A 57,671-nucleotide genomic window follows, 5' to 3' on the forward strand; every position below is an offset into this window, starting at 1 on the left:
AACAGACGGGTTTGGCACGTGCGTTGAACGACGTAGTAGCTTGTGGCGAACAAGCCACAACCACCGAACGCGAAAATCACCGCGTTGGTGTGCAAGGGCCGTAGACGACCATAGCTCAGCCACGAAATGCCGAAGTTGAGTTCTGGCCAGGTCAGCTGTGCGGCGATGATCACGCCCACCAGCATCCCGACCACTCCCCACACGACGGCCATGATAGAAAACTGCCGCACAACAGTGTCGTTGTAGTGCGATACACCTGCTTTTTGCGATTCCATCGAGTACCTCTTATATAGCCGTAGCAGTTTGAAACAGCGACCACTTTTCAGCGTTGACGCATGTCAACCGTCTTTCAAAATTCGTTCCGCTTCTTGATCTACATTCTCGAACTGGCCGCGATAAACAGCCCACCAAAGTCCGCCGAGAACGATCAGAACAAGCACCACGGACAGTGGTATGAGCAGGTAGAGGATGTCCATCAGATCGTCTCCGTGGCGAGTGCGGCCACCGGCATGGTGGGCCTGTTGAAGTTGAAAGCGGGCGCATTCTGACGAAGCGCCACGAGCTCTGGCGCGCGCGCCAGCCGCGCAGCATTGAGCACCACCAGCAGCGAGCTCGCGGCCATGCCCAGCCCCGCCAGCCATGCCGGCATGTAACCGGCGATCGCAAGGGGCACGCAGACCGCGTTGTAGACCGCCGACCACAACAGGTTCTGGCGCACGACGCGCATGGTGCGGCGTGCCAGCAAAAGCGACTGCCAGACCAGCTCGAGCTGATCACCCATGACAACGAAATCAGAGCGCGACTGCGCAAGCGGCACCGAGCGCCCGAACGCGAACGACACATGCGCGCCCGCGAGCACCGGGCCATCGTTGAGGCCGTCGCCCACCATCGCCACATGCCGGCCCGCGGTCTGCAGCTCCCGCAGCCGCGCGAGCTTGTCATGCGGAGTGCAGTCGCCATGCGCATCGGCAATGCCGACCTGCCCCGCCACCCGCCGCACCACCGCCGCGTTGTCGCCGGACAGCAGCTCGACGTGAATGCCCTCGCGCTGGAGGGCTGCGATCACCGCCGTGGATTCGGAGCGCATGTCCTCGCAGAGTTCAAGACGCAGCGCCACGCGCAGTGCACCCTGCACATCCAGCGAAAGCACAACTTCCTGCCCGCCGTCTTCGCGTGGCGCGGCATTGGAGAACTTCGCAGAGCCAAGCCTCACGTTCAGCGCCTCATCAGGAAACGCAGGATGCCTTGCGATGGCGAGCACACCGGAGCCGGACACTTCCCGCACCGATTCCAGCACCCACGTGTCGACCTCGGCAGACGCCACCTGCGCCCCACCGAAAGCGGCCACGGCACGCGACACCGGATGCAGCGAGTGCCGCGCCAGGGCGACGGCCAACGCCAGTGCCTGCTGCCGCGTGATGCTTGCTTCGGCAGATTCGTGCACCGCGAGCACGGACAGTCCATCGCGCGTCAGCGTTCCCGTCTTGTCGAACACCACCGCATCCACCGAAGCCAGCGACTCGAGCCCCTGCAGATTGCGCACCAGCACGCCATTGCGCGCCAAGGTTCCAGCGGCGGTCAGCATCGAGACCGGCGTCGCCAGCGAGAGCGCGCAGGGACAGGTGACGATCAGCACCGCCACCGCCACCATCGCCGCGTGGCTCGGGCTGGTTGGCCACCACCAGACGGCTGCGGCCAGCGCGGCCAGCATCACGGCGATGAGAAACGGACGCGCCACCTTGTCGGCCAATTGCGCGAGGCGCGGCTTCTGCAGCGATGCGCTCTCCATCAACGCGACGACCTGAGCGAAGCGCGTGCCGTCGCCGGTCTGCTCCACCCGCATCTCGACCACCGCGCGCAGGTTGTAGCTGCCCGCGCAGACGCTTGCACCAAGCGGCTTGCTCAAGGGACGGGACTCTCCGGTCAGCAGCGCCTCGTCGGCCTGCGTTTCGCCTGCGGTGATGCGGCCGTCAGCGGGGAACGCCTCACCAGGCAGCACGCGCACGATGTCGCCCACCTTCAGGCGCCGCGTGGTCACGCGCACGAATTCGCCGGTGTCGATGTTCTTGCGCTCGACGCTGTCCGGCAGGCGATTGGCGACCGCCTCGAGCGCACCCGCCGTGCGGTCCCGCAGACGCAGCTCCAGCAGCCTGCCCGAGAGCAGAAAGAACACGAACATGGTGAGCGAGTCGAAATAGACCTCCGCCCCAAACGGCCCACCAGGATCGAAAGTGCCGAGCGTACTGACCACGAAGGTGATCAGCATGCCGATGGCCACCGGCAGATCCATGCTCACGCGCCGCTCGCGGATATCGCGCAGCGCGCTCGAAAAGAACGGCCCGCACGCAAAGAACATGACAGGCACGCTGATCACCCACGACGCCCAGCGCAGCAGCGTCTCCATCTCCAGGGAAAGATCACCCGGCGTCGCCTGGTACGCGGGCCACGCGTACATCATCACCTGCATCATGCAGAAGCCCGCCACCAGCCAGCGCCAAAGCGCACGGCGGCTTTCGCGCAGGCGCTGCTCGCGCATCAGCGCATCCATGGCGGGCAGACTGCGGTAACCGGCCTTGCGCACGGCGGCCATCCACTGCGACGGCAAGACCTGCGCAGGACGCCACACCACGCGCGCGCGGCGCGTGGCGGCGCTCACGTCAACCTCAAGCACACCGGGCACCTGCCTGAGCGCATCCTCGATGGACAGCGCACAGGCTGCGCAATGCATGCCGTCAAGCACAACGAACGACTCCCAATGCCCCGCCGTCGGCAGCTCCCGCCCGAAGGCGCTCCACTCCTCGGGGTCATCCAGCAGGGTGACATGCGCATCCGCAGACCCGGCAGCCGGGTCCTGCGAAGACGAAAAATCTTGCACTATCGCCTGCTTATTGGCGTTGTTGATTGACATAGGACGAAAGATAAATCCGAAGCCCCCAATGCAATTTGACTTGCATCAAGAGCATCGCCCCTGCTCCGACCTATGCTTCAGTTAACAAGCTGTTGCAAACAGCAGTGCTCACTGATTTATCAATGGTCCTGCGACTCATCTGACCGCGGATACTCACTAGGAGGTTCTCTATGTACAAGCGCATCCTGATCGCCACCGATGGCTCCCCCCTGTCCGACAAGGCTGTCGAATCCGGTCTGGGCCTTGCGGCGCTGAGCGGCGCATCCATCGTCGCCCTGAAGGTGGTGCCCCGCTATCCCCGCAGCTACTTCGAAGGCAGTGCACCGCTCAATCGCGACGAGGTCAAGCAGGTCGAACAGCGCTGGAGCGACGCGGCCCTCGCCGAACTGGGTGAAATCAAGAAGATGGGCGCCGAGCAAGGCATTTCGGTGAAGTCCGTGGTCGCCAAGTCCGAGCTGATCGCCGAAAGCATCATCTCCGCCGCCACCAAGAACAACTGCGACCTGATCGTCATGGCCTCCCACGGCCGCAAGGGCATCAAGCGCGTGCTGCTGGGCAGCGAAACCCAGCACGTGCTGACGCACTCGCACATTCCGGTGCTCGTGCTGCGCTGATCCGCGCTTTCAAGGGCATTCGACCAAAGGCAGCCACGCGCTGCCTTTTTTCATGGGAGCGCAATGAGCGTGGGGCCCGCCGGGAATCTCGATGGTGGCTCCATCAAAATGGGCAAAGCTGGATCTTTTGAACCAGCCACGTTTCTGCGACAGTCCACCTGACAACCACGCCCACTCCGGAACGCAAGCCCCATGTACATCCCCGCCCATTTCGCCGAAAACCGTCCCGAGCAACTGCAACGCGTCATCCGCGAGCATCCGCTGGGAACGCTGGTCACGCATGCGGATGGCCAGCTGGATGCCGACCATCTGCCGTTCGACTTCGATCCCGCCGTGGGCGAGCACGGTCAGCTCATCGCGCATGTCGCACGCGCGAACCCCGTCTGGCAGCGCTGCCCCACAGGCACGCCGGTGATGGTGATCTTTCGTGGAGCCGAGTCCTACATATCGCCCAACTGGTACCCCAGCAAGCACGAGACGCACCGGCTCGTGCCCACCTGGAACTACGAGGTGGTCCACGCGCACGGCGTGATGACGATCCGCGACGACGAGAAATTCGTGCGCCGCGTCGTGGCGCTGCTCACCCGCCAGCACGAGGCCACCGAGCCCAAGCCATGGAAGATGGGCGATTCCGCACCGGATTTCATCAACGGCATGCTGCAGAACATCGTCGGCATCGAGATCGCCATCACCTCGCTGGTGGGCAAAGCCAAGCTGAGCCAGAACCGCGAGACGCGCGATCTGGCCGGTGCTGCAGACGCACTGCAGGCACGCGGAGAAACCGAGCTGGCGGAGCTGATGCGCCCCGCCAAGTGATCAACAGATCAACGCTCGAACAGGCCCTTGTGCTGATCGCGCAGCAGATTCTTCTGCACCTTGCCCATGGTGTTGCGCGGCAGCTCGGTGGTGATGAAGCAGCGCTTGGGAATCTTGAAGTTCGCGAGCTGTGACTTCAGCTTGGCGATGATTTCCTCGCCGTCCAGCGTCACGCCTGGCTTGGGGATGATCACCGCGATGCCGACCTCACCGAAATCCGGATGCGGCACGCCGACCAGCGCGCTTTCCGCGACGCCGGGCATGTCGTTGATATAGCCCTCGATCTCGGCCGGGTAGACGTTGTAGCCGCCGCTGATGATCAGATCCTTGCTGCGGCCGACGATGCTCACGTAGTCGCGCTCGTCGATCTTGCCCACGTCGCCGGTCTTGAACCAGCCGTCCGCGCTGAACTCTTCCTTGGTCTTCTCGGGCATGCGCCAGTAGCCCTTGAACACGTTCGGACCCTGCACCTGGATGTTGCCGATCTCGCCCATGGGCAGCGCCTTGCCGGCGTCATCCACCACACGCAGGCCCACGCCCGGCAGCGGGAAGCCGACGGTCGCACCCCGGCGCTCGTCCTGCTGGCCGTAGCGCGCGTCGGCCGCATAGGGGTTGGAGGTCAGCATGATGGTCTCGCTCATGCCGTAACGCTCGAGGATCGTGAAGCCCGTGCGGTCCTGCCATTCCTTGAAGGTCTCGATGAGCAGCGGCGCAGACCCGGCGATGAACAGCCGCATGTGGCTGGCCTGCGCCTTCGTCAGCGTGGGCTCGGCCAGCATGCGCACGTACAGCGTCGGCACGCCCATGAAGACCGTCGCGCGCGGCATCGCGGCGATGACGGCCTTGGGGTCGAACTTGGACATCCAGATCATCTTGCTGCCGTTGATCAGCGCACCGTGGATCGCCACGAACAGGCCGTGCACGTGGAAGATCGGCAGCGCGTGGATCAGCACGTCGCCGGGTTTCCAGCCCCAATAATCCTTGAGCATCACGGCGTTGGACAGCAGATTGCCGTGCGTGAGCATCGCGCCCTTGCTGCGGCCCGTGGTGCCGCTGGTGTAGAGAATCGCGGCCAGATCGTCGGCGTGCTTCTCGACCGGCTGGTGCTCGTCGCCGAAATGCGCGGCGCGCTCAAGCAGCGTGCCGTTGCGGTCTTCACCGAGCGTGAAGACAAATTCACAACCGGCCTTGAAGGCGATCTTGGACACCCAGCCGAAATTGTTCGGCGTGCACACCACCACCGCGGGCTCGGCATTGCCGACGAAATATTCGATCTCGGCGCTCTGGTAGGCCGTGTTCAGCGGCAGGAACACATAGCCCGAGCGCAGCGTGGCCAGATACAGCAGCACCGCCTCGACCGACTTCTCGACCTGCACCGCCACGCGGCTGCCTTCGGGCAGGCGCAGCGAATCCAGCATGTTGGCGATGCGGGCGCTCGCGCGGTCGATGTCGCGCCATGTGTAGTTCAACGGCTCGCCGCGCGGCGACGCCGCCTCGATGGCGACCTCGTCCAGGTTGGCGGGAAACGCTGCACGCAGCGCGGAAAACAGGTTGTTGTTGGACATCGTCAAAAGCTCACTTCCGGAAAAACTCACTCAAACCGGCACATCAGGCCGCATCCACAAAATCTCGCAGTATGCGTTCGCGGTCTCCATCGAGCGCTGGCGGATCGCGCCGCACTGCGGAATCGGCACCAAAGCTCGCCACCAGCGGACTCGACGCCACCTGCAGCGTGGCGCCACCGGGCGCCTGCACGCTCGCGATCATGCCGCGGGCCGCAACCTGCGGATGCGCCACCGCCTCGGCCACTGAATGATATTCACCTGTGGGCACGCCGTGGTCAGAGAAAATACGGAGCCAGTGCGCGCGCGGCTCCTGCACGAGACGCTCCTCGAGCAGCGCCTTCAGTTCGGCTTGATGCTTGCAGCGCTCGGTGTTCGAGGCAAAACGCGGATCGTCAGCCAACGCGTGCCTCTCGATCAACCCGCAGAGCGTCCTGAACAGGGCGTCGTTGCCGACCGCGATCACGAACCAGCCATCCTGCGCGGCGTAGACGTCAAACGGCGACATTGACGGGTGCCGCGAGCCGATCGGGCCGGGCACGCTGCCCGTCGCCGACAGCCGCGCGACGGGATTCTCCAGCAGCGCGATCTGGCAGTCCAGCATGGACACGTCCACACGCTCGCCCTGCCCGGTGCGTGCCCGGCGCAGCAGCGCCGACTGCGTGCCGATCACCGCATACAGCCCCGCGCCCAGATCGCCGATCGACACCCCCACACGACAGGGACCCGAGTCCGCCGTGCCGGTCACGCTCATCATGCCGCTCATCGCCTGCACGACCATGTCGTAGGCGGGCTTCTCGCGATACGGCCCGGTCTGGCCAAAGCCCGAAATGGACACCAGAATCAGCCGGGGAAAGCGCGCATGCAGCTCCTCCCAGCCGTAGCCCAGCTTCTCCATCGTGCCGGGGCGGTAGTTCTCGACCAGCACGTCGGCCTTGGCGAGCAGGCGCTCGAAGATCTCGCGGTCCGCCTCAGCCTTGAGGTTCAGCGCAATCGATTCCTTGTTCCTGTTCACCGACATGAAATACGCCGACGTTCCGTCCACGAACGGCCCGATGGCGCGCGAGTCGTCGCCCACGACGGGCTGCTCGACCTTGATCACGCGCGCGCCGAGATCGCCCAGCGTCTGGGTGCACATGGGCCCGGCCAGCACCCGGGTGAGGTCGATCACCGTCACGTCCGAGAGCGGCAAATCCGCTGCTGAAGCATTCACTTTCCGGCTCCCGCGACCGCGCCCGAGTTCTCGGTGATGGTCTTGTATTTCTTCCCGTCCTCGATGGCCCAGGCCTTGAACTCCTCGGGCGAGCCGGTCGGCCAGGCGATGTTGCCCTGCTTCTCCAGCTTGGCCTTCACGTCGGGGTCGTTGAGCGCCTGGGCGGTGGCCTCGTTGAGCTTCTTGACCACGTCCGCCGGCAGATTGGCCGGACCGAAGAGGCCGAACCAGATGTTGAAATCAAAATCGTTGATGCCGGACTCCTTCATGCCCGGCAGATCGGGGAACAGCGGCGAGCGATCCGCCGTCGTCACCGCCACCAGCCGGAGCTTGCCGCCCTGCGCCATCGGCAGCACCGAGGGCGGCGTGCCGAACGTCATGTCCACGTCACCCGCACCCACGGCCTGAATAGAGGGCGCGCCGCCCTTGAAGGGCACATGCAGCATGTCGATGCCCGCCGCGTGCGAGAACGACGCGCCCGCCAGATGCGTGACCACGCCGGTTCCGGACGATGAATAGGTCAGCTTGCCCGGCTGCTTGCGTGCCAGCTCGATCAGCCCCTTGACGCTCTTTTCCGGGAAGTCCTTCTTCACCGCGAGCAGCATCGGCGACTTGGCCCAGCGCGCGATGGGCGTGAAGCTCTTCACGCCGTCGTAGCGCGCGCTCTTGTAGAGCAGCTGATCGGAACCATAGAGATTGGAGCTGCCCAGCAGCAGCGTGTAGCCATCGGGCTGCGCACGCGCCACCAGATCGGACGCGATGGTCGTGCCCGCTCCAGGTCGGTTGTCCACCACGATCGACTGATTGAGCGCGCGGCCCAGCTTTTCGCTCACGATGCGGGCCACCGCGTCCGCCCCGCCGCCCGGCGGAAAGCCCACCAGCAGCGTGATCGGACGTTGGGGATAGGCGGTGCCCTGCGCCAGCGCAGTGGTGCAGGCGAGCGCGGTCATTGCCGCCACGAGGGCAGTCTTCAGCTTCATGGTCTTGTCTCCGTTGGTGTAGCGTGTGTGTTCGGGGCCGAGAGGTCCTCAGCGCCCTTTGAAAACCGGTTTGCGCTTTTCGCGCCAGGCGGTTCCACCCTCTTTCAGATCGTCCGATTGAACGGTCTGGAAAACGTCGCGCGCAATCGCGTCGGCGTCGTGCTGACCGCGTGCGATCAGGTTCAGGTGCTTCTTCATGCCGAAGAGCGGCAGCGGCGCCATCGCGCTCAGCGTGTCGGTCAGCGCGGCCACGGTGCTCTCGAGCGCATCCGGCGCCACCAGATGCGTGAGAAAGCCGCAGGACTTCATCTCGTCGGCCGCCAGCCGCTCGCAGGTAAGGAACAGGCGCTTGGCCGTATCAAGCCCAAGACGGGTGACATAGCGCTCCAGCCCCGCCTGATAGAAATGCAGACCCAGTCGCGCGGCAGGCATGAACATTTCCGCACCGTGCGCGCCCACGCGGAAGTCGCAGGCCAGAGCCATGTCGGTCGCGCCGCCGTAGACGCCGCCATGCACCACGGCAATGGTCACCGCGCGGCACTGTTCAATGGCGTCGACCATCTCGCCGAAGCTGCTGCCTTTTTCCTGACTGTTTTGGACCTCTGATATATCATAACCACTGCAAAAGTACTTGCCTTCGCTGCGCAGCACCAGTACCCGCACGTCGTCAGACGCGTTCACCTTCTTGACATGGGAAATGAGGACCGGCAGATCTTCGGGCGCAAGGCGGTTGGCGACATCGGGCCTTCTCAGAGTGATGGTGGCAACGTGATTTTGCAGGTGCAGATCGGGCGTCATGTGTATCATTAACCTAAACAGATATATCTAATATTAGAAAATGAGCCAGCATATCGCACATACAGAGAAAACCCTAGGTCTTCCGAGCATGCAGGACCGGATCCGGCTGGCGCTAGAGCAGGACCTGCGCAGCGGCGCGCTGCTGCCCGGGGACCCCATCGACGAGCAGGAACTGTGCGAGCGCTTCCAGGCCTCGCGTACCCCGGTACGCGAAGCGCTGCTGCTGCTCTCCGCCAAGGGCATGATCAGCATCCTGCCGCGCGCCGGCATCTATGTGCGCCAACTGGAAACCCGCGAGCTCATCGCGATGATGGAAGGCGTGGGCGAACTGGAGGGCGTGGTCGCGCGGCTGGCCGCCAACCGCATCAACGGCGACCAGAAGGAACGCCTCAGGCAGGCGCTTGAAGACACGCGCGCCTGCGCCGACGCGGCGGACTCCATTGGCTACGAACAGGCCAATGTCCGGCTGCATGATCTGATATATCAATCCAGCGGAAACGCCTTCATCGTCGAGCAGACCCGAGAGGCCCGCCTGCGCGTGGCCCCCTATCGCGGAAAGATGTTTGAAAAGCCCGAACGCCTGCTGCGCTCGCAGGCCGAGCATGAGGCGGTGGTGACGGCCATCATCCAGGGCGACAGCGAAGGCGCGGCGGAAGCCATGCGCAACCACATCTCGGCGGGAGGACGCGCATTCGCCGACATGGTGCTGGCAGCGCCCGTGCCGCAGCAGGCCATTCAGCCAAGGCGGCGCAAGCGCAAGGTGTGAGAAGAAACACCCCCTGAGTCGCTTCGCGCCTTCCCCCTCTGTGATGTTGCGCTGCGCGCAACCGAGGGGGACGCAGTCCTCGGTGCGGGGTGGCCCTTCCTCGACTGTTCTCGCATGGGCCGCGCCAGTTTCATGCGCTGCGGGAGACGCGAATCACCACCACAGCGGCAAGACAGCCCCTTGGCCGCGGCGCGCAGCCGCAGACAGTGGTTGATACGGCAAGGCTGCGCAACAAAGGACAAAGGACAAGGGGCTGTATCTCCGTCTCACCGGAGACGGCGGCCACCATCGCAGCCGCAAGGCTTCGTAAAGAAGAATGAAGGAATTACTCCAGCTTGGCGCCGGAGGCCTTGACCACTTGCGCCCAGCGCTTGACTTCGGCGCTGACCATCTTGCCGAACTCCTGCGACGTCAGCCCGCCGAATTCGGCGCCGTTGCTGGCCCAGGCCGCCTTCACTTCGTCGGCCTGGCCGAGCTTGTTGAACTCCTCGACGATGCGCGAGGCCATTTCCGGCGACGTGCCCTTGGGCGCCCACAGGCCATACCAGGTGGACACCGTGTAGTCGGGCAGCCCCATTTCGGCTGCGCAGGGCACGTCGGGCAGCGCGGGGTTGCGCTTGGCGCCCGAAACCAGCATCGGCTTGATGCGGCCGCCCTTGATGTGCGCGGCGGAGGAACCGAGGCCGTCGAACATCATGTCGACATTGCCGCCGATCAGATCCTGCAGCGCCGGGCCCGCGCCCCGGTAGGGAATGTGCGTGATGAAGGTGTTGGTCTGCAGCTTGAACAGCTCACCCGCCAGATGGTGCGAAGTGCCGGAGCCCGCCGAGGCGTAGTTGTACTTGCCTGGCTTGGCCTTGAGCATGGCGATGAATTCGTTGAAATCCTTGACGGTCACATTGCGCGGGTTGACCACGACGACCTGCGGCACCTTGGCCAGCAGCGCAATCGGCACGAAGTCCTTCTCGATGTCGTAGTCGAGCTTGGGGTACATCGACGGCGCGATCGCGTGGTGCACCGCGCCCATGAACAGGCCATAGCCGTCGTGCGGCAGCTTGGCCGCGATGCTCGCGCCGACCGTGCCGCCGGCTCCGCCCCGGTTGTCGATGATCAGCGTCTTGCCGGTGGACTTGGAGAACTGCGCGGCCAGCGGGCGCGCGAACGCATCGGTCCCCCCTCCCGCAGGAAACGGAACGACCACCGTCACCGGCTTGCTTGGCCAGCTCGCCGCGGCCGGATCGGCTGCGAAGCTGCGGCCCGCTCCGGTCATCACCAGACCCGCTGCGCCAGCGGCGCGCAGCACATCACGTCGTTGCATATTTCCTGACATATTGTTGTCTCTCCTCGTTCTTCTCGGTGGGTTGGATGACGCATGCGGCACGCAGCGTTGGCGCGACGCACACGCAAAAATGGGCAGCCCTCAATGATCCACAGATGTGAACATTTGTAGCCAATCGCTTTTGCTATTGACAAACTGACGTTCACATTCGTGTTCAACATCCATGGGCTTCCCCGAATAAAACGCAGCGGGGATGCCCACTCCCCGCGTGATGTCCAAAGCCTTGCTTCTGTAGCTCGGCTGCAGTGGCTGCAGCGAATGCGCCGATGCCGCAAATCCTGGAATCAATCGCGGCACAGCGCGTCGATCTCGCTCGAGACCGGCACGCGTCCCTCGTGCAACTGACTGCGGTGCTTGTCCAGTTTTTTGAGGTCGTAGAGATAGTTCACCATCATGCCGAACGACTGCTTCATGCCCTTGGACGACGGGTCACCGGCCCAGTTCAGGCGCTCGACGCGAGCACCGTTGCCGAGGTGAAAGCGCGCGACCGGATCGAGCGGCTTGTCTTCCACCAGCCCGCGCCCCAGATAACGTGCGGCGCACTCGGTGACGAACTGGCGCACGGGTGACTTGGCGTCGAGCTTGAGCGCATGCGCGTCGGCGGCGGCCAGCACATGGGCGGCCTGCGGCGGCTCGAAACCGACCGCGCGCCCCAGATCCGCCAAGCGCTTTTCATCGAGCAGCTCGAGTTGCTGCGCGCAGTTCTTGCCCAGCCACGAGCGGAAGCCGGGGATCGGCGACAGCGTCGCGAAGCGCTTGAGCTTGGGGAATTCTTCGGTGAGTGTCTCCACCACATGCTTGATCAGCGAGTCGCCGAAGCTCACGCCACGCAGACCGGTCTGCGTGTTGCTGATCGAATAGAAGATCGCGGTCGTCGCCTTGTTGAGGTCGGCGGCCTCGGCGGACTCGTCGAGCAGCGGCGTGATGCTGGACGACATGTCGGTGACCAGCGCCACTTCGACGAAGATCAGCGGCTCGTTGGGCAGGCGCGGATGGAAGAAGCCATAGCAACGGCGGTCGCTGTCGAGGCGGTTCTTGAGATCAGCCCAGCTGCGGATGTCGTGCACCGCCTCGTACTTGATGAGCTTTTCGATCAGTGACGCGGGCGAATCCCAGGACAGGCGCTTCAAGTCCAGAAACGCCACGTCGAACCAGGTCGCGAAGAGCTGCTCGAGCTCCGCCTCGAGCGGCATCAGTCGCTTGTCGCCCTTGAGGTGCGGCAGCAGATCGGCCCGCAGATCGACCAGAAAGCGCATGCCCTCCGGAAACACCGCGAAGCGCTGCAGCAGCCGGGTGCGCGGCGAGGTCAGCACACGGCGCAGCTGCGCCTCGGCCTGCGGGGCGTCGGGCGTGCCGACGGCGGCCTCGTACTTCTGCTGCGCGTTCTTCACGCGCGTCGCGTCAGGCGTGAACTGCTCGCACATCAGCAACCACAGATCGTGACGCTCCTCCGGCGAGGCCTCCGCATACCAGGCGGCAACGGCCTGGGCGCGGCGCCCGCCTTCCACCTCGCTCACGCGCGGCGCGACCACTTCCTGCAGATCGGCCAGCACGCGCCGAAGCGCACGCGGCGACAGCGCCTCGGTACCGCGCCGCAGCGTGGCCTCGAGCCGGTCATGCGTCGAGCGCGGCGCACCGGCCTCCTTGCCGGAGGCTTTGTCGGAAGAAGCATCGGACGATTTCGAGTCTCCCCCCATCAGGCGGGCGACGTTGCGGGACAACCAGGTGGTAGCGGCATTCATAGGGCGATCCGGGAAGAATGGAGGCGCGCCAGCTCGCGCAGCGCCTCGCGTTGGGCAAAAAGGTGATGGCGCATGGCCTGCTCGGCCGCATCGGGATTGCGGCTCTTGAGCGCGGCGAACACGGCCAGATGCTCAGAAAGACTGTTGTCGAGCCGCCCCGGCGCATGCAGTTGCTGCAGCCGCGCAAGGCGCAGGATCTTGCGCAGATCGCCGATGCTCTGCGCGAGCCAGCGGTTGTCGGCCAGGGTGATGAAGGCTTCGTGGATGGCCAGATTGGCCGCGTAGTATTCGTTGATGTCGCCCGCGTCGGCGTGGCGCTGCAGGCGCTCGTGCAGCAACCCAAGAGCGTTGATGTCGGCCTCTGTCGCCTTCTGCGTGGCCTCGTAGGCGGCACGCCCCTCGAGCAGGCCGATCACCGGAAAGATCTCGTCCACGTCCCGCTCCGTGATCTGTGCCACGAAGCATCCACGGCGCGGCTCATGCCGGGCCAGCCCCTCGGCCACCAGCACCTTGAGCGCCTCGCGCAGCGGCGTGCGCGAGATCTCCAGCCGCTCACACAGCCGCACCTCGTCCAGAAAGCTGCCGGGGGCAAGCGTTCCGTCGAAGATCAGTTCCCGCAGGCGTTCCGCGACCTGATCGTGCATGGAGTTGACAAGCGTGCGCATGGCTTCCTCGAATCCATCCAGAGACATCAATCGGCACATTCACATACAACGCGTTTCACCATCATCGCGCCGACATTGGTCGCCAACTGACGGCAATACGCATCCCCATGTGTAATTTTCCATAATTATGGATGCATATGGCGATCTATGCCACTCGGGTATTCACGCAGACTCGCCGTTGCCTTGCAGCCACGGGCGCATGTCTTTTCCGATGCGCACCGCCAGACGCTTGAGGCGCGGCAGATACCTGATTTCCAGTTCACCGGATGACACGGCCGCGCGCGGAAAGATCAGATTGATGCCTCCCACCAGCCGGCCCGCGCAGAGGATCGGCACACCGATGGCACCGACCGCGGCTTCTCGATCCCAGTCACCGTCATTCACAGCATAGCCGCGTTCACGGGTGTCGGCGATCAGCCGATCGACGGCGGCACGGTCGCGGGCCATCTCGCCCACCGCGTCGTCGCGCTGCACCAACAAGGCGAGCAGCCCTTCCAGCTCGGCCTGCGAGCAGGCCGCCAGATAGGCGCGGCCCATGGCCGTGAAGAACAGCGGCAGCTTCTCGCCAATCATTCCGCGATGCTGAGACAGCAGGCTGAAGCGGTGCGTGCTCTCGCGCACCACCATGAAGCCGCCCTCCAGCGCACCCAGATCACAAGGCCACATCAGGTCCGGAAGCGCCGCCCGCATCAGCGGCAGCGCGACCTGATCGACCCAGTCGTCATGCACGAATCCTTCGCTCAGGCTGCGCACGGCGAACGTCAGGTAGTACTGCCCTTCCTTCTCGCCGCGCCGAACGAACCCATCGGCACGCAAGGTCTCGAGCAGGCGCTTGACGGTCGTGCGATGCACGCCACAGACCTGCGCGATTTCGGTGGTCGAGGCGATGCCGCCCGGTGCGCGGTTCAGTGCCTGCAGCACCTGAAGCCCGCGCGAGAGGCTGCGCACTTCCTTGTAGTCGGCATCGGCAGACGAGGCCGGAATCCCGCGTCGTGTCGTCATGAAAGACTTTTCCTGGAGCGTGTGTCGATCTCGGCACGAGGCCGCGCCTGAAAGACCGTGTGGAGATCGCAAACACGTTCTTAAGGGTTAGCTCGCGGAATTATGTGCACCTGGTGCACGCAGTTCTCAGTGTACCGGCAGGCCTTGAGAATCATCAAAGCTTATCGCCTTTCACTGATATTTCTCACGGAGACGCCCCATGACAGCCACCCCAACGAGACAGCATGCATCCGACTCGCACGACGTGATCATCGTCGGCGCGGGCCCGGTGGGTTTGACCATCGCCAACATACTCGGCATCGCAGGCGTCAGCGTGCTGGTGGTCGAGAAGCTCGATCAGGTCATTGACTACCCGCGCGCCATCGGCATCGACGACGAAGCACTGCGCACGCTGCAGGCCGCAGGACTCGCTGATCAGGTGCAGGCCCACATCACGCCCGATCACTGGATGCGCTTCTACACCGCGAGCGGTCAGTGCTTCGCCTCCATCGAGCCGCGCACCGACGAGTTCGGCTGGTCGCGCCGCAATGCGTTCATCCAGCCGCAGGTCGACGAGATCCTGTACCAGGGCCTCAAGCGCTTCCCGCACGTGCAAGTGCTGTTCGGCCATGAACTCCAGCAGTTCTCGCAGAACGACGCGGGCGTGCAAGCCACCATCAAGAGCGGTGACGGCAGCGAGCGCAGCGTGTCCGCCCGCTATCTGGTCGCCTGCGACGGCGGCAACAGCCTCGTGCGCCGCACACTCAACGTGCCCTATAAGGGCGCACCAAACCCAACCAATGGATCGTCGTCGACGTGCGCAACGACCCGCTCGGCACGCCGCACATCGACATGCACTGCGACCCCGAGCGTCCCTATGTCTCGGCCGCCCTGCCCCACGGCATCCGCCGCTTCGAGTTCATGGTGATGCCCGGCGAGACCGAGGAAGAGCTCTCCAAGCCCGAGAACCTCGCCAAGCTCATGCAGAAGGTCGTCGCCGATCCCGACAAGGTGGACTACATCCGCAAGCGCGTCTACACCCACAACGCCCGCCTTGCCGCGCGCTTTCGCGTGGGCCGCATCCTGCTGGCGGGCGACGCTGCGCACATCATGCCCGTGTGGCAGGGACAGGGCTACAACAGCGGCATGCGCGACGCGGGCAATCTCGCATGGAAGCTCGCGATGGTCGTCCAGGGCCAGGCCGACGCCGCGCTGCTCGACAGCTACGAGCAGGAGCGCCGCGCCCACGCACGCAGCATGATCCACCTCTCCGAAGTCGCGGGCGACATCTTCGCGCCCGAAAGCCACACGGTGGCCAAAGTGCGCGACACCGCCATGCTCGCGCTCAACGTGCTGCCGCCCGTCAAGCAGTACTTCGCCGAGATGCGCTTCAAGCCCATGCCGCGCTACGAACAGGGCGTGGTGCTGCACCAGACCGCCACCACCAATCGCGGCGCGAAGATGCCGTTCGGCGGGCTGCTCGACGGCTCGGGCGACACGCCGATGAGCCGCCTGCTCGGCCTGATGGCGGAGAAGAAGGAATCACTGGTCGGTCGCCTCGTGCATGGTCTGCAGGTGCCCGAGCCCAGCCCCATCGGCCGCATGTTCATCCAGCCGCGCGTCACCACCACATCCGGCGACACCATGCGCCTCGACGATGTCATAGGCCTGCACTTCGCCGTCATCGCCTGGGGCACGGACCCGGGCTATGGCATGGACGAGTCCGCGCTCGAATTCTGGCGACGTCTCGGCGCGCGCCTCATCCGCGTGATGCCGAGCGTGCAACTCCAGCATTCATCGCCGACGGGAGACGGCGTCATCACGCTCGGCGATGCCCAGGGCCGCATCAAGGAGTGGTTCAGCACGCAGTCCAAATCCATCGTCTTCGTAAGACCCGACCGCTTCGTCGCCGCGCTCGCTTCGCCGCAGGAAGTCTCGGACGTGACCGAGCAACTGGCCCACGCGATGCACGCCCGCATGGAGGTGCACGCATGACCTACACCGCCTCTCCCCAACGCGCCAGCCGCGCTTTTCTGGGCATGTCGCATTCACCGCTGCTGGGCCTCAACCACATCGATGACGAGGACCAGATGGCCATCGACGTTGCCGTGAGCGCCGCTCGCACCTTCGTGCACGAGTTCGCGCCCGAGCTCATCGTGCTGATCGGCCCCGACCACTACAACGGCTTCTTCAACGAGCTCATGCCCCCGTTCTGCATCGGCTCCGAGGCCACGGCCGTAGGCGACTACCTGTCTCCCGCCGGCCCGCTCAACGTCGCGCAGGACCAGGCGCTCGCGCTTGCCAGTCACCTGATGGACGACGATTTCGACATGGCGGTGTCGCGCCGCATGCGGGTCGATCATGGATTCTCGCAGGCGCTGCAGTTCCTGTGGGACGACGAGATGAACACGCCGCCCGTCATCCCGATGTTCGTGAACTCCGTCGCGCAGCCGAGCATCGCGCGCCTCTCGCGCTGCCGCGCGCTGGGCCAGAGCATCGGCCGATTTCTCGACACCTTGCCCCAGCGCACGCTGCTGATCGGCTCGGGCGGCCTGTCGCACGAACCGCCGGTGCCCACCATGGAACACCCCGATCCGGCGATTCGCGAGCGCATCACCGACAAGCGAACGCCCACCCAGCAGGAGCGCGACGCCAAGACCGAGCGCGTGAAAGCCGCCGGCATGGCGCTTGCCAACGGCGAAGCGTGGATGAAGCCGCTCAACCCCGAATGGGACCGCCACTGGATGCACGCCATGGCAAGCGGTGAACTCGATGCGCTCTGCGCGACGAGCGAGGAATCCATATCGAAAGAAGCAGGCAACTCCGCGCACGAATCCAAGACGTGGCTCGTCGCCCGCAGCGCCCTGCCGCTGAATACCGAACTGCCCTGCCCGCTCCAGTCCTACCGCTGCATGCCCGCGCTGATCGCGGGCTACGGCGTGATGTTCATGCATACCAAGAACTGAACGCATCCGCCGAATTCAAACCATCCCTTCAACGCTCCATGAACGCTCCAACCCAAGACATCGCACGCTGGGCAGAACGCCTTCGCGAGGCCGAGGCCAATGCAACCCCCATCGCGCCACTGCGCGATGAAATTCCCGACAACGAGACGGCCTACGCCGTGCAGCTCGCCAACGTGCGCCACGCCCAATCGCAGGGTCGCCGCATCGTCGGCCGCAAGATCGGCCTGACCTCGCTCGCCGTGCAAAAGCAGCTTGGCGTAGACCAGCCCGACTTCGGCACGCTGTTCGCCGACATGGTCCATGGCGATGATGAAGTCATCCCACTCACACGCACGCTGCAGCCCAAGGTCGAGGCCGAGGTCGCGCTGGTGCTTGAGCGCGATCTCGATCTGGTCGACGCCACTCTGGTCGACGTGATCAACGCAACCGCCTATGTACTGCCTGCCATCGAAATCGTCAGCAGCCGCATCGCCCAGTGGAACATCCGCTTCATCGACACCGTCGCCGACAACGCGTCGAGCGGCCTCGTCGTGCTCGGCGGCGTGCCCACCAAGCTCAACGCGCTCGATCTCAAGCTCTGCGAGATGACGATGACGCGCGGCACCGGCACCGACATTGGCACAGACATCGTCTCCACCGGCAACGGCGCCGCCTGTCTCGGCCATCCGCTCAACGCCAGCGTGTGGCTGGCGCGCAAGCTCGCAAGCCTCGGCACGCCGCTGCGCGCGGGCGATCTCGTGTTGACCGGCGCACTCGGTCCGATGGTGCCTGTGCTGCCGGGTGACCGCTTCGAGGCTCGCATCTCCGGCGTGGGCTGCGTGCGCGCCCAATTCGGCCATTGAGCCTCACTTTTTCCCGCTCCCGACAGGACGTTCAAACGTCCATCCCAAAAGACCACAGAGACATCATCATGCGCAATCGTCGTCGCTCCTTTTCCATCCGCTCCGCCACCTCTGCCCTGACCCTGGCCGTCGGCATCGCACTGCTCCCTGTTGGCGCGCAGGCGCAGTCCACGGCGGCCAAGGGCAGCTTCCCGACCAAGGCCATCACCATCGTCGTGCCGTTTCCCGCTGGCGGCATCACGGACAACGTGACCCGCACGCTCGCCACCAAGGTCAGTGACCAGCTCGGCAAGCCCGTCATCGTCGACAACCGCCCTGGCGGCGGCGGCCAGATCGCTGCGGGCGCCGTGCGCCAGCAGCCCGCGGACGGCCACACCCTCTTCGTCGCCGCCACCGAAATGTTCGCGATCAACCCCACGCTGTACCGCAACTTCTCGTACGACCCCAACAAGGACTTCACGCCCGTCACTCCGCTGGCCTCGTCGCCGCTGGTGCTGGTCGTACCTGCCAACAGCCCTATGAGCAGCCTGAACGACGTGATCCAGCAGGCCAAGTCGCGCACCAACGGCCTCACCTTCGCATCGCAGGGCGTGGGCTCCATCGGCCACCTGCTCGGAGAAATGTTCCGCACCAAGGTCGGCGGCAACTTCAGCCATGTCGCCTACAAGGGCTCTGCCCCTGCGCTGCAGGACGTGATGGGTGGCCAGGTCGACTTCATGTTCGATCCGGTCATCACCACCGCCCCGCTGATCGCGGGCAAGCGCCTCAAGCCCGTCGCCATCGCCGCCGACAAGCGCTCGCCGCAGATGCCCGACGTCCCCACCGTCGCCGAGCTCGGCGTGAACGGCATCAACGCCGGCGTGTGGTTCGGCGCCGTCGTGAAGGCCGGCACGCCCGCTCCCATCGTGCAACGCCTGAACCAGGCCTTCGCCGCCGCATTGAAGGACCCCGACGTGGTCAAGCGCTTCAACGACCAGGGCATGCAGAGCTTCGCCTCCTCGCCCGAAGACTTTGGCAAGTACATGCGCAACGAGCAGATGCGCTGGTCAGCGCTCGTCAAGGCCAGCGGCGCCTCCATCGACTGAAGACGGCACAACCGGCCGCCCAAGAGACACACAGCAAAAGGACATCGACATGACCACGGAAATCACCGAAGCAGCGACCAGCCGCTTCATCACCATCAACGGCGTCACCGAAGACGGCAAGCCCCTGCAACTGCACTACAACGACGTCGGCACGGGCGAACAAGTCGTGGTCATGCTCCACGGTTCCGGCCCCGGTGCGAGCGGCTGGGCGAATTTCCATCGCAACATCGAGCCGCTCATCAGCGCGGGCTACCGCGTCATCCTGCTCGACTGCCCCGGCTGGAGCAAGAGCGACACCATCATCAGCACTGGCTCGCGCAGCGATCTGAATGCCCGCTGCCTGAAAGCGGTGCTCGACCAGCTCGGCATCGCCAAGGTCCACATCATCGGCAACTCCATGGGCGCCCACAGCGCGGTCGGCTTCGCGCTCGCCAACCCGCAAAACGTCGACAAGCTCATCCTCATGGGCGGCGGCACCGGTGGCCCCAGCCAGTTCGTGCCCATGCCGACCGAAGGCATCAAGCTCATCGGTGCGCTCTACCGCGACCCCACGGTCGAGAATCTCAAGCGCATGATGAACGTCTTCGTCTACGACGCGAGCAGCCTCACGGAAGAGCTGTACCAACAGCGCCTGGCCAACATCCTCGCGCGCCGCGACCATCTGGAGAATTTCGTCAAGAGCCTGCAGGTCTTTCCGAAGCAGTTCAGCGACTACGGGCACCGGCTCCCGGAGATCAAGGCCCAGACCTTGGTGATCTGGGGGCGCGATGACCGTTTCGTGCCGCTGGACGTGGGACTGCGCGTGATCTGGGGGATTCCGAATGCGGAGATGCACATCTTCAACCAGTGCGGGCACTGGGCGCAGTGGGAACATGCGGAGGTGTTCAACTCGATGGTGCGGGAGTTTCTTGCGCGTTGATTTCTCTACGCGTTGAAATACTGTTTTGTTGACTTGGCGTGGTTTGGCTGGGGGGTTGCTTACGGAGGCCGGGACTGCCTCCGGCGGGGCAATCACTTTTTGCTTGCGCGCAAAAAGTAATCAAAAACGCGCTTGGAAGTCATCCGGCAGAACTCGCTTTGCGCTGCGCGCGCCGCTCGGACAACCGCCGGAGATCAGTTTTGAAGAGGTGTGTCGGCACATCGCTTCGCTCGTGCCGGGGTGTTTGCATAGCTGCGTTAGGACTCGAACGCCCACTGCTCTTTTGAGTGTGCAATGCTGAAGCGACTGTTCGCAAATAAGGCTGCTCTCGCCCTCCCGCATCTCGCGAAGTCGCGAGATGCCCGGCACGAGCGAAGCAACGTGCCGAACACACCTCTTATGAAATATCTAGCTCGCGGCGGTTGTCCGAACGAAGCGACGCAGGAGCGAAGTGAGTTCTGCCGCGGGTATTGAAAAGCGCGTTTTTGGTTACTTTTTGCGCGCAAGCAAAAAGTGACTCCGCCGCCGGGCGGAACTCCCGGCCTCCGCCCCCAGCACAAGCAGCAGAAGAAAAATTCAAGAACGCTGCTTGTGAGCCCACCCCCACATGGCAGCCCCCGCCAGAATCATAGGCAAGCACAACCACTGCCCCATGCTCAGCCCCAAAGACAGAATCCCGAGGAAGTCATCCGGCTCCCGGAAGTACTCCGCGATGAAGCGGAACACGCCATAGCCGACAAGAAAAGCCGCCGACACCTCCCCCAGCTTCCGTGGCTTGCGCGCGTACAGCCACAAGAGGATGAACAGCAGCAAGCCCTCCATCAGCACTTGGTAAATCTGCGAAGGATGCCGGGGCAGCATCGAGCCGCTCTGGGGGAACACCATGCCCCACGGCAGATCGGGTGACGAGAAGCGGCCCCAGAGTTCGCCGTTGATGAAGTTGCCGATGCGTCCGGCGGCAAGGCCGGTGGGGACGCAGGGTGCGATGAAGTCGGTCACTTCGAGCCATGGACGTTTGCGCGAGTGGGCGAACCAGATCATCGAGGCGATCACGCCGAGCATGCCGCCGTGAAAGCTCATTCCGCCCTGCCAGACGAAGAAGATTTCCAGCGGATGCGACAGATAGTAGCCCGGCTTGTAGAACAGGCAATAGCCGAGCCGTCCACCCACGACCACGCCGACGACGCCGAGGAACAGGATGTCCTCCACATCCTTGCGTGTCCAAGCGCGCTCTCCGGTCATGGATGCGTAGGGTTCGTGCTTCAGGCGTCGTGTGCCGAGGAACATGAACAGGCCGAAAGCGACCAGATAGGTGATGCCATACCAGTGGATGGCGAGCGGGCCGAGTTGCAGGGCCACGGGATCGATATGCGGGTACATCAGCATGGGCGGCATTGTGCCGCATGCGCCTGTCCGCATCGGGCATCACGGGTTTGCAACGGACGCTCGATGCGGATCGTTCGGCCGATCGTGCAGACGCACAAACTGGCAGAATCTGTGCGATCGATGTCCTTGCTGCCACATTGAATCCGCCGCACACTGAGCCCATGCCAAGGAACACCACGCCATCCCCTGCCGCCCACCCTCCACGCGCCGACGAAGGCCATCTTGTGGTCTGCGTCGGGTATGAAGGTGCGATGATTCTCGACATCGTCGGGCCGCTGCAGGTGTTCGCGACGGCCAACGACATCCGCATCAAGCAGGGACTGGGGGCCTGGTATCAGACGCTGCTGGTTGCGGACGACGCAAGCGGCACGGTGAGCACCTCGAGCGGCATCCGGATGCTGGCCGATGGCAGTTGGCGCGGTCTGGATCTGCCCACCAACTCCACGGTGTTGATTCCCGGCGGCGACGGCATTGACGTGATCCAGCATGACGAGGCGCTGCGGGCATGGCTACAGCACATCGAGCCGCGCGTGATGCGGCTCGGCTCCGTCTGCTCGGGCGCGCTGGTGCTGGCGCGCGCGGGGCTGCTCGATGGCATGGCGGCGACCACGCACTGGTGCCGGGTCGATCAACTGCGCGAGATGAAGCCCGACATCGCGGTGGACGGCGACCGGCTGCACACCTTCGAAGCCGGGCATCCGGTCTACGGCCATCTGTTCACCTCGGCCGGAGTGACGGCGGGCATCGATCTGGCGCTGGCGCTGGTTGAGGCCGATCTGGGCCGTGCGAGCGCGCTTGCAGTTGCGCGGCAACTGGTGATGTTCATGCGACGGCCCGGCGGTCAGGCTCAGTTCAGCCCGCTGCTCGCGCCCGAGACCACGCAGGCCCCGCGTCTGGCGCAACTGCTTGACTGGATTCCCGGGCAGATCGGCTCCGACCTCAGCGTGGACCGTCTGGCCGAGCAATCCTGCCTGCCACCACGCACGCTCGCACGGGTGTTTCAAAAGGAGCTGGGCACCACGCCCGCGAAGTATGTGGAGCGCGTGCGCGTCGAGGCCGCCTCGGCCCTGCTCGGACAGCAGCAGGCGAGCGTGGCCACCGTCGCCCGGCTCTGCGGGTTTGGACATCCGGAAAACCTGCGCCGCAGCTTCCACAAGCATCTCGCGGTGAGCCCGCAGGCCTTTGCCGAGCGCTTCGGCTCCGGCTGATTTCACTCCGCGACACCCTCCGTCCCCGCTTCATTTCCGCAGTGCCGAGCGTGCTGCGGCCGGGCTTTCCTGCGCCCTTGGTTTTCTCCGTGGAGTCCACCTCTCATGATGATTCTTCGCCGCCATCCCCAACTCGCCGTGCTCAGCGCGGCCCAGGCCCTCTACTGGTCCTGCTCCATCATCGGCATCGCGCTGACGGCGCTGATCGGCCAGCGCCTTGCGCCATCGTCACTTCTCGCGACGCTGCCGCTGGCATTGCTGGTGCTCGGCAATCTGCTGGCCGTGGGCGCGCTCGCGCGCTGGATGCAACTGCGCGGACGAAGACGTGGCTTGCAGCGCGGCGCGGTGTTCGGCATCGCGGCCGGGTTGCTGGCCGCCTATGCCGTGCATGCAGGGAGCTTTCTGCTGTTTTGCTGCGCGATGCTGCTGCTCGGCGTGTACCAGGCATCTGCCGGGTTCTACCGGTTTGCCGCGCTCGACGGTATCGACGCGCAGCACAAGGGTCGCGCCGCCGCCTGGGTGGTGGCGGGTGGCATCGCCGCTGCCCTGTTCGCCCCCGGCGTGGCGCTGCACGCGGTGAACTGGCTTGCCACGCCGATGGCCGGAGCCTATGTGTTCATCTCGGTGCTGGCGCTGTGCGCCTTTCTGCTGTTGAACTGGCTGCCGGAAAACGCCGTCGCATCGCCCGCCAACGCACGACCCGCACCCTCCAGCAAGGAGCTGCGCCGTGACCTCTGGTCGCGCCCCGCCGTGCGTCAGGCGCTGTGCATCACGGCTTGCGGACATGGGCTGATGATTCTGGTGATGAATGCCACGCCGCTCGCCATGCACGGCCACGGCCATGCGCTGGCGACATCGACGCACGTGATCCAGTGGCATGTGCTCGGCATGTTTCTGCCATCGCTGATGGCGGGCTCGCTGGTCGATCGCTGGGGCGCGCGGCCGGTCGCGTGGATCGGCGCTCTGCTGCTCGCCGCCAGTGCGGCACTGGCATTGAGCGGGCTGTCGGCCACGCTGTTTCTCGTCAGCTCGCTGCTGCTGGGTGCAGGCTGGAATCTGATGCTGCTTGCGGGCACCACTTTGCTGACGCTCGCGCATTCGGCCGAAGAGCGCGCCACCGCGCAGCCGATGATGGAATGGACCAACAGCGCCGTCGCGGCCATCATGTCGTTCAGTTGCGGCGCGCTGATGCAGACGCTCGGCTGGCAGGCGATCAATGTGTTCGCGCTGGTCGTTCTGGTGGGGGTCGCCTGGTGGCTCCGCAGGCCCATGAATGCGAGTCAGAATCACCCAATTCGCAATCTCGGTTAATTGATTTTGCGATGGGCGATTCGGCCGTCATACTTCGGGTTTATCAGTATCCCAAAAAGAAAGAAGATCACCATGCAAGGTATCCCCGAAGTCATCGAAAGCCTCAAGGAATTGCTGCGCGGCGAGCTGGCCGCTCGCGACCAGTATTTCATCCATTCGCGCCAATACGAAGATCAGGGCTTCGTGCGCCTGTACGAGCGCATCGGCCATGAGATGGAAGAGGAAACCGCGCACGCCGACGCCATCCTGCGCCGCATCCTGATGCTCGAAGGCAAGCCCGACATGCGCCCGCACCCATTCGAGCCCGGCGACACCGTGGTCGAGATGCTCAAGAAGGATCTCGAGACCGAATACACCGTGCGCGCCAACCTCAAGGCCACCATGGCGCTGTGCGAGCAGCACAAGGATTACGTGAGCCGCGACATCCTGCTGGCCCAGCTGCGCGACACCGAGGAAGACCACGCCTACTGGCTCGAAAAGCAACTCGGCCTGATCGATCTGATCGGCCTTCAGAACTATCTGCAGACACAATCGTCGCCCTCCGCTGGCGCCTGATCTCGGTGCGGGAAGACGGCTCCCACAGACTTTGGGAGACAGACGGACGCAGTTCGTGAGGGCTCCGAGATTGTTCCAAAATCAGAACAGTCATGCCGGATTTTGCCCTCTACTGCGCTCCGTGTTCCGCCCCCATACTCTCTCCATGTTCAACGGCGGCAGGAACAACGCACCTGCCGCCCGCATCGGGAGAAAGCCATGCTGAAAAAGATTCTGGGCATCCATGACGCCCCGCCACCGCACTGGGTCGGCAACGGGTTTCCCGTGCGCTCGCTGTTCAGCTACGGCGACCACGGCCGCGCGTTGAGCCCGTTCCTGCTCCTCGACCACGCGGGGCCGATGTCGTTCACGCCCTCTTCCGCCCAGCGCGGCGTGGGCGTGCATCCGCACCGGGGTTTCGAGACCGTCACCATCGTCTATGAAGGCGAAGTCGCCCACCGCGACTCCACCGGCGCGGGCGGCACCATCGGCCCAGGCGACGTGCAGTGGATGACCGCCGCATCGGGCATCCTGCACGAGGAATTCCACTCGGAAGCCTTCACCCGCTCCGGCGGCATGCTGGAGATGGTGCAGCTCTGGGTGAACCTGCCCGCCAAGGACAAGCTGGGCGCACCGGGTTATCAGAACCTGCTGAACAACGACATCCCGAGCGTCCCGCTGCCGAACGGCGCAGGCCGCGTGCGCGTGATCGCAGGTCAATTTGGCGACGGCAGCGGCCCCGCCAAAACGCACACGCCGATCAACGTGTGGGACGTGCGTCTTGCCGCTGGCGCCACCGCCGAGTTGCCCGCCACGCCCGGCCACACGCTGGCGCTGGTGGTGCTGCACGGCACGCTGCTGATCAACGGCGAAGAGGTGGTGCGCGAAGGCCAGTTGGTGCACGTCGATCGCGAGGGCGACACGTTGCAGCTTGAAGCCAACAACGACGTCACTGTGCTGTGGCTCTCGGGCGAGCCGATTGACGAAGCCGTGGTGGGCTATGGCCCGTTCGTCATGAACACCAACGCAGAAATCGCGCAGGCCATGCAAGACATGCGCACCGGCAACTTCGGCAAGATTCCGCAAGCAGAAGTCGACAGCGCCACGGCGCATTGAGCCGCGCAAGGCCCATCCACCGGGAGTCTGGGAACAGGCTCCCGGTTGCCTTGCGCGCATCGCTTTGTGGCGATGAATCCACAAGAATCACATTCCATGCATCAGAACATCGAAAAGCCACATTAACAAAACCGTTCCCATAGAATTTGCTCGCAGCATGGGGACATCACCTGCACCGGATCCCCTCCTCGCAACAACAAACACAATCGCAGAGGGAAAATGAGCGAGACACTCCTGGCTTCTGTTCAGCGCAAGTTCGAATCCATCACGGCTTCCGAGAATCATGGCATTCAAGCCATTGGCGACGAATCCTCCTTCATCCAAAAGCTGGAGTTGCGAACGTCGCAAAAGATTCACGTCTCGCCGGACATTCAAAAGTACACCGGACCGCTGCCACGCGAAGTCATCCGGCTCGACAACGAACGCGCACTCTTCAATGCGATGGCCGCAGAAGCCGATCGCCTGTTGAGCGAAGGCAGTGAAAACCTTCTGCGCTGGGCACAAGAAGACCAAGGCAGCTACCGCCGTCTCGTTGGCAATGCGCCCCTGTTTGACAACCCGCCATCCACACTCGGCATTGAATACGTTTGCCCGCAATGCAAGGGGCAATGTCAGATTCAATGCAGCGCCTGCAAAGGGCATGGAGAGCTCACCTGCGGTGACTGCAGAGGCTCGGGCGCACACACTTGCCGACAGTGCGCTGGCTCCAAGCGCTACACCTGCTCCAACTGCCACGGCAACCCGATCACCACCCGGCAGGAGTCATATTCGGAGTGGAATCACAATACCCAGCAGTACGATTCCCGCACCCGCCAGGTCACGGAAAAATGCTATCAATGCGGCGTCTCCGGCACGGTGCCGTGCGGGGACTGCGATGTTCACGGACAGGTTCGCTGCAGCCATTGCGACGGCGATGGAACCGTGGGATGCCAAACCTGCAAGTGTCAGGGCAAGGTTCAATGCAAGCAATGCGATGCCGAAGGTTGCCTGCACGCCACCGGCACCGTCGCCGTGGAGATCAAGGTCACCGACGAACTGTTGGGAGCGGTGGAAGACCAGAAGCTGCAGCGATTGCTCTTCAATGACATCGGCTCCGCGGACTTCATCCAATACGGGGCCTTGAGCCGACCTGTTCAGCACGTGATGATGGGTGGCGCGACGCTGCAAAGCTCGCACGCATTGGACATTCCGGTGCATCAGGTGGGTCTCAAATACCGGGGCGCGCACTACCCCATCATTGCGCTGGGCAAGCAGCGCGCGGTCGTGGACTACGGAGGCCTGCTCAGGAAAGCCTACCTGTCGTCGCTCACCCATCTGCGCGACACCATCGACTCCGGCTTTTCACTGGCTCCGGGACGCACCAGCCAATTGCAGGAGGCCTACGAAGTACTCGACAGAATTCCCGAATTGACTGCCGTGCGCGCCCATCCCTTGGCCTCGCGCGAAAAGATCCAGAGCGTCGTCGACAGCAGCGAAGGCACGCTGGACATGAACACCGCGCTCGAATGCACGGAACTCGTCAAGCGATATGCCGATGCCATATTCAAAAGCATCGCGTGGAAATGGTCGATCGTGCCCATCGTGCTTGCCGGCGTGCTGTTCTCGCTCATCACGGGCACCCATGAACTCGCTCCGTGCTATGCCAAGCCCAAACTCATGACGCTGATTGCGGCACTGCTGCCGCTGCTGGCCGCAGAAGTGATGGCGCGCAGACAGACCGAAGGCATCCTGCAGCAGGGCATGTTCACCGCAGACAGGAAACAGCTGATCCGCCGAAGCGCCTTTCGCTGGCGTCTTGTCACTCTGATCGGCATGGGTGCGTCCGTGGGCGTGGCGTTCTTCATCAAGTACCAGCTGCTCACCAGCTTCCCCTACACCTTCTGGTCCTGCTGAAATCACGGCCCACGAAAAAGCCGCCTGATCTTGCGATGCAGGCGGCTTTTTTCGTTCAACGCGATGGATCGCTGTCGATCAATCTTCCAGCAGCTTCGCGTCGCGCACGGCGCCCTTGTCGGCGGACGTCACCAGCTTGGCGTAGGCCTTGAGCGCGGTGGACACCTTGCGTGGACGGGGCTTGGCGGGCTTCCAGCCGATGGCGTTCTGCTCTTCGCGGCGCTTGGCGAGTTCTTCGTCGCTCACCAGCACGTTGATGGTGCGGTTGGGGATGTCGATGCGGATCTTGTCGCCGTTGCGCACCAAGCCAATCGCACCACCGGCAGCCGCCTCGGGCGAGCAGTGACCGATCGACAGGCCCGAAGTGCCGCCAGAGAAGCGACCGTCGGTGAGCAGCGCGCAGGCCTTGCCGAGACCCTTGGACTTGATGTAGCTCGTGGGGTAGAGCATTTCCTGCATGCCGGGGCCGCCCTTGGGGCCTTCATAGCGCACGACGACCACGTCGCCCGCCTTCACCTTGTCGGCGAGGATGTTCTCCACGGCTTCGTCCTGCGACTCGACCACGTGGGCCGGGCCTTCGAACACGAGGATGGAGTCGTCCACGCCCGCAGTCTTCACCACGCAGCCGTCGAGCGCGATGTTGCCGGTGAGCACCGCCAGACCGCCCTCCTTCGAGAACGCATGCTCATAGGAGCGGATGCAGCCCTCGGCGCGGTCAAGGTCGAGGCTGGGCCAGCGGGTGTTCTGGCTGAACGCGACCTGCGTGGGAATGCCTGCGGGGCCCGCCATGTAGAAGGTCTTGACGGCGTCGTCCTGCGTCTGGGTGATGTCCCATTGCGCGAGCGCTTCCTTCATGGTCCTGGCATGGACGGTGGGCACGTCGGTGTGCAGCTTGCCCGCGCGGTCCAGCTCGCCGAGGATCGCCATGATGCCGCCTGCGCGATGCACGTCTTCGATGTGGTACTTGTTGGTGTTGGGCGCGACCTTGCACAGCTGCGGCACGGTGCGCGAAAGGCGGTCGATGTCGCGCATCGTGAAGTCGATCTCGGCTTCCTGGGCGATGGCCAGCAGGTGAAGAATCGTGTTAGTCGATCCGCCCATGGCGATGTCGAGCGTGATGGCGTTCTCGAACGCCTTGAAGCCCACCGAGCGCGGCAGGATGCTCGCGTCTTCCTGCTCGTAGTAGCGCTGGCACAGATCGACGGCCAGACGACCGGCGCGCTTGAAGAGCTGCTCACGGTCGGCGTGCGTGGCCACCACGGTGCCGTTGCCCGGCAGCGCCAGACCCAGCGCCTCGGCCAGGCAATTCATGGAGTTGGCGGTGAACATGCCCGAGCAAGAACCGCAGGTCGGGCAGGCCGAGCGCTCGACTTCGGCCACGTCGGCATCGCTCACCTTGTCGTCGGCGGCCATCACCATGGCGTCGATCAGGTCGAGCTTCTTGATCTGAATGGTCTTGGTGCCGTCGGCCGCCGGCACGGCCAGCTTGACCTTGCCGGCTTCCATCGGGCCACCGGAGACGAACACGACCGGGATGTTCAGGCGCATCGCGGCCATCAGCATGCCGGGGGTGATCTTGTCGCAGTTGGAGATGCAGACCATCGCGTCGGCGCAGTGCGCGTTCACCATGTACTCAACCGAGTCGGCGATGATTTCGCGGCTGGGCAGCGAGTACAGCATGCCGTCGTGGCCCATGGCGATGCCGTCGTCCACGGCGATGGTGTTGAATTCCTTGGCGACGCCGCCTGCGGCTTCAATCTCGCGTGCGACGAGCTGGCCCAGATCCTTGAGGTGCACGTGGCCCGGCACGAACTGGGTGAACGAGTTGACCACGGCGATGATCGGCTTGGAGAAATCGCCGTCTTTCATGCCGGTGGCGCGCCAGAGCGAACGGGCTCCAGCCATGTTGCGACCGGCGGTGGATGTTTTGGAACGGTATGCGGGCATCGTGGTTACTGAGAAGAAACTTGAAGAAAGACTTTTCCGGGCTGAGAGCGCTCTCGACGAGGCCAGCCAATTTATCAAAAAAGCTCCGTAGGCCCGCAGGGTAAGCCGGGTCAGGTGCCCGGCTGGCTGGGTGGGGAAGCCTTGTGGGCTCCTGCGAAAGCGCGCCGGACGCTATCCGTCGATTATCTCGCAGCGGCCGTCCTGCTTTCGGAGAGGGGCCATCGACCTTCGCGCCGCTCCGTGCGTGTTTGCATAGGCTTTACACAGGACACATCAAGGTTCACGCAGGCCAAGCGCAACATCCGCACCATGTCATGTCAAAAGACACACTGCCTTCGCCTCGAAGACGCGATTCACCTGCGGCGATCGTTGCGACCCATGGCCTGCTTGGCGCGGTCGATGCGGTCCTGGCGACGCTGATCCATCTTTTCCATGGCCTTGCGCTTGGTGTATCCGGAGGCATCGGCCCAGGCCCACCAGATGGCGGAGACGGCAAACGGAGACAGCACGGCCCACCATGACCAATTGACCACGGGGCTGACCTCGAGATATTTGAGAAGGACCAGCAAAATCCCCAAAACCAATGTGTACACGGTTGATTCCTCCAGAATGCCTGTCGATTTGTTCGTTTGCGAGCGTGGATTGCATCCGACAAGTAAAAACTCATCCGACCCCGAGACCCGGATTTCTTGAACGGGATCATCGATTCCGGTCAACCCCGATCACTACAATCGCATTAAGTAGCAGTAACTGTAACCCACGGAAGATAGGAAAAGAAGATGAAGCGCTCCCTGATCACTCTCGCAATGACACTCGCGGTGGCAGCCCCGGCCTTCGCTGACCAGGCCCTCGCGACCGCCAAGAACTGCATGGCCTGCCACGCGGTGGACAAGAAGCTGGTCGGCCCAGCCTTCAAGGAAGTGGCCGCCAAGTACGCAGGCAAGGCCGGCGCGGTCGACTCGCTCGCAGGCAAGATCATCAAGGGCGGCTCCGGCGTGTGGGGCCCCGTGCCCATGCCCGCCAACGCTCAGGTCAACGACGCCGACGCCAAGAAGCTCGCCGAGTGGGTGCTGACGCTGAAGTGACCTGAACGATCACTCCACGGAGCGACGCTTGGGTGTTGCTCCTTTGAACGCAAAACGCCGTGCTGCAATCCTGCAGCACGGCGTTTTTTGTTGCTTGCAGAAGCGGACCGAGCTCAGAAACGGTCGCCGGACGGCTTGAACGCCCCCACGTCGACATCGGCGATGCGGCTTGGCACCGAAGCGGGCGCGCCGCGTCCGCGCAACTGGTCCTCCAGCTGGCCCATGAAGGCGGCGGTCACGTTCTCAGCCTCGGCCGTGCGCGCCGTCACGCGGGCTTCCATGGCGTCCATGCGCGCATTGAGCAGATCCTGCTGCTGGCGCTGCTGGGTTTCGAGAAACTGGCGCAGCTCGGTGAAGCGCGACAGCTCGGCCTTGTCCGCCAGATCGCGCTGGGCGGCCATTTCCTTGACGTGGCGACGGGTCTCCATGAGCACCGAGCCGTGCAGCGTGAGCACATAGGCCAGAAAGAACACGCAGAGCAGAATCGTCAGCCCCAGCATGATGGCTCCGAGCGGCGCCTCTATCTCGGTCACGCCGAGCGACACGGTGGTGGGAGTGATCAGGGTGTGCCAGTTCAGCACGGCGAGCGCCGCGATGACGATGGAGATCAGCAGCAGGATGATGGTTCTTGAATTCATGGATGCAAACTCCCTCAGTGCAGAGTCTTGCCAAATCAATTGGCGATGGGAAACCTTGTTTGTATCCGATGAAGCACGCCCGCTGTGGAATTGACGGATATTTCCGCCCGAGTCCTACAGATTGTTGACAAAACGGAAAAGAAAAAGGCCAGCAACCGGGAGGCTGCGGGCCTTGCAGAGGTCGTTGCGCCTGATTGCGCGCTCAAAGCGACATCAACTCCTATCTGTCAGCCAATCCAGAATCACCGGATTGAGACAAACACGTCACACCGCTTCGCGCCCTGCCTGGATCAATTGGTTTCCGCCAATTGATCCAGGATGGCGGGATTTTGGCAAACACATCACATCGCTGCGCGATATGAGTGCTTTCCCAATCCCACCATGCGCGCTGCGCATCAGGCCGCTTCGCGCCCTGCTTGGATCAATTGGTTTCCGCCAATTGATCCAAGATGGCGGGATTTTCCAGTGTGCTGGTGTCCTGCGTGATTTCCTCGCCCTTGGCCAGCGAGCGCAGCAGACGGCGCATGATCTTGCCGCTGCGGGTCTTGGGCAGGTTGTCGCCGAAACGGATGTCCTTGGGCTTGGCGATGGGGCCGATTTCCTTGGCGACCCAGTTGCGCAGTTCGGTGGCGATGGCCTTGGCCTCGTCGCCGGTCGGGCGGCCACGCTTCAACACCACGAAGGCGCAGATGGCCTCGCCGGTCACGTCGTCGGGACGTCCGACCACGGCAGCCTCGGCAACAAGGTCGGTCTTGGCGACCAGCGCGGATTCGATTTCCATCGTGCCCATGCGGTGGCCCGAGACGTTGAGCACGTCGTCGATGCGGCCGGTGATGCGGAAGTAGGCGTTGTCGGCATTGCGCACCGCGCCGTCACCCGCGAGGTAGTAGCCCTTGAGCTCTTCGGGGAAGTAGCTCTTCTTGAAGCGCTCCGGGTCGTTCCAGATCGTGCGGATCATCGAGGGCCACGGCTTCTTGATCACCAAGATGCCACCCGCGCCATTGGGCATGTCGTTGCCTGACTCGTCCACGATGGCGGCGGTGATGCCCGGCAGCGGCAGCGTGCACGAGCCCGGCACCAGCGGCGTCGCGCCGGGCAGCGGAGTGATGACGTGGCCACCGGTTTCCGTCTGCCAGAAGGTGTCGACGATGGGGCAGCGCTCGTAGCCGATATTGCGGTGATACCACATCCAGGCTTCGGGGTTGATCGGCTCGCCGACGCTGCCGAGCATGCGCAGGCTCGACAGATCCCAGTTCTTCGGATGCACCTTCTCGTCAGAATCCGCCGCCTTGATCAGCGAACGGATGGCCGTGGGCGCTGTGTAGAAGGTGGTGACCTTGTGTCGCTGGATCATCTCCCAGAAGCGGCCCGCGTGGGGGAACGTCGGGATGCCCTCGAACACGACCTGCGTGATGCCGGCCGCGAGCGGTCCGTAGGTGACATAGGTGTGGCCGGTGATCCAACCAATGTCGGCCGTGCACCAGAACACGTCGTCGGGCTTGGCGTCGAAGGTCCAGTCCATCGTCACCTTGGCCCACAGCAGATAGCCGCCGGTGGCGTGCTGCACGCCCTTGGGCTTGCCGGTGGAGCCGCTGGTGTAGAGGATGAACAGCGGATGCTCGGCCTCTACCGGCACCGGCGCGCATTCGCTGCTCTGGCCGGCCAGAATCTCGCCGAAGGTCTTGTCGCGGCCGGCCACCATCTTGCAGGCGGTCGGGGTGCGCTCGAACACGAAGACGTTCTTGACGCCTTCGCAGCCACCCGCGTCGATGGCTTCGTCGACGATGGCCTTGAGCGGCAATTCCTTGCCGCCGCGCAACTGGTAGTTGGCCGTGATCACGGCGACGGCGCCCACGTCCACGATGCGCTCGTTCACCGCCTTGGCCGAGAAGCCACCGAACACCACGCTGTGCGTGGCGCCGATGCGGGCGCAGGCCTGCATCGCGACCACGCCTTCGATGGTCATGGGCATGTAGATCAGGACGCGGTCGCCCTTCTTGATGCCATGCGCCTTGAGCGCGTTGGCGAACTGGCTCACGCGGGCGAGCAGCTCCTTGAAGGTGACCTTGGTGACGGTGCCGTCGTCGGCCTCGAAGATGATCGCGGTCTTGTTCTCCGTGGGCGTGCCGATGTGCTTGTCGAGGCAATTGGCGCTCGCGTTGAGCTCCCCGTCGGCAAACCACTTGAAGAACGGCGCGTTGGACTCATCCAGCGTCTGGGTGAAGGGCTTGCTCCACTGAACGTTCTCGCGCGCCAGTCGAGCCCAGAAGCCTTCGAAATCCTTCTCGGCTTCGTCGCAAAGTGCCTGGTATCCGGCCATGCCAGACACTCGGGCGGCCTTCACAAAACTATCGGCGGGCGGGAACACGCGGTTTTCCACCAGCACGGACTCAATGGCGCTCATATCTTTGTCTCCAAGGTTGACTACTTGTCCGGATAATATCGAACGCCGCTCTTACGTCACCCTGACTCAGGTATTGGTGCACGCCTCAGGTTTTTCCCTGTGACTTTTTGGAGCAGTTCCGGTGATCCGCGAAAAGCCCCCTCGGCGGGTCATGAAAATTCCGCATGCTGGGATACTCGCCGGCCGCAGAAACTGACTTGCCTGTCCCGCCCCCATCCTTCGACGCCGCCGGGCCTCCCGATCTGGCGGCTTTGCTGTTCCCGGACGAGCGGACGGCGTCAGGCCTGCGCCCATCGCATCCATCTCAGCACATCACACCGTCCGTCATGAACTCCGCACCGCTGCGCCCCCTTCCCGCGTTGATCTTCGCCAGCCGCTGGCTCCAGCTGCCTCTGTACCTCGGCCTCATCGCCGCGCAGGGCATCTACGTCTTTCACTTCTGGGTGGAACTCGTTCACCTGGTCGAGGCCGCTTTCGGCAGCACCACCGCGCTCGACAAGCTCGTCACCAGCATTGGCTACAAGACGACCGCGCCGATCACCACGCTCAACGAGACCGTGATCATGCTGGTCGTGCTTGCGCTGATCGACGTGGTGATGATCTCCAACCTTTTGATCATGGTGATCGTGGGCGGATATGAAACCTTTGTCTCGCGCCTGAACCTCGAGGGCCACCCCGACCAGCCGGAGTGGCTGAGCCATGTGAACGCCTCCGTGCTCAAGGTGAAGCTGGCAACGGCCATAATCGGCATCAGCTCGATTCATCTGCTCAAGACGTTCATCAACGCGGACAATTACTCGGACCGGGTGTTGATTGCTCAAACCGCGATCCACATTACCTTCCTGCTCAGCGCCCTCGCCATCGCCCTCACCGATCGGCTCCTGAACCAAGGCCACGGCAGCGACAAGGCGCATTGATTGCTTTGTTTTTTGTTGAAGCCAGAGGCGGTTTGCTTCTGGCTTTTTTTGTTTGCTCTTGCGAAGCCGTTGGCTTCGATGGGTTGGTCGTTTGAAGACGGCAAGACAGCCCTCGATACTTTGTTGCAGAGCCTTGCCGTAGAGAACTGCTGTCTGCGGCTCTGCGTCGCGTCTCGATGGCTGTCCTGCCGTTGGGGTGGTGGATTCGAGCGCTCTGCTTGCTTCTCTGGCCCGCTGCTTCAATACCGAGTCCGGGGCCTTTTTGCTCTTTGCTTTCTTGTTATGTTGGTTCCGCCAGTTTTTCTCTGATGGCCTTGGCCGTTTCCTTGGCCTTGTCATTCTCGGCCTTGAGGCGGGCGATCTCTTCCGGGCTGACGCGGTCGACGTTGGAGTAGTCGAGCTTCCATTCCCAACTGTCGCTCCAGACCTGCGGGGACTGCACGGTGGTGCGGGCCGCGGGAGCGGTTTCCAGCACGCGCAGTGCGAGTTCCAGCGTGGCACGCTGAGACTCGGGGTCGTGCGGCTTCCCCGCGCCATTGCCCAGCGGGAAGTCGGAGAACAGAAAGCGTGGCACGCCCACGTACTCGATGATGTCCTTGGCGCAGCCCATGATCACGGTGGGGATGCCGGCCGCCTCCAGCGCGCGCGCCGTGAGGGCGATGCTCTGGTGGCAGATGGGGCAGTTGGGCACGAGCACGGCGACGTCGGCGCCCTCCGCCTTGCAGCGCTCGATGATCAGCGGAATGTCCACCTCCAGCGTGTGTCGCTGGCTGCGGTTGGTCGGCACACCGTGGAAATTTTTCGTCAGCCGGCCGATGCGCCCCTCCTCGACAAAACGGCGCATCACCGGCAATGGGAACCATGCGTTGCCGTCTTCCATCGAGGTGTGCTTGCGGTCGATGCCGACGTGCGCGATGCGCAGGTCGTGGTCCACTCCCGTGTCGCCCATGTAGGGCTCGTAGAACTTGGCGGCCGCGTTGTAGGGCGCACCGGGGCCCTGCGGTCCCTTGTCGGGCTGGTAGGGCGACGCGGTGGTGAGCAGCGCCACGGTGCATTGCGCGAGCGGCTTGGTCAGCGGCGTGAACGGCACTTCGGCGTAGTGCGAATAGCGGTACGGATTGTTGTAGCCGAGCGCCAGATACCAGTCACGCGTGCGCTGCATGTAGGGCACCGGCACGTCGCCGGAATGGGCCATGCCGAGGCCGTCGCTGGATTCGGCGTTGGCCTCTTCCACGCTGGGCAGCTTGGGGGCATTGCTTGTCATGTCTTGATTCTCCAAAAAACGATCTACACCTGCGCGATGCCCGCCTGCTTGGCGATCGCCTTGAAGCGCTGAATCTGCTGCTGGATCAGCGCCGTGATTTCCGCTGGCGACTGCAGCATCAGCTCGCCGCCCAGACTCTCGTCGGCAAAGCGTCTGGCCTCGTCGGTCTGCTTGATCTTCTCCACCGCTTGCGCCAGTGTCTGGCGAAGCGACTCGGGCGTGCCCTTGCGCACGAAAAAGCCCACCCAACTGTAATGGTCGTACTCAGGATAGCCGCATTCGCGCACCGTCTTCAGCTCGGGCACGGCATGGTGGCGCTGCACGCTGGTGATGGCCAGCGGACGGAGCTTGCCGGCCTTGATGCTCGTGATCGCGCCGCCCCAGTCGAGCAAGCCGGCCTGCACCTGGTCGCCCATGAGGTCAGACATCAGCGGAGCCTGGCCCTTGTATGGAATGTCCTGAAACTTGGCGCCCGCCAGGCTTGCGAGATAGGCCGCGCCGAGCTGGTAGCCCTGCGAATAGGTGCCCACGCTGATGGGCTCCTTCTTCGCGCGCGCGACCAGATCCTCCAGCGACTGGATCGGCGAATTGGGCGCGACCGCATAGACCGCCGGTCCGCGATACAGCCCGGTGACCGGAGTGAAGTCGCCGACCGAGTCGTAGCTGATGTCCTTGAGCATGACCGGATTCACCACCATCAGCGAGATGTTGCCGAGCAGGATGGTGTAGCCGTCCGCGGGGGCGCCCTTCACCGTGCCGATGGTGATCAGGCCATTGCCGCCGGGCTTGTTCTCCACCACGAAGCTCGTGCCCATCGCCTTGCCCGCGCGCTCGCCGAAGAAACGGGCCGCCGTGTCCGAGCCGCTGCCTGGCGTGAACGGCACGATGATGCGCACCGTCTTGCCCGCGAACTCGCTTTGCGCAAGCACGTCTTGGAGCACCGTGGCGCCGAGCGCGGCAAGCGCCGCCGCGCGCAGCACGTTGCGGCGCGATGTCAGGGGTGGCGCGGTCTGAAGATCGATGCTGATGCTCATGGTGAAGACTTCCTTTTCAAATCTGGCTGAATGAAAAAACGAACGAAACGACGAACGGACAATGCGGCATCGGAAGCTTCACGCGCGACCGCCCAGCAGCGCGATGTCTTCATCCCGAAGGCCCATGGCGCGCAGCACCTCTTCGGTGTGCTCGCCGAGCGTTGGCGCGGCGCGATGGATCACGCCACCACCGCCCTCCTCGCCCCCCAGATGAAAGCCCGGTCCGACCAGCGTGTGCGTGCCCTGCGATGACACCACCTGCTGCAGCACCTGGCGCGCCTGCAGTTGCGGGTGCTCCACGATCTCGTCGATGCGCATCACGCGCGCGCAGGGCACATCGGCGCGTTCGAGCACCGGCTCCCAGTGTTCCGGCGATTGTTCGCCGAAGGCCGACTCGATGATTTCGCGCAGCGCGTGGCGGTGCTCATAGCGGGTGAACCAGTCCTTGAACCGCTCGTCCGCCAGCACATCCTCGCGGCCGAGCGCCACGAACAGACGCTGGAACTGCGCCTCGGTCATCGCCGCGAGCACGATGTAGCCATCTCCGCACCGGAAGCGATCGGCCGTGGGCTTGCGACTCATCGAGAGATTGCCGAACTGGCGCTGCGGCGTCCGGGCGACGGTGAAATCCGCCACCTGCGTGGAGAGAAAACTCAGGCTCGCATCAAGCATGGACACGTCCACATGCTGGCCTTGCCCCGTCTGCGTGCGCTGGTACAGCGCGGTGGACACCGCGAAGGCCGCCGTCATGCCGCTGAGCACATCGCACAGCGCGAAACCCGCGCGCATCGGGCCATGCTCGGGCTCGCCGGTGATCGACATCACCCCCGACATCGCCTGGATCTTGCCGTCGAACGCAGGCGTGTGCTTCTCCGGCCCGGTGTGGCCAAAACCCGAGATCGAGCAGTAGATGAGACGCGGATTGAGCGCCTTGAGCGCCTCGTAGCCGAGGCCCAGTTTGTCCATCACACCGGGGCGGAAGTTCTCCCAGACGATGTCGGCCTCCTGCACCATGCGATGGATCAACTCGATGGCAGCGTGCTGCTTGAGATCAAGCACCACGCTGCGCTTGTTGGTGTTCACCGCCATGAAGGCCGGCGCCATCTTCTGCGCGGCCAGTTCCTTGTTGACGGTGATGGTGCGCGTGTCGTCGCCGGTGGGCGGTTCGATCTTGATGACCTCAGCACCTTGCAGCGCGAACTGGTGCGTGGCGAACGGCCCCGACAGAAAGCGCGTGAAATCCAGAATGCGAAGGTTTTCGAACGGTCTCGACATGGTGGCTTGCGTGCTCCTGTGCGGCGGATCCGGTCGGACATCGACGGCGGAAGTGGCTTGTTATCGTTCCAATATTTGAAACGTCATTTCATATTTTTTATTCTAGGAACGAAGCTGACATGGGTCAACACACCCAGCCCGGTGTTTTCCCTGCGCGCTGACGGATTCCCGATATCGATAGTCGAAAAACGCATGTGACGCGGAAATGTGCGGCGCCCGGATCGGCGCTGGATCACGGTCTATAGATACAAACTGATCCGATTATTGACATTCAAAGATGCAATGGTTATAATTCAAGGATGTTTCACAACCTGCCATGCAGGTAATTCGCTGTTTTTTGCAGTGAATGTCCCTGTCGGATAGCGTTTGCATTTTTTGTGAACCCACTCCGGCGCCTCGGCCGAATGTCCGGCCCTGATGCCTTTCGCGTCCCGTTGCTCCGCAACACATGGACGCTTGTGTGAACCGCGGCAGTCCACTGCCCAGCATGTCCATCGACATCCTGCCGCCCGCACGCCCCTCAGGCCCTTGCGCAACTTTGACGTTTGCCATCCGGGCCGCTCTTGGTCACTTCTCTCAAGTGTCCGCCCCTCTCCGACCGGAGACAGGCGCGGGGTCTCATGGGCCCTGCGCGCTTTTTGTCTTCGGTCGCTGCATCAGGGAATCGCGGTATGGCAACGCAGTTTCATTCTGGCGTTGCCGCCATTTCGGTCTTCGTGTTCCGACGGTCGCCAGCCGCTCGTCAGAACGAGTTCAACCCGGGTCTTCTCGCACGCGCAGCAGACCCCTCACGGGAGGACCCACAACGTGGCCAAACAAGTCATCATCGATCATGTGTTCAAGGTATTCGGAGACGAGCCGGACGCCGCGCTCGCGCTCGTCCAGCAGGGCCTGAGCAAGCAGGAAATCCTCGCACGCACCGGTCAGTCCATCGGTGTCTTCGACGCGAACTTCACCATCGAAGCGGGCGAGATCTTCGTCGTCATGGGCCTGTCGGGCTCGGGCAAATCGACGCTGGTGCGCATGCTCAACCGGCTGATCGAACCCACCGCCGGAAGCATCCTCGTGGACGGCCAGAACATCAATGCATTGAGCGATCGGGACCTGCGAGCATTGCGCCGCAAGGACATCTCGATGGTGTTCCAGTCCTTCGCGCTGATGCCGCACATGACGGTGCTCGACAACACGGCCTTCGGTCTTGAACTCGCGGGCATCGACCGCACGGAGCGCCTTGCGGCCGCGCAGGAGGCGCTCGAGCAGGTGGGCCTCGGCGCATGGGGCGCGAGCTATCCCGATGAACTCTCTGGCGGCATGCAGCAGCGCGTGGGTCTGGCGCGCGCGCTGGCGTCCGATCCGTCGATTCTGCTGATGGACGAGGCGTTCTCCGCGCTCGATCCGATCATCCGCACCGAGATGCAGTCGGAGCTGCTGCGCCTGCAGCAGATCAAACGCCGCACCATCGTCTTCATCTCGCACGATCTGGACGAGGCCATGCGCATCGGCGACCACATCGCCATCATGAAGGACGGCCACGTCGTGCAGGTCGGCACGCCCGACGAGATTCTGCGCAGCCCCGCCAATGATTACGTGCGCGAGTTCGTGCGCGGTGTGGACGCGGCGGCCGTGTTCAAGGCCGCCGACATCGCGCGCCAAGCGCTCACCGTGGTGTCCGAGCACGATGACCGTGGCTGCCGCGCCGCGCTGCGTCTGCTCGAGGATTCCGATCGCGACTACGCCTATGTGCTGAACGCGCGCAAGCGCTTTCTCGGCGTGGTGTCGTCGCAGTCGCTGCGCGATGCGCTGCAGGGCCATCAGGGCATGCTGGGCCTGAAGCACGCCTTCCTGCCCGATGTGGAAGCGCTGTCGCACAGCACGCCGGTAGCCGAGCTGTTCGGCCCGGTCGCCGCCAAGCCGTTCGCGCTGCCGGTGGTGGACGACGACGGCAAGTATCTCGGCGTGGTGAGCCGCACCACGATGCTGAAGTTCCTCGACCGCGACACGCCGCCCGTGCCGCCGCCGCAAAAGGAGGTTCCGCCGGTGCAGCTTCACACGCCCACCGCCCGCGCCACGTCCACCGTCACACCAGCCACAACACAAGCATAAGGAGGCCCATGCATGAGTGAAAAAATCGTCGTCACACAGAACACCACCGCGCCAAGCGCAACCGACCCATGGGCCAGCGCGACCGAGAGCACGCCGGTGGACACGGCCACCGCCGCCACCACGGCCGCCGATGCCGACAGCAGCGCAGCCGCGGATCCCTGGGCCGAAAGCGCCGCAGCGTCGGTCGACTCCGGCGGTGATGCAAGCGCCGCTTCCGCCGATCCCTGGGCCACGCCCGACACGGGTGCCGCCGATCCCACGGCCGGTGCGGACTGGCTGGATGCGGCCGCAGGCACCACGCCGCTGCCCACCGATGACGGCGGTGGCCTCTCGCACCTGTGGAGCCAGATCACCGCTGGCGGCCCGCATGTGCAGGGCTGGATCAACGACGGCCTGACCTGGGTGGTCGAACACTTTCGCCCGTTCTTTCAGGGCGTGCGCATGCCCATCGACGCGACGCTCAACGGCGTGACCGATGCGCTGCTCGCCGTGCCATGGCCATTGCTGCTCGCCATCATGGCGCTCGTGGCATGGCAGTTCGCCGGCCGCGCGCTTGCCATCGGCACGGCCGTGTCGCTGCTGCTCATCGCCATGCTCGGCATCTGGCCCGACGCGATGGTGACGCTCGCGCTGGTGCTCACCTCGCTTCTGTTCTGCGTGATCATTGGCCTGCCGGCCGGCATCGCGCTCGCGTCGAGCGACCGTGCGCAGCGCCTCACGCGTCCGTTCCTTGACGCCATGCAGACCACGCCCGCCTTTGTCTATCTGGTGCCGGTGGTGATGCTGTTCGGCATCGGCAACGTGCCCGGCGTGATCGTGACCATCGTGTTCGCGCTGCCGCCGCTGATCCGCCTGACCAACCTCGGCATCCGTCAGGTGCGCCCCGACCTGATCGAGGCGAGCCGCGCCTACGGCGCATCGCCCATGCAGCTGCTCTGGAAGGTGCAGCTGCCGCTGGCCATGCCGTCGATCATGGCCGGCATCAACCAGGCGCTGATGCTCTCGCTGTCGATGGTGGTGATCGCCTCGATGATCGCCGTGGGCGGCCTCGGCCAGATGGTGCTGCGCGGCATTGGCCGCCTCGACATGGGTCTCGCGACGGTCGGAGGCCTTGGCATCGTGCTGCTCGCCATCGTGCTCGACCGCATCACGCAGGCCATGGGTCAGACCCAGCGCGGCAGCGCTCGCTGGTGGCACACGGGGCCCGTGGGGCTGGTGATGCGACTGGTGCGCTCCAACGACAAGGCAGTCCCGTCCAACCCCGAGCCTGAGCCATCGCTTCGACAAGCCGTCGGCAAGCAGGCCGCCTGAGTTCTCACGCCCCACAACAAGGAGAAAACACCATGTTCCAAGGACACACATTTCTGTCGCAATGCGCGCGCGCCAGCGTGGCGGCCGCAGCCTTTGCCTTGACCAGCGCATCGGTCATGGCCGCGCCGGACCTGCCCGGCAAGGGAGTGAAGGTGCAGCCGCTCAAGAGCTCGATCGCCGAAGAGACCTTCCAGACCCTGCTGGTGATGAAGGCGCTCGAGAAGCTGGGCTACGACGTCCAGCCGATCAAGGAGGTGGAATACCCGACGGCCCACATCGCGCTCGCCAACGGTGACGCGACCTTCATGGCCGATCACTGGAATCCGCTGCACGCCGACTACTACAAGAACGCGGGCGGCGATGCCAAGCTCTACCGCCGCGGCATCTTCTCGGCCAATGCGGCGCAGGGCTATCTCATCGACAAGAAGACGGCCGAGGAGCACAAGATCACCAACATCGGCCAGCTCAAGGACCCGAAGATCGCCGCGCTGTTCGATGCCGACGACGACGGCAAGGCCGACCTCACCGGCTGCACGCCGGGCTGGGGCTGCGAGGCGATGATCGAGCACCAGCTCGGCGCCTACAAGCTGCGCGACACCGTCACCCACAAGCAGGGCACCTACTCCGCGCTGATAGCGGACACCATCACGCGCTACAAGGCCGGCAAGCCCATCCTCTACTACACCTGGACGCCCTACTGGGTGAGCAACGTGCTCAAGCCCGGACAGGACGTCGTCTGGCTGCAGGTGCCGTTCTCGTCGCTGCCCGGCGAGCAGGCGGGCACCGACACCAAGCTGGCCAACGGCAAGAACTACGGCTTCATCGCCAACAACCAGCAGATCGTCGCCAACAAGGCCTGGGCGGAAAAGAACCCCGCCGCGGCCAAGCTGTTCGAGATCATCAAGCTGCCGGTGAACGACATCAACGCACAGAACTACCTGATGAGCCAGGGCCAGGGATCGCAGGCCGACATCGAGCGCCACACCAACGCCTGGATCGCCGCGCACCAGCGCACCTTCGACGCATGGATCACGCTCGCCAAGGACGCCGCCGCGCCGCGGCCCTGACCCCGCCCATCGCTCACCGTCCATTTCAACGATCAATACAAAGGAGCCAAGACAAGAATGTTGAGCCAGAAATTTCCCGAAATCCACCACGCTTGTGCAGTCGGCGCGCCGTCGCGCCGCAAGGTGATTCACCAGTTTCTCTGCGTGAGCGCGGTCGCGATGGGACTGAGCCAGATGCCCGCCATGGCGGCCAATGCGGCAGACGCTGACGCGTTGCCCGGCAAGGGCATCACCGTCACGCCGGTCAAAAGTTCGCTCGCCGAGGAAACCTTCCAGACGCTGCTGGTGATGAAGGCCATGCAGCGCCTTGGCTACACGGTCAAGCCCTACGAGGAACTGGAATACCCGCTCGCGCACATCGCCGTGGCCAACGGCGACGCCACCTTCATGGCCAACCACTGGAACCCGCACCACTCCGAGTTCTACAAGGCCGCAGGCGGCGACGCCAAGCTCTATCGCAAGGGGGTGTATTCCGCCGGTGCCGCGCAGGGCTACATGATCGACCGCAAGACATCCGAGAAGTACGGCATCACCAAGCTATCGCAGCTCGCCGATCCCAAGCTCGCCAAGCTGTTCGACTCCGATGGCGATGGCCGCGCCAACCTCATCGGCCCGAATGCGGGCCGGGGTGGCGAGGCGGTGGTGTGGCACCAGATCGACGCCTTCAAGCTCAAGGACACGGTGCACTACACCCAGGGCAACTACCCCGCGCTGATCGCCGACACGCTGGCGCGCTTCAAGCAGGGCAAGCCGGTGCTCTACTACGCGTGGACGCCCTTCTGGCTCAGCAACGTGCTGCGCCCCGGACAGGAGGTCGTCTGGCTCGAAGTGCCGTTCTCGGCGATGCCTGGCGTGCAGGCTGGCGCGGACACGAAGATGCCGAACGGCAAGAACTACGGCTTTCCGCTGAACAACGAGTACATCGTCGCCAACAAGGCCTGGGCCGAACGCCATCCGGCGGCCGCGCGGCTGTTCGAAGTCATGAGCATTCCGATCAACGACATCAGCACCCAGAACCGCCTGATGCACGACGGACAGAACCAGAGCGCCGATGTCGAGCGCCATGCCAACGGCTGGATCAAGGCGCACCAGGCCACGTTCGACGGCTGGATTGAAGAGGCCCGTCTGGCGGCCAAGGCCGCCAAGGTCGCCACAAAGTGACCTCAATTGCAACTTGATGCTTCCAAGTTGCAGAACGTGGAGACAAAAAGTGCAGAAACAGGCTTCGCCCCGCGAAGCCTGGCTTTTTTCCACTGCGCCATTCAGGTCGGTGCCTTAGCATGTGAAGTCGCCACGCCCTTCTTGGTGATCCATCCATCGCCTCCTTCATGCGCCGACTGTCTCTTCAAACCAAAGCCTTCATCGCCCTCACGATCCTGCTCGCCGTGATGATGGCGCTGTTCATCGGCTTCTCGCGCCTTGGCCTGCAGCGTGGGCTCGGACCGTATGTGGCGGAGATCGAACTGGCCCGCATGGACTGGCTGGCCGATCGGCTGCAGTCGGTGTATCGCCAAAACCAAAGCTGGCACCCACTGATCAACCAGCCTGCGCTGTGGCGTGCGCTGCGGCGTCCGCCGGGCAACTGGATTGCACCGGAGGAAGCGGAGCAGCGTGGCAACCCCGGATTTCCGTTTTTCACCAATCGGCCGAGTCCTCCGGCCTCGAGCGCATCCGCTCCACTCCTTGTCCCGCAAATCGCCGCGTCCAAGCCAACACCCGCAGCCATCGGCAGACCCGCCGACGGACTGGCCAAACGCCTGTCGCTGCTGGACACCAAAGAGCAGCTGATTGCGGGCAACCCACCCCAGCCTGGCAACGCGCGCGCCGCACTCAAGGACGAAGGCGGACGCACCATCGGCTATCTGGTCATGAACCCACCCGAAGGGCTGGAGCGCGAGGCTGACAAGGCCTTTCTCGAAAAGCAGCTCGGCTTCGTGCTCTGGACGGGCGCGGCGGGACTGCTGCTCGCCCTGCTGCTGTCGACCTGGCTGGCCCACCGCTGGCTGCGCCCCATCGGCGTGCTGGTGACGGGAGCCAGGAATCTGGCCGCCGGGCATCTGCAGACCCGCATTCCCGAGCAGACCGAGAGCGAAGAGTTCACGCGCCTGATCCACACCTTCAACGACATGGCCCAGCAGCTCGACAGCATGGAGACCTCGCGCCGTCAGTGGATCGGCGACATGGCGCATGAGCTGCGCACGCCGCTCACCGCCATGCGCGCCGAGATCGAGGCCGTGCAGGACGGCGTGCGCCAGTTCGATGGGCAGACCGCCGAGCGTCTGCATCGCCAGCTGATGCGCCTCATTCAACTGGTCGGCGATCTGCGCGCGAGCGTCGACGCCACCACGATTGCGCCCGCGAAGATGGAGCCCATGCTGCCGATGGCGCAGCTCAGCGAGGCGATCGCTTCGCTGCAGACCCGCTTTGACCAGACCGGCATTTCCGTCGAACTCAACGAACCGCGCGAATGGGCGCTCGCCGCCAACGCACCGCGCGTGCGCGGCAATGCGCAGCAGCTGCACCGCGTGTTCCTCAACCTGCTTGAAAACAGCCTGCGCTACACCGACGGCGGCGGCAGGCTGCGGATCATCGCCTCCGGTCAACGTGACAGGTCCGGCGCGCATCTGCTGATCGTGTTCGACGACACGAAACCCGGCGTCTCCGAGCAGGAGTTGCCGCATCTTTTCGAGCGTCTGTACCGCACGGAATCCTCCAGGCAACGAGCGAACGGCGATCTGGGCGGCTCCGGCCTCGGTCTGGCGATCTGCCGCTCGATCGTCCAGGACCATGGCGGCCAGATCGACGCCGCGCAATCCCCGCTCGGCGGCCTTCGCATCACGCTGATTCTTCCTTTGATGGAGAAGTGACATCATGAACAACAACCAAAGAATTCTCATCGTCGAAGACGAGGCCGACATCGCCAACGTGGTGCTCGACTACCTGCGCCACGCGGGCTATGACGCGGAACACGTGGACAACGGCAACGCGGCGCTCGAACGCCTGCTCGGCGCCCACCCGCCGGACCTGACCCTGCTCGACGTCATGCTGCCGGGCATGGACGGCCTCGAAGTGCTGCGACAGACCCGAAAGAACGGCGACGCGCTGGTCATTCTTCTCACGGCCCGCGTCGAAGAAGTGGACCGCCTGATCGGCCTCGAACTCGGTGCGGACGACTACATCTGCAAGCCCTTTTCGCCGCGCGAAGTGGTCGCGCGCGTGAAGACGGTGCTGCGCCGCCGCAAGCCCTCCGCCACGGCCGCCCCCGCTGACACCGGCGCGCTGCAGCTCGACGACAACCTCTCGCAGGTTTCGCTCTACGGCAAGCCCGTGCCGCTCACGCACCGCGAATACCGCTTGCTGCAGACGCTGATCCAGCACCGCGACCGCATCCTCTCGCGCGCGCAGATGCTCGAGCTGTCGTATGACGAGGACACGCAGGACCTCAACGAGCGCTCGGTCGACAGCCACATCAAAAATCTGCGCAAAAAGCTGCGCAGCGCCGACCGCAGCGGACACGACTGGATCCGCTCGGTCTACGGCGTCGGCTTCGCTTTCGAGCCGCCGGACGCGGGCGGACAGGCGCGCGTGTCCACTTGGGAATCTCTTTGAGCGTACGTTGAACGCGCCTTGAACGCGGCCCGATTCGGGCATTGGCGTTTGCCCCCATCGCCCCTCCTGCAAACCTTCACGGTTTCCAGACATAATTTGCCAACTCGATAGAAATCACCAACAATCGTGAAGGTTGGCGAATCGACGGGATACTAGGCAAAACACCGCATGCACGACACCCACAGGCGAAGCTCGCGCTCGCGGTGGGAAATCCGGCATCGGCCAATGAACAGGGAGGGGTCGGCGGCTCGCGCAACAGCAAGCGAGCGCCGACGGAGAAGACGCGTGGCGCAGAACAACAATTCCAGCATTTCAACGACGATCCGCCTCACCGGCTTCGCCATCCGAGACTGGCTCGGGCCCTACTACACGCTGGGCTGTCTGGTCGCCGTCGCCATCGGTTTCTGCGCCATCATCGATGCCAGCGGCTGGCTGGTGCGCGGCCTCACGGGCGCGCTGGTGTTCGCCACGCTGATCGCCTGGTGCCTGCAGCTCGTGCGCTCGCGCAAGCCACAACCCACGGAGACGCAGAACAGCGACGGCCTTCTGCTGCCCCAGATTCTTCTCGCGGTCACGCTGTTCTTCTGCATCGGACTGGTGATCTCCGAGTTCATCCTGCATGGCAAGCGGCCCGGACTGAGCTTTCCGACCTCCACCGAAACATCTGGTCCCGCTCCGGCACCCGCACCTGCCCCCACGCCAACGCCCGTGCCAATCCCGGCCCCAACACCAACGGCCGCATCGCCCGTTGCAAGCGCCACGGCAGCAGCGCCCGAAGCGCCTGCCAGCGTTGCCGCGCAAGCCCCCTCTCCTGCTCCTGCACCTGCCACGCCTGCTGCACCGGTGGCAGTTCCGGCCAAGACGGAGCCCGCCTCCACGCCGGTCGGCAATGACAAGCCAGCGCCCAAAAAGCCAACACCGCCACCAGCGCAGCCGGCGCCATCACGCGCTCCGGAGCGCACGGAGCAGCCCGTCAAGCGAGCCCCGGCCGCCGTCGCATCGGGCGACTCGCAGCGCTGCTCGCAGCTCATCCAAAAATTCAGCCTCGGTCAGAACCTGAGCGACGCCGACAAACAATATCTGGAGACCTCATGCCGTTGATTCTTCCTCCGTTGCATCAAGCCCTGCGCCGTGGACTCACCGTGGGCGCACTCGCCTTCTCGGTGCTGCTGGCCGCCTGCGTCAGCAACCCGCCCGCCAAGCCCACCGGCACACGCACGCTGCCGCAGGCCGTGCAACAGCTCGCCGACGATCTGGTGGCGCAGACCAACCCCACGATGATCGAGCGGCTGAAGTCCCGCAAACTGGTGCTCGACCCGTTCATCGACGCCAAGAGCGGCCAGCAGACCAAGACCACGCAGCTCATCAGCGACCTGTTCGCCAAGAACCTGCGCGCACGGGACGGCAATCTGCAGTTGCAGAACTTCAGCACCACCGGCGTCGAGCAGGCCGACTACCTGATCGCGGGCACCGTGCAGCAGGACGAGGCGGGTGCCGCGTACTCGGTGCTGACCTCCACCATCACCGAGCGCCGCACCGGCATGGTGATCGCGCGCTCCGTCGCACGCATCCGCCAGGAAGACATCGACGCCACGCCGACCGCGTTCTATGCCGACAGCCCCTCGCTCGTGAACGACCGCCTCACGCAGGGCTACATCAAGACATCGCAGACCGCCGTCGGCTCGCAGGCCGATCAGGCCTATCTCTCCTCGATCAACACCGCAGCCGTCATCAACGAGGCGGACAAGGCTTACGAAAGCCAGCACTGGAGCGACGCGCTGGTGCGCTACCAGACGGCCGAGCAGCGCCCGGACGGCAAGCAGCTGCGTGTCTTCAACGGCCTGTACAACACGTTCACCAAGCTCGGCCGCGCCCAGGAAGCCGAGACCGCGTTCTCGCAGATCGTGGCGCTTGGCCTGGGCACCAACAACCTCTCCGTGCGCCTGCTGTTCAACCCGGGCACCGTCGATTTCTGGAAGGACTCGGCCGTCAGCAGCGCCTATCCCATGTGGCTCAAGCACATCGCGCAGGAGACCGTGCAGGGCGACTACTGCCTCAACGTGATCGGCCACACCAGCCGCACCGGCACCGAAGCGGGCAACGCCCGCCTGTCGCAGAACCGCGCCAAGTATGTGCGCGACGTGCTGGTCCAGAACAACCGCCAGCTCGCCACCAGAATCGATGTGGATGGCGTGGGCTGGAAGTACAACATCATCGGCAGCGGCACCGACGACGTGCGAGATTCGCTGGACCGACGCGTCGAATTCAAGGTCAAGAGCTGCAAGAGCTGAGCTCGACATTCCCCCATTTTTCAAGCCACCGACAGGTGGCTTTTTTTCGCACCCGGCGTACCATCTATTGGCAGGAGGTGCACCATGGAAAACGCCGATCACCCAATCGTCGCCCTGTTTCGCCAACGCGCCGAACAGATGGACGCCGCGCGCGAGCCTCGCGATCCGGATGAGTCCATCGTCAAGCTCGCGGTCTGGATGTCGGAGAACATCGATCGACTCGACGGCAACGACATCGACGCGCTCGTGCAGGTCGGCGGCGCCATGTTCCGTGAACAGCTGCGCCGGCGCATCATCAAACGAGTCAAGTGAACAGCTCCTCTGGCACTTCGAGCCTCCCGTAGCGCATGAAACTGGTGGCCCCCAAGCGAGGGCAGCCGCGCAAGGGCCGCCCCGCCGCGCTGGCCGCGCCTCCCTGCCCGAAACAATTCAGGGGGTGTTCTCAAATCACAGATTGCCGACCATGTTCCCCGGCACGACCCACTGGTCGAACTGCTCAGCCGTCACATGGCCGCTCGCGATGGCGGCGTCGCGCAGGCTGGAGCCTTCCTTGTGCGCCTTCTTGGCGATGTAGGCGGACTTGTCGTAGCCGATGTGCGTGTTCAGCGCGGTCACCAGCATGAGCGAGCGGCTGACCAGCTCGGCGATGCGCTCGCGGTTGGGCTCGATGCCGACCGCGCAGTGCTCGTCGAAGCTCACCATGCCGTCGGCGAGCAGGCGCACACTCTGCAGGAAGTTGTGCGCCACCAGCGGGCGGAACACGTTGAGCTCGAAGTTGCCCGAGGCGCCGCCGAAGTTGATCGCCACGTCGTTGCCGAACACCTGCGCGCACAGCATCGTCATCGCCTCGCACTGCGTCGGGTTGACCTTGCCCGGCATGATCGACGAACCGGGTTCGTTCTCGGGAATCGACAGCTCGCCAAGACCGCTGCGCGGACCGCTCGCGAGCCAGCGCACGTCGTTGGCGATCTTCATGAGACTGGCCGCCAGCGTCTTGAGCGAGCCATGCGCGTGCACCAGTCCGTCGCAGCTCGCGAGTGACTCGAACTTGTTGGGCGAGGTGACGAACGGGTAGCCGGTGATCTGCGCGATCTCGGCCGCCACGCCTTCCGCGTAGCCCTTGGGGGCATTCAAGCCCGTGCCCACCGCCGTGCCGCCCAGCGCCAGTTCGTAGAGGTGCGGCAGCGCCGCGCGGATGTGCTTTTCGCCATGTTCGAGCTGCGCGACCCAGCCCGAAATCTCCTGCCCGAGCGTGAGCGGCGTGGCGTCCTGGAGGTGCGTGCGCCCGATCTTCACGATGTCGGCGAACGCCTCGCTCTTGGCCTTGAGCGTCGCGTGCAGGCGCGCGATCGCGGGCAGCAGCTTCTGTTCGATGGCCGTCACCGCCGCCACATGCATGGCGGTGGGATAGACGTCGTTGCTCGACTGGCTCTTGTTCACCTCGTCGTTGGGATGCACGAGGCGCGACTCGCCGCGTTCGCCGCCCAGCAGCTCGCTTGCGCGGTTGGCCAGCACCTCGTTGACGTTCATGTTGGTCTGCGTGCCCGAGCCGGTCTGCCAGACCACCAGCGGAAATTCATCCGGATGCTGGCCGGCGATCACCTCATCGGCAGCCGCAACGATGGCCTGGGTCTTTTTCTCGTCCAGCAGGCCGAGGCGGTGGTTCATGGCAGCGGAGGCGCGCTTGACCTGCGCCAGCGCGTGGATGATTTCAACGGGCTGCTTCTCACCGCTGATCTTGAAATTCTGGATCGAGCGCTGCGTCTGCGCGCCCCAGAGCTTGTCTGCGGGCACGTCGATCAGCCCGAATGTGTCTTTCTCCTGCCGAACAGCAGTCGTCATGCGAAAACTCCTTGAATGTGAGCACATACAAAGCGGCACGGGTGGCTGGAGAACGAAGATGGCAGCTTGTGGCCATTGGCTATAGCGTTCCGCTTGATCAGTGAAGTGCCGTGCGCAACCTGATGGCAACCTGCGAGCGCGCGGCAAATCCACTCCATGCTATTCGAACCACCAGAAACCATGACGTCGCGACAGGCAAGTCAGAGGAGCGCACGACAGAAATGAAAAATCCTCCGTCGTGCCAGATCATGAACCTGGTACGCGGAGGATGTTCACCAGAGCGCTATGGCCCGTGCGCTATGTTACGTGCGGCTGGTGCGCCGTTGCCGCAGCGCGCCGAACACGGCCAGCATTGCCGAGAGCAGCACGAGCGCCCCCTGTCCCAGCGTCGGCACAGGGGCGGGGACCGGTGCGGCCACGACGCTGAATGTCGTCGTCGCGGACTTGCCATTGACGGTGGCGGTCACGGTGTAGTCACCCAAGGGCAGCGCCTGCGCCTGGGTGGAATAGCTGCCGTCGGCGTTCAGCGTGGCGGTTCCCTGCCACACCACCTTGCCGGTGCTGTCGGTGATGCTCAGGTCCACGCTCGTCGCTGTTCCCGGATACTGCACCGTCCCGCCCACGTTCGGCTTTTGAGTCGGTGTCAGCGTGCCAGGCGGGGTGACCGTGACTTCCGTTGGAGGATCGGTCACCTTCAGCGGCGTGGTCGCCGAACTGCCGTTGGCGGTCGCCGTCACGGTGTAGTCACCTTTGGGCAGTGCCGAGCTGTCCACCGCATAGGTTCCATCCGGGTTCAGCGGTGCGGTACCCTGCCACACCACCGTGCCCGTGCCATCGGTGATCTTCACTTCCACCGTGTTGGCGGGCCCAGGGTTGGTCACCGTGCCCGCGATATGCGATGGCTGCTTGGAATCCACGGTCGGCTGCGGCCCCACGGTCACCGCCGTTTGCACTACCTCGAACTGGCCGGTCGCCATCGCGCCATTGACCGTCGACGTGATGCTGTAAGTCCCCTTCGTAGGCAAAGCGTTCAAGGGCACGGTGTAGTTGCCGCTGGCGTCCAGAGGCACGTCACCTTCATAGACCTTGGCGCCATTCGGATCAGTCACCACCACGTGTACCGTCGTGGCAGTTCCGGGGTATTGAACGTTGCCGGTGATCGTGGACGGCTCCGTCGTCGTGTGCGTCGGCGGTGGAGTCACGGTGACCGCGCTGACGGAAAAGCCGCTCGTAGCAATGGCGGCCGTCGGCGGAACGCCGGTGATGGTCGCCTCCACCAGATAGTTCCCCACTGGCAGCGCGTTCGTCGGCACCGAATAACTTCCGTCGGGCTGGATCAGCACCCCAAGGAACGTATCCACCACGTTGCCGCCCGCATCGCGAAGCACGATGTCGACCGTTGTGGCGGCCCCCTTGTTGGGCACAGTTCCGGTGATCGTGTTGGTGGTGCCTGCAGCGATGTTGGGCGGCTGCGTCATGGTGATGGCCGGGGCCGTCACCGTGAAGGGAGTCGGTCCGCTCAACACGACACCCGGGCCAGTTGGATCGTTGGGATTGACCAGCGTGGCGTCCGCCGTGTAGTTGCCCGGAGGCAGGCCTGAAGGCCCTGTGCCGACAAAAGAATAGGTGTTGGTCACCGGATCGATGGCCGCCGCATACACGCCCACCACATTCCCGCCCGCATCCCGTACGGTCACGTTCACTGTGGTCGCGTCGGTGATGGCATTGGTCACCGTTCCGGAGAAATTCAGCGCATCCGCGGACGTCTGGCTGGCCGCAGTGGCTGGTGCGGCGATCGCGGGAATGCAGGTCTGGACCAGGCTGGTGTCCAGCATTTTGAGGAGCGACTGGCTCGTGTTCATCCCGGAAGTGCCGACCACGCCGCTTGGCGTCGTGTTGGTCGTGTTGTCGGCAAAGTTTGAATCATTGTTGCCAGCGATGCTGCGCATGCCGCCATTCATGATCGCAAACACGATGGTGTTCGTGCCGCTCGCCCACAACGGCTGGGCGGTTGGGTGTGCCACCTTCCAGGCGGTGTTCGTGGGCAATCTGAAAGTGTTGCCCGGTGCCGCCATGCTGGCCGTGTAACTGGCGGAGGTAGGCGAAAACGATGACAGATTGCCACCGTTGTTGGTCGTGCCCACCAACTGTCCATTGACGTAGATGCCCTTGAGCCGGTCGTCGGAGTTCCAGAGACCGGTTCCGTAATTCATATTGTTGATGTTGATACCGAACTGGTTCACGTCCATGAGCGAATCCATGGTGAACGTGAACTTGTAGTAGTACATCACATTGGGGTTGTGATTCAGCTGAACGGCTTGGCCGTTCATTCCAACCTTCTGCCCGTTCTCCCCCGTGCTGCCATAGCCGGAGGTGGCCTGATCTCCCATCACCACCCAATTGCCGTCGATGGCAGGCATGGTGGGATACGGGTCGTAGAAACCGCTGCCACCCGTGAGCGCCGTCGAGCTCGCGACATTGCGTGAACCCGTCACGCCATCCGACCCCGTCAACGGATACGCCTGTGCATTCCGAGGGAAGCGCTTTTCCACCCCGGCCTGCCAATACCTCCGGCTGTCATTCGGGAAGGTATAGAGCAACGTCGAGCCGTTGTACTGAGCCCCGGCATTCGAGGTGTTGAACGCGTCTCGCAGGTTGTGCACTACGTTCGCAGCGGTGCTGCTGGTGTTGCAGGTCAGCACCGGCGGCGTGGGCGCAGGGACGTTGGTCTGCGCGTGCGCAGCTACGCCCATCAGCACCAATGAGGTTCCGCCCAGCGCCCGAATCAGCGCAGCAAATGGATGTTGCATGTTTTTCAAGAACTATTGGAAAAATTTACTACTGACAATATTACATCAATATATTTTTTAATCGTATGCGAATTCACTTACGGTTCGGCTTTCCAGCGCCATTCACCTGCCAAACGACCCGATGCGGTCAGATGTTTTTTTGCCACAGGCACATCCAGCTCGCTCTTTTTTGAGAACAGGCAACTCCATGGAAGGAGTTCTTTGTTTCGTTTCTTTACATGCACCATCGATGCGCGCCCGAAATAATGCGTCGGCGCACTTTGCGCACAGAGACGCGGGAGTACAGGCCAGCTGTCGCTCCTGCCCACACATTCATTCATTCATCACTTGGAAAAATCATGCGCAGCATCATGAGAAATCGCCTCAACCTTCCCGCCGCCGTGGTCGCTGCCCTGTGTGTCACGGCTGCGTTCAGCTCATCCGCTCAGGAGATGCCCACGCGCAAGGCGGGGCTGTGGCAAATCACCACCGGCGGCACGACCGGCACCACCAAGACACCCGAACAGGTGATGCAGCAGTGCGTGGACACCGCCAGCGACAAGGCGCTGCAGAAGATGGGCTCCGGCATGATCAACAGCATGAAGTGCGAGAAGAACGACACCAAGAAGGACGGCGGCAAGTACATCGGCCACTCCATCTGCCAGATGGGCCCCTCCAAGATGGAGAGCAAGAGCGTGACTTCGGGTGATTTCGAGAAGGAATACACCGTGACCGCCGACTCCACCTTCAACCCGCCGATGGCCGGCATCTCGACCACCAAGTCAGTCATGGTCGCCAAGTGGATCGGCCCCTGCAAGGCGGGCCAGAAGCCCGGCGACGTGACCGTCAACGGCCAGACGATGAATCTGCTGAACATGGGCCAACCCCAGAAGAAGTAAGTCTTCAGCGCGAGGCTTGCGGGCTGCGGATCGGGATGGGCTGCAAGGCGCAACCCGCAGCAGACCGCAGCTAACCGCCCATGGCCGCGCCTGCATGAGCGTGTGGAGGTCGCGCACACGCTCTCAGGCCTTTCCTGCAGCCATATCGAGGGCACCCCGCGCAGGTGCCCTTTTCATGCCGGTTACATCACGGGCACATGACCGCTCGGGTTCCACGGCGCGGGAAGCCGCCGAGTCCTCTATAAGACTTCTCGGGTTTTCCCAGCAGGCTTGGCGCGCTTCGGCGGATAATTGACAGGTTTTCCCTGCGCTTCCCCCGGCGCGCCCATAAACCTAGCAAGCTTCACGATGACCACAACCATCCGCCAGCAGGACCTGATCGACTCGATCGCAGGTGCCCTCCAGTACATCAGCTACTACCATCCCGCTGACTACATCCAGCATCTGGCCCGCGCCTACGAGCGCGAGCAAAGCCCGGCGGCCAAGGATGCGATGGCGCAGATCCTCACCAACTCCAAGATGTCCGCCACCGGCCATCGTCCGATCTGCCAGGACACCGGCATCGTCAACGTGTTCCTGAAAGTGGGCATGGACGTGAAGTGGGAAGGCTTCACCGCCGGTCTCGAAGACGCCATCAACGAAGGCGTGCGCCGTGGCTACAACCACCCCGACAACACGCTGCGCGCCTCGGTCGTGGCCGATCCGCACTTCGCGCGCAAGAACACCAAGGACAACACGCCTGCCGTCATCAACGTGCAGATCGTTCCCGGCAACAAGGTCGACATCATCGTCGCGGCCAAGGGCGGCGGCTCGGAGAACAAGTCCAAGATGATCATGATGAACCCGAGCGACAGCCTGGTCGACTGGGTTCTCAAGACCGTTCCCACCATGGGCGCTGGCTGGTGCCCGCCTGGCATGCTGGGCATCGGCATCGGCGGCACGGCTGAAAAGGCCGTTCTGCTCGCCAAGGAAAGCCTGATGGAAGACCTCGACATGTACGAGCTGCAGGCCAAGTCCGCGCGCGGCGAGAAGCTCGATCAGGTCGAAGAGCTGCGCCTGGAGCTGTACGAAAAGGTCAACGCCCTCGGCATCGGCGCGCAAGGTCTGGGCGGTCTGGCCACGGTGCTGGACATCAAGATCAAGATGTACCCGACCCACGCCGCCTCCAAGCCCGTGGCGATGATCCCCAACTGCGCGGCCACCCGCCACGCACACTTCGTGCTCGACGGTTCCGGCCCCGTGTATCTGGACGCGCCATCGCTCGACCTGTGGCCCAAGATCGACTGGGCACCGGACTACAACAAGTCCAAGAAGGTCGACCTCAACACGCTGACCAAGGAAGAAGTGGCGAGCTGGAAGCCCGGCGAGACACTGCTGCTCAACGGCAAGATGCTCACCGGCCGCGACGCCGCGCACAAGCGCATCCAGGACATGCTCGCCAAGGGCGAGCCGCTGCCCGTCGACTTCACCAACCGCGCGATCTACTACGTCGGCCCGGTCGATCCGGTGCGTGACGAAGCCGTCGGCCCCGCAGGTCCTACGACCGCCACCCGCATGGACAAGTTCACCGACATGATGCTGGAGAAGACCGGCCTCATCGCGATGATCGGCAAGGCCGAACGCGGCCCGGTCGCCATCGAGTCCATCAAGAACCACAAGAGCGCCTACCTGATGGCGGTCGGCGGCGCGGCTTACCTCGTGTCCAAGGCGATCAAGAACGCCAAGGTGGTGGGCTTCGAAGACCTGGGCATGGAAGCCATCTACGAATTCGACGTGGTCGACATGCCCGTGACCGTGGCGGTGGACTCCGGCGGCACCAGCGCGCACATCACCGGCCCGGCCGAGTGGAGCAAGCGCATCGCCTCGGGCGAGTTCAAGGGCATCTCGGTCGCGGCTGAATAAGCGGACCACCCTCTCCCAACAAAAAATCCCGGCATGCCGGGATTTTTTGTTCATGGCTCAGAAGCACTTCATCGACCGTGCCGCATCACCATTTGTCGTCGTTGGCCTTCACCGATGCCGGGGCCGCGGACTCCTCCTGCTGGGGCGCGCGTGTCTGGCGACGAGCCGGAGCAGGCGCAGCTGGCGCAGCCGCCGCCGGTGCGGACTGCGCGTCGCCCATCGCACCCTTCGCCGTCGCGACATCCTTGAGCTGCTCGCGCACCTGCAGCGCGCCCGCAGGCAACTGGTCGAGCTGTCCGCGCACGTTCTCGAGGCGACCGTAGGAAAGGTTCGGCGTCACGCGGTCGATCACAAGATCGCAGCATGGCGACTCCACGCGGCCAAGGCTCTGGCCGGTCTGCGGGTCCTTCATCTCCGCGCCCATGTTGACCATGGCGTAGCGCGTGCCCTCCTTCATGAGCTGGCCGCCCTGGCTCAGCACCACGTTGACGCCGTCGCGCGACACCACCGTCACCGGGAAGGTGCGGCGCATCACCGAGGTGATCACCTGATTCACGATGTCGGTGTTCATGTCCTCCAGCACGCGGCTGCCGTCCACGCCGCTGCCGAGCGTGGTGGGCGCGGTCGATGGCGCCATGCCGCGCAGCGCGTCCGAGGCGGTGACCTGACGCGTCGCCACGTTCACCAGCTTCTGCGTCATCGCCCAGCCGCCCGAATAGCTCACCAGCTCGCGATCACTGGTCTTGAGCTGGCGTGCGTGGCGGTTGTAGGCCAGATTGCTCACGCGCGCGCTCCACACCAGATCGGCGCTCGCGGCCTGCGAGAGCTTGGCGAGTTCCGCGCTCGGAGCCTGACCCGACGAGATCATCTCCAGCTCGTTCTGGATGTCGGGGCTGAACTCGCGGTCCAGCACCGCGAAGCGGCCCGTCTGCACCAGCGCGTCGCTGATGCGCTGGCGCAGTGTGGCTCCCACTTCGGCGGACGAAACGCTGCGGTCGCCCATCGGCAGATTCGGCGAATCAAAGCGGATCTGGCCGACCACGACCTTGATCTTCTGCATGTCCGCCGAGGGCTCGAACTTGGCGATCTGCGCCTCGATCGTGGCCTTGAACTGCTTGTCGGTGATGAGACCAGGTTCGCGCAGTTCGACGAGCTTGAAGTTCTGGATCACGCCGCCGGATTTCTGCCGCACCAGCTCGACGAATTCATTGGCGCGCAGCGACGCGGATTCGCGCCCCAGACTCACGTCGAGGCCGTACTTGGCGCTCACGCTCGCGGACTCGACCGCCGCGCCATTGACCTGCAGAATCGCCAGCTTCATGGCCTCGGCCACGGCCTCGCCCGCTGTCGCGCCAAAGCCCTGCGCCGAAGTCTGCACCGTCGTGAGACGGCCCACGTCCGGGACGGGCGCGGCCACGTTCTTTTCGGCGGCAGGAGGCTTGGCGGCCTGTTCGGGCTCCGCCTTGTTGCAGGCCGACAGCAGCACGACGGCCGCCATCGTCAAAGTCAAACCGAGAAGTTTGCGCATGCGTTCGCTCCGCCTTTACAGAGCCGACAGTGCGGCGGTGGCGTCGGCCGGAACGGGAATGTCCTGGCTCTGCGCAAAGGCCACCGCGTTCTTGAGCGCATCGCTCACGTTGCCCATGGAGC

The 57,671-nt window shown here is 64.0% G+C and carries 49 protein-coding genes and 1 pseudogene (2 of these 50 cut by a window edge); 26 read left to right on the forward strand and 24 right to left on the reverse strand.

Annotated elements, in window-relative coordinates; translation table 11 throughout:
* The 3 genes from ccoN to ISG32_RS19910 form a co-directional block, all read right to left on the reverse strand.
* Positions 1-275: the 5' portion of a cytochrome-c oxidase, cbb3-type subunit I gene (gene ccoN, locus ISG32_RS19900; protein WP_194772750.1), read on the reverse strand. Its footprint begins 1,168 nt before the window's first position; only the first 275 of its 1,443 coding nucleotides appear in the window; it begins with the start codon at positions 273-275; its stop codon lies beyond the left edge, outside the window.
* Positions 276-338: 63 nt separating this feature from the next.
* Positions 339-476, reverse strand: coding sequence for a cbb3-type cytochrome oxidase assembly protein CcoS (ccoS, locus tag ISG32_RS19905; protein ID WP_166300767.1), 138 nt, complete (start codon positions 474-476; stop codon positions 339-341).
* Complete coding sequence (locus ISG32_RS19910) at positions 476-2,908, reverse strand: heavy metal translocating P-type ATPase (protein WP_194772751.1); 2,433 nt, start codon at positions 2,906-2,908, stop codon at positions 476-478. The genes ccoS and ISG32_RS19910 overlap by 1 nt, the downstream gene beginning before the upstream one ends.
* Positions 2,909-3,078: 170 nt before the next feature.
* On the opposite strand from ISG32_RS19910, the gene ISG32_RS19915 reads away from it, so the two are divergent.
* Together ISG32_RS19915 and ISG32_RS19920 are read left to right on the forward strand one after the other, a co-directional pair.
* The gene (locus ISG32_RS19915; protein WP_194772752.1) at positions 3,079-3,522 is read left to right on the forward strand and encodes a universal stress protein; all 444 of its coding nucleotides are present in this window, start codon (positions 3,079-3,081) and stop codon (positions 3,520-3,522) included.
* Between the two features lie 192 nt (positions 3,523-3,714).
* On the forward strand, positions 3,715-4,338 hold the full coding sequence (locus ISG32_RS19920; RefSeq protein WP_194772753.1) for an FMN-binding negative transcriptional regulator: 624 nt from the start codon (positions 3,715-3,717) through the stop codon (positions 4,336-4,338).
* Between the two features lie 8 nt (positions 4,339-4,346).
* On the opposite strand, the gene ISG32_RS19925 is transcribed toward ISG32_RS19920, so the two are convergent.
* Genes ISG32_RS19925 through ISG32_RS19940 form a run of 4 tightly spaced genes read right to left on the reverse strand, consistent with a single transcriptional unit; the run spans position 4,347 to position 8,891 of the window.
* Positions 4,347-5,903, reverse strand: coding sequence for a malonate--CoA ligase (locus ISG32_RS19925; protein ID WP_194772754.1), 1,557 nt, complete (start codon positions 5,901-5,903; stop codon positions 4,347-4,349).
* 43 nt (positions 5,904-5,946) lie between these two features.
* Complete coding sequence (locus ISG32_RS19930; RefSeq protein WP_194772755.1) at positions 5,947-7,113, reverse strand: CaiB/BaiF CoA transferase family protein; 1,167 nt, start codon at positions 7,111-7,113, stop codon at positions 5,947-5,949.
* Positions 7,110-8,093, reverse strand: coding sequence for a Bug family tripartite tricarboxylate transporter substrate binding protein (locus ISG32_RS19935; protein WP_194772756.1), 984 nt, complete (start codon positions 8,091-8,093; stop codon positions 7,110-7,112). Before ISG32_RS19935 ends, ISG32_RS19930 begins: the two co-directional genes overlap by 4 nt.
* Positions 8,094-8,141: 48 nt before the next feature.
* Positions 8,142-8,891 carry an enoyl-CoA hydratase/isomerase family protein gene (locus ISG32_RS19940; RefSeq protein ID WP_194772757.1) on the reverse strand — a complete coding sequence of 250 codons (750 nt, stop codon included), beginning with the start codon at positions 8,889-8,891 and terminating at the stop codon, positions 8,142-8,144.
* A gap of 88 nt (positions 8,892-8,979) precedes the next feature.
* Here ISG32_RS19940 and ISG32_RS19945 point away from each other — a divergent pair, with 88 nt between their 5' ends.
* Positions 8,980-9,657 (forward strand): GntR family transcriptional regulator, encoded by a 678-nt coding sequence (locus ISG32_RS19945; RefSeq protein ID WP_194772758.1) that lies wholly within the window; start codon positions 8,980-8,982, stop codon positions 9,655-9,657.
* Between the two features lie 325 nt (positions 9,658-9,982).
* On the opposite strand, the gene ISG32_RS19950 is transcribed toward ISG32_RS19945, so the two are convergent.
* The 4 genes from ISG32_RS19950 to ISG32_RS19965 all read right to left on the reverse strand — a co-directional run bounded on the left by ISG32_RS19950 (position 9,983) and on the right by ISG32_RS19965 (position 14,405).
* Entirely contained in the window at positions 9,983-10,975 is a 993-nt protein-coding gene (locus tag ISG32_RS19950; protein ID WP_228529955.1) for a Bug family tripartite tricarboxylate transporter substrate binding protein, read from the reverse strand.
* 305 nt (positions 10,976-11,280) lie between these two features.
* Complete coding sequence (locus ISG32_RS19955) at positions 11,281-12,738, reverse strand: malonyl-CoA decarboxylase (protein ID WP_194772760.1); 1,458 nt, start codon at positions 12,736-12,738, stop codon at positions 11,281-11,283.
* Positions 12,735-13,403 carry a GntR family transcriptional regulator gene (locus tag ISG32_RS19960; protein WP_194772873.1) on the reverse strand — a complete coding sequence of 223 codons (669 nt, stop codon included), beginning with the start codon at positions 13,401-13,403 and terminating at the stop codon, positions 12,735-12,737. The genes ISG32_RS19955 and ISG32_RS19960 overlap by 4 nt, the downstream gene beginning before the upstream one ends.
* Positions 13,404-13,565: 162 nt before the next feature.
* Positions 13,566-14,405 carry a DNA-binding transcriptional regulator gene (locus ISG32_RS19965; RefSeq protein ID WP_194772761.1) on the reverse strand — a complete coding sequence of 280 codons (840 nt, stop codon included), beginning with the start codon at positions 14,403-14,405 and terminating at the stop codon, positions 13,566-13,568.
* Between the two features lie 199 nt (positions 14,406-14,604).
* Between ISG32_RS19965 and ISG32_RS19970 the strand changes: the two are divergent.
* From ISG32_RS19970 to ISG32_RS19990, 5 genes and pseudogenes are all read left to right on the forward strand, one after another.
* Positions 14,605-16,379: pseudogene (locus ISG32_RS19970) on the forward strand (bifunctional 3-(3-hydroxy-phenyl)propionate/3-hydroxycinnamic acid hydroxylase).
* A complete protein-coding gene (locus ISG32_RS19975; protein ID WP_194772762.1) occupies positions 16,376-17,350 on the forward strand; it encodes a 3-carboxyethylcatechol 2,3-dioxygenase in 975 nt (324 codons plus the stop codon). The pseudogene ISG32_RS19970 and the gene ISG32_RS19975 overlap by 4 nt, the downstream one beginning before the upstream one ends.
* Positions 17,351-17,388: 38 nt before the next feature.
* Positions 17,389-18,192: a 2-keto-4-pentenoate hydratase gene (mhpD, locus tag ISG32_RS19980; RefSeq protein WP_194772763.1), complete on the forward strand. Its 804-nt coding sequence runs from the start codon at positions 17,389-17,391 to the stop codon at positions 18,190-18,192.
* 68 nt (positions 18,193-18,260) lie between these two features.
* A complete protein-coding gene (locus tag ISG32_RS19985) occupies positions 18,261-19,277 on the forward strand; it encodes a Bug family tripartite tricarboxylate transporter substrate binding protein (RefSeq protein ID WP_194772764.1) in 1,017 nt (338 codons plus the stop codon).
* 49 nt (positions 19,278-19,326) lie between these two features.
* The gene (locus ISG32_RS19990) at positions 19,327-20,196 is read left to right on the forward strand and encodes an alpha/beta fold hydrolase (protein ID WP_194772765.1); all 870 of its coding nucleotides are present in this window, start codon (positions 19,327-19,329) and stop codon (positions 20,194-20,196) included.
* A 576-nt stretch (positions 20,197-20,772) separates the two neighbouring features.
* On the opposite strand, the gene lgt is transcribed toward ISG32_RS19990, so the two are convergent.
* Complete coding sequence (lgt, locus tag ISG32_RS19995; protein WP_194772766.1) at positions 20,773-21,591, reverse strand: prolipoprotein diacylglyceryl transferase; 819 nt, start codon at positions 21,589-21,591, stop codon at positions 20,773-20,775.
* Between the two features lie 152 nt (positions 21,592-21,743).
* Here lgt and ISG32_RS20000 point away from each other — a divergent pair, with 152 nt between their 5' ends.
* The 4 genes from ISG32_RS20000 to ISG32_RS20015 all read left to right on the forward strand — a co-directional run bounded on the left by ISG32_RS20000 (position 21,744) and on the right by ISG32_RS20015 (position 25,751).
* Complete coding sequence (locus ISG32_RS20000; RefSeq protein WP_194772767.1) at positions 21,744-22,790, forward strand: GlxA family transcriptional regulator; 1,047 nt, start codon at positions 21,744-21,746, stop codon at positions 22,788-22,790.
* A 105-nt stretch (positions 22,791-22,895) separates the two neighbouring features.
* A complete protein-coding gene (locus ISG32_RS20005; protein ID WP_228529956.1) occupies positions 22,896-24,101 on the forward strand; it encodes an MFS transporter in 1,206 nt (401 codons plus the stop codon).
* Positions 24,102-24,173: 72 nt separating this feature from the next.
* Positions 24,174-24,656, forward strand: a complete 483-nt coding sequence (gene bfr / locus ISG32_RS20010) for a bacterioferritin (protein WP_194772768.1) — start codon at positions 24,174-24,176, stop codon at positions 24,654-24,656.
* A 198-nt stretch (positions 24,657-24,854) separates the two neighbouring features.
* Entirely contained in the window at positions 24,855-25,751 is an 897-nt protein-coding gene (locus ISG32_RS20015) for a pirin family protein (RefSeq protein WP_194772769.1), read from the forward strand.
* A gap of 87 nt (positions 25,752-25,838) precedes the next feature.
* Here ISG32_RS20015 and ISG32_RS20020 read toward each other — a convergent pair whose 3' ends face one another.
* Positions 25,839-26,393, reverse strand: a complete 555-nt coding sequence (locus ISG32_RS20020; protein WP_194772770.1) for a hypothetical protein — start codon at positions 26,391-26,393, stop codon at positions 25,839-25,841.
* Positions 26,394-26,672: 279 nt separating this feature from the next.
* Between ISG32_RS20020 and ISG32_RS20025 the strand changes: the two genes are divergently transcribed.
* Complete coding sequence (locus ISG32_RS20025; RefSeq protein ID WP_194772771.1) at positions 26,673-27,644, forward strand: hypothetical protein; 972 nt, start codon at positions 26,673-26,675, stop codon at positions 27,642-27,644.
* A 78-nt stretch (positions 27,645-27,722) separates the two neighbouring features.
* On the opposite strand, the gene ilvD is transcribed toward ISG32_RS20025, so the two are convergent.
* Complete coding sequence (gene ilvD / locus ISG32_RS20030; RefSeq protein WP_194772772.1) at positions 27,723-29,591, reverse strand: dihydroxy-acid dehydratase; 1,869 nt, start codon at positions 29,589-29,591, stop codon at positions 27,723-27,725.
* A gap of 353 nt (positions 29,592-29,944) precedes the next feature.
* The gene (locus ISG32_RS20035; protein ID WP_194772773.1) at positions 29,945-30,184 is read right to left on the reverse strand and encodes a TIGR04438 family Trp-rich protein; all 240 of its coding nucleotides are present in this window, start codon (positions 30,182-30,184) and stop codon (positions 29,945-29,947) included.
* Between the two features lie 186 nt (positions 30,185-30,370).
* On the opposite strand from ISG32_RS20035, the gene ISG32_RS20040 reads away from it, so the two are divergent.
* Complete coding sequence (locus tag ISG32_RS20040; RefSeq protein WP_194772774.1) at positions 30,371-30,676, forward strand: c-type cytochrome; 306 nt, start codon at positions 30,371-30,373, stop codon at positions 30,674-30,676.
* Between the two features lie 113 nt (positions 30,677-30,789).
* On the opposite strand, the gene ISG32_RS20045 is transcribed toward ISG32_RS20040, so the two are convergent.
* Positions 30,790-31,314, reverse strand: coding sequence for a LapA family protein (locus tag ISG32_RS20045; protein ID WP_194772775.1), 525 nt, complete (start codon positions 31,312-31,314; stop codon positions 30,790-30,792).
* Positions 31,315-31,735: 421 nt separating this feature from the next.
* A complete protein-coding gene (gene acs, locus ISG32_RS20050; protein ID WP_194772776.1) occupies positions 31,736-33,718 on the reverse strand; it encodes an acetate--CoA ligase in 1,983 nt (660 codons plus the stop codon).
* Positions 33,719-34,044: 326 nt separating this feature from the next.
* On the opposite strand from acs, the gene ISG32_RS20055 reads away from it, so the two are divergent.
* Entirely contained in the window at positions 34,045-34,635 is a 591-nt protein-coding gene (locus ISG32_RS20055; protein WP_194772875.1) for a YqhA family protein, read from the forward strand.
* A 280-nt stretch (positions 34,636-34,915) separates the two neighbouring features.
* On the opposite strand, the gene ISG32_RS20060 is transcribed toward ISG32_RS20055, so the two are convergent.
* From ISG32_RS20060 to ISG32_RS20070, 3 genes are all read right to left on the reverse strand, one after another.
* The gene (locus ISG32_RS20060) at positions 34,916-35,899 is read right to left on the reverse strand and encodes a glycine/sarcosine/betaine reductase selenoprotein B family protein (RefSeq protein WP_228529957.1); all 984 of its coding nucleotides are present in this window, start codon (positions 35,897-35,899) and stop codon (positions 34,916-34,918) included.
* A 23-nt stretch (positions 35,900-35,922) separates the two neighbouring features.
* Positions 35,923-36,933: a Bug family tripartite tricarboxylate transporter substrate binding protein gene (locus tag ISG32_RS20065; RefSeq protein WP_194772777.1), complete on the reverse strand. Its 1,011-nt coding sequence runs from the start codon at positions 36,931-36,933 to the stop codon at positions 35,923-35,925.
* Between the two features lie 78 nt (positions 36,934-37,011).
* Positions 37,012-38,208 (reverse strand): CaiB/BaiF CoA transferase family protein, encoded by a 1,197-nt coding sequence (locus ISG32_RS20070; RefSeq protein ID WP_194772778.1) that lies wholly within the window; start codon positions 38,206-38,208, stop codon positions 37,012-37,014.
* A gap of 807 nt (positions 38,209-39,015) precedes the next feature.
* On the opposite strand from ISG32_RS20070, the gene proV reads away from it, so the two are divergent.
* The 9 genes from proV (at position 39,016) to ISG32_RS20115 (ending at position 48,901) form a co-directional block, all read left to right on the forward strand.
* A complete protein-coding gene (gene proV, locus ISG32_RS20075) occupies positions 39,016-40,311 on the forward strand; it encodes a glycine betaine/L-proline ABC transporter ATP-binding protein ProV (protein WP_194772779.1) in 1,296 nt (431 codons plus the stop codon).
* Between the two features lie 12 nt (positions 40,312-40,323).
* Positions 40,324-41,622: a glycine betaine/L-proline ABC transporter permease ProW gene (proW, locus tag ISG32_RS20080; RefSeq protein WP_194772780.1), complete on the forward strand. Its 1,299-nt coding sequence runs from the start codon at positions 40,324-40,326 to the stop codon at positions 41,620-41,622.
* A 32-nt stretch (positions 41,623-41,654) separates the two neighbouring features.
* On the forward strand, positions 41,655-42,689 hold the full coding sequence (gene proX, locus ISG32_RS20085) for a glycine betaine/L-proline ABC transporter substrate-binding protein ProX (RefSeq protein ID WP_194772781.1): 1,035 nt from the start codon (positions 41,655-41,657) through the stop codon (positions 42,687-42,689).
* A gap of 159 nt (positions 42,690-42,848) precedes the next feature.
* Positions 42,849-43,850 (forward strand): glycine betaine/L-proline ABC transporter substrate-binding protein ProX, encoded by a 1,002-nt coding sequence (gene proX / locus ISG32_RS20090; RefSeq protein ID WP_228529976.1) that lies wholly within the window; start codon positions 42,849-42,851, stop codon positions 43,848-43,850.
* A gap of 167 nt (positions 43,851-44,017) precedes the next feature.
* Positions 44,018-45,556 (forward strand): ATP-binding protein, encoded by a 1,539-nt coding sequence (locus ISG32_RS20095; RefSeq protein ID WP_194772783.1) that lies wholly within the window; start codon positions 44,018-44,020, stop codon positions 45,554-45,556.
* A 4-nt stretch (positions 45,557-45,560) separates the two neighbouring features.
* A complete protein-coding gene (locus ISG32_RS20100) occupies positions 45,561-46,298 on the forward strand; it encodes a response regulator (protein ID WP_194772784.1) in 738 nt (245 codons plus the stop codon).
* A 285-nt stretch (positions 46,299-46,583) separates the two neighbouring features.
* Positions 46,584-47,399: a hypothetical protein gene (locus ISG32_RS20105; protein ID WP_194772785.1), complete on the forward strand. Its 816-nt coding sequence runs from the start codon at positions 46,584-46,586 to the stop codon at positions 47,397-47,399.
* The gene (locus ISG32_RS20110; protein ID WP_194772786.1) at positions 47,390-48,589 is read left to right on the forward strand and encodes an OmpA family protein; all 1,200 of its coding nucleotides are present in this window, start codon (positions 47,390-47,392) and stop codon (positions 48,587-48,589) included. The genes ISG32_RS20105 and ISG32_RS20110 overlap by 10 nt, the downstream gene beginning before the upstream one ends.
* An 84-nt stretch (positions 48,590-48,673) precedes the next feature.
* A complete protein-coding gene (locus ISG32_RS20115) occupies positions 48,674-48,901 on the forward strand; it encodes a hypothetical protein (protein WP_194772787.1) in 228 nt (75 codons plus the stop codon).
* 135 nt (positions 48,902-49,036) lie between these two features.
* On the opposite strand, the gene fumC is transcribed toward ISG32_RS20115, so the two are convergent.
* Positions 49,037-50,431 carry a class II fumarate hydratase gene (gene fumC / locus ISG32_RS20120; protein ID WP_194772788.1) on the reverse strand — a complete coding sequence of 465 codons (1,395 nt, stop codon included), beginning with the start codon at positions 50,429-50,431 and terminating at the stop codon, positions 49,037-49,039.
* Between the two features lie 302 nt (positions 50,432-50,733).
* Positions 50,734-53,241, reverse strand: coding sequence for an IPTL-CTERM sorting domain-containing protein (locus ISG32_RS20125; RefSeq protein WP_194772789.1), 2,508 nt, complete (start codon positions 53,239-53,241; stop codon positions 50,734-50,736).
* A gap of 338 nt (positions 53,242-53,579) precedes the next feature.
* On the opposite strand from ISG32_RS20125, the gene ISG32_RS20130 reads away from it, so the two are divergent.
* Both ISG32_RS20130 and ISG32_RS20135 read left to right on the forward strand, forming a co-directional pair.
* Positions 53,580-54,119: a DUF3617 domain-containing protein gene (locus ISG32_RS20130; RefSeq protein WP_194772790.1), complete on the forward strand. Its 540-nt coding sequence runs from the start codon at positions 53,580-53,582 to the stop codon at positions 54,117-54,119.
* A 348-nt stretch (positions 54,120-54,467) separates the two neighbouring features.
* A complete protein-coding gene (locus ISG32_RS20135) occupies positions 54,468-56,021 on the forward strand; it encodes a fumarate hydratase (RefSeq protein ID WP_194772791.1) in 1,554 nt (517 codons plus the stop codon).
* Positions 56,022-56,106: 85 nt separating this feature from the next.
* Here the strand turns inward: ISG32_RS20135 and ISG32_RS20140 are convergent, their stop codons facing one another.
* Together ISG32_RS20140 and ISG32_RS20145 are read right to left on the reverse strand one after the other, a co-directional pair.
* On the reverse strand, positions 56,107-57,549 hold the full coding sequence (locus ISG32_RS20140) for a CsgG/HfaB family protein (RefSeq protein WP_194772792.1): 1,443 nt from the start codon (positions 57,547-57,549) through the stop codon (positions 56,107-56,109).
* A gap of 15 nt (positions 57,550-57,564) precedes the next feature.
* Positions 57,565-57,671 carry the 3' portion of a hypothetical protein gene (locus ISG32_RS20145; RefSeq protein WP_194772793.1) on the reverse strand. 562 nt of this gene lie beyond the right edge of the window, so the window shows 107 of its 669 coding nt (coding positions 563-669); the start codon falls outside the window, past its right edge; the stop codon is at positions 57,565-57,567.

It is taken from the genome of Diaphorobacter caeni (assembly GCF_015354245.1).
Classification (GTDB): Bacteria; Pseudomonadota; Gammaproteobacteria; order Burkholderiales; family Burkholderiaceae_C; genus Diaphorobacter_A; species Diaphorobacter_A caeni.

Bases quoted from the DNA above. Each gene is read 5' to 3' on its own strand.
- ISG32_RS19910 (WP_194772751.1), bottom strand. From the start codon at position 2,908: ATGTCAATCAACAACGCCAATAAGCAGGCGATAGTGCAAGATTTTTCG.
- ISG32_RS20110 (WP_194772786.1), top strand. From the start codon at position 47,390: ATGCCGTTGATTCTTCCTCCGTTGCATCAAGCCCTGCGCCGTGGACTC.
- mhpD (WP_194772763.1), top strand. From the start codon at position 17,389: ATGAACGCTCCAACCCAAGACATCGCACGCTGGGCAGAACGCCTTCGC.
- ilvD (WP_194772772.1), bottom strand. From the start codon at position 29,591: ATGCCCGCATACCGTTCCAAAACATCCACCGCCGGTCGCAACATGGCT.
- proX (WP_228529976.1), top strand. From the start codon at position 42,849: ATGGGACTGAGCCAGATGCCCGCCATGGCGGCCAATGCGGCAGACGCT.
- proW (WP_194772780.1), top strand. From the start codon at position 40,324: ATGAGTGAAAAAATCGTCGTCACACAGAACACCACCGCGCCAAGCGCA.
- ISG32_RS20020 (WP_194772770.1), bottom strand. From the start codon at position 26,393: ATGCCCTTTGCAGGCGCTGCATTGAATCTGACATTGCCCCTTGCATTG.
- lgt (WP_194772766.1), bottom strand. From the start codon at position 21,591: ATGCCGCCCATGCTGATGTACCCGCATATCGATCCCGTGGCCCTGCAA.
- ISG32_RS20140 (WP_194772792.1), bottom strand. From the start codon at position 57,549: ATGCGCAAACTTCTCGGTTTGACTTTGACGATGGCGGCCGTCGTGCTG.
- ISG32_RS20000 (WP_194772767.1), top strand. From the start codon at position 21,744: ATGCCAAGGAACACCACGCCATCCCCTGCCGCCCACCCTCCACGCGCC.
- ISG32_RS19965 (WP_194772761.1), bottom strand. From the start codon at position 14,405: ATGACGACACGACGCGGGATTCCGGCCTCGTCTGCCGATGCCGACTAC.
- ISG32_RS20135 (WP_194772791.1), top strand. From the start codon at position 54,468: ATGACCACAACCATCCGCCAGCAGGACCTGATCGACTCGATCGCAGGT.
- ISG32_RS20095 (WP_194772783.1), top strand. From the start codon at position 44,018: ATGCGCCGACTGTCTCTTCAAACCAAAGCCTTCATCGCCCTCACGATC.
- ISG32_RS19955 (WP_194772760.1), bottom strand. From the start codon at position 12,738: ATGAATGCCGCTACCACCTGGTTGTCCCGCAACGTCGCCCGCCTGATG.
- ISG32_RS20100 (WP_194772784.1), top strand. From the start codon at position 45,561: ATGAACAACAACCAAAGAATTCTCATCGTCGAAGACGAGGCCGACATC.
- ISG32_RS20045 (WP_194772775.1), bottom strand. From the start codon at position 31,314: ATGAATTCAAGAACCATCATCCTGCTGCTGATCTCCATCGTCATCGCG.
- ISG32_RS19975 (WP_194772762.1), top strand. From the start codon at position 16,376: ATGACCTACACCGCCTCTCCCCAACGCGCCAGCCGCGCTTTTCTGGGC.
- ISG32_RS19950 (WP_228529955.1), bottom strand. From the start codon at position 10,975: ATGCAACGACGTGATGTGCTGCGCGCCGCTGGCGCAGCGGGTCTGGTG.
- ISG32_RS19940 (WP_194772757.1), bottom strand. From the start codon at position 8,891: ATGACGCCCGATCTGCACCTGCAAAATCACGTTGCCACCATCACTCTG.
- ISG32_RS20115 (WP_194772787.1), top strand. From the start codon at position 48,674: ATGGAAAACGCCGATCACCCAATCGTCGCCCTGTTTCGCCAACGCGCC.
- ccoS (WP_166300767.1), bottom strand. From the start codon at position 476: ATGGACATCCTCTACCTGCTCATACCACTGTCCGTGGTGCTTGTTCTG.
- ISG32_RS19920 (WP_194772753.1), top strand. From the start codon at position 3,715: ATGTACATCCCCGCCCATTTCGCCGAAAACCGTCCCGAGCAACTGCAA.
- fumC (WP_194772788.1), bottom strand. From the start codon at position 50,431: ATGACGACTGCTGTTCGGCAGGAGAAAGACACATTCGGGCTGATCGAC.
- ISG32_RS19935 (WP_194772756.1), bottom strand. From the start codon at position 8,093: ATGAAGCTGAAGACTGCCCTCGTGGCGGCAATGACCGCGCTCGCCTGC.
- ISG32_RS19925 (WP_194772754.1), bottom strand. From the start codon at position 5,903: ATGTCCAACAACAACCTGTTTTCCGCGCTGCGTGCAGCGTTTCCCGCC.
- acs (WP_194772776.1), bottom strand. From the start codon at position 33,718: ATGAGCGCCATTGAGTCCGTGCTGGTGGAAAACCGCGTGTTCCCGCCC.
- ISG32_RS20015 (WP_194772769.1), top strand. From the start codon at position 24,855: ATGCTGAAAAAGATTCTGGGCATCCATGACGCCCCGCCACCGCACTGG.
- ISG32_RS19960 (WP_194772873.1), bottom strand. From the start codon at position 13,403: ATGCGCACGCTTGTCAACTCCATGCACGATCAGGTCGCGGAACGCCTG.
- ISG32_RS20055 (WP_194772875.1), top strand. From the start codon at position 34,045: ATGAACTCCGCACCGCTGCGCCCCCTTCCCGCGTTGATCTTCGCCAGC.
- ISG32_RS19985 (WP_194772764.1), top strand. From the start codon at position 18,261: ATGCGCAATCGTCGTCGCTCCTTTTCCATCCGCTCCGCCACCTCTGCC.
- ISG32_RS20060 (WP_228529957.1), bottom strand. From the start codon at position 35,899: ATGACAAGCAATGCCCCCAAGCTGCCCAGCGTGGAAGAGGCCAACGCC.
- ISG32_RS20070 (WP_194772778.1), bottom strand. From the start codon at position 38,208: ATGTCGAGACCGTTCGAAAACCTTCGCATTCTGGATTTCACGCGCTTT.
- ISG32_RS20125 (WP_194772789.1), bottom strand. From the start codon at position 53,241: ATGCAACATCCATTTGCTGCGCTGATTCGGGCGCTGGGCGGAACCTCA.
- ISG32_RS20065 (WP_194772777.1), bottom strand. From the start codon at position 36,933: ATGAGCATCAGCATCGATCTTCAGACCGCGCCACCCCTGACATCGCGC.
- proX (WP_194772781.1), top strand. From the start codon at position 41,655: ATGTTCCAAGGACACACATTTCTGTCGCAATGCGCGCGCGCCAGCGTG.
- ISG32_RS20040 (WP_194772774.1), top strand. From the start codon at position 30,371: ATGAAGCGCTCCCTGATCACTCTCGCAATGACACTCGCGGTGGCAGCC.
- ISG32_RS19990 (WP_194772765.1), top strand. From the start codon at position 19,327: ATGACCACGGAAATCACCGAAGCAGCGACCAGCCGCTTCATCACCATC.
- ISG32_RS19945 (WP_194772758.1), top strand. From the start codon at position 8,980: ATGCAGGACCGGATCCGGCTGGCGCTAGAGCAGGACCTGCGCAGCGGC.
- bfr (WP_194772768.1), top strand. From the start codon at position 24,174: ATGCAAGGTATCCCCGAAGTCATCGAAAGCCTCAAGGAATTGCTGCGC.
- ISG32_RS19915 (WP_194772752.1), top strand. From the start codon at position 3,079: ATGTACAAGCGCATCCTGATCGCCACCGATGGCTCCCCCCTGTCCGAC.
- ISG32_RS20130 (WP_194772790.1), top strand. From the start codon at position 53,580: ATGCGCAGCATCATGAGAAATCGCCTCAACCTTCCCGCCGCCGTGGTC.
- ISG32_RS20005 (WP_228529956.1), top strand. From the start codon at position 22,896: ATGATGATTCTTCGCCGCCATCCCCAACTCGCCGTGCTCAGCGCGGCC.